This window comes from Streptomyces sp. NPDC088910 (genome assembly GCF_044749865.1).
GTDB lineage: Bacteria > Actinomycetota > Actinomycetes > Streptomycetales > Streptomycetaceae > Actinacidiphila.
Genome location: NZ_JBIVIV010000018.1, coordinates 1 through 57671, shown reverse-complemented (window position 1 = coordinate 57671; position 57671 = coordinate 1). Strand labels below are relative to the sequence as shown.

43 protein-coding genes and 1 pseudogene (1 of these 44 running past the window's edge) are annotated in these 57671 nt (G+C 73.8%); 26 read left to right on the top strand and 18 right to left on the bottom strand.

Annotated features, from left to right (window positions below; translation table 11 throughout):
* The 3 genes from ACIP4Z_RS32450 to ACIP4Z_RS32440 form a co-directional block, all read left to right on the top strand.
* Positions 1-754 carry the 3' portion of a thiolase domain-containing protein gene (locus ACIP4Z_RS32450; protein WP_391050120.1) on the top strand. 290 nt of this gene lie to the left of the window's left edge, so only the last 754 of its 1044 coding nucleotides appear in the window; its start codon lies off the left edge, out of view; it ends in the stop codon at positions 752-754.
* A 3-nt stretch (positions 755-757) separates the two neighbouring features.
* On the top strand, positions 758-1924 hold the full coding sequence (locus ACIP4Z_RS32445) for a thiolase domain-containing protein (RefSeq protein WP_391050118.1): 1167 nt from the start codon (positions 758-760) through the stop codon (positions 1922-1924).
* Positions 1925-2021: 97 nt separating this feature from the next.
* The gene (locus ACIP4Z_RS32440) at positions 2022-2261 is read left to right on the top strand and encodes a DUF397 domain-containing protein (protein ID WP_093716245.1); all 240 of its coding nucleotides are present in this window, start codon (positions 2022-2024) and stop codon (positions 2259-2261) included.
* Between the two features lie 91 nt (positions 2262-2352).
* Here the strand turns inward: ACIP4Z_RS32440 and ACIP4Z_RS32435 are convergent, their stop codons facing one another.
* Together ACIP4Z_RS32435 and ACIP4Z_RS32430 are read right to left on the bottom strand one after the other, a co-directional pair.
* A complete protein-coding gene (locus ACIP4Z_RS32435; protein ID WP_401313931.1) occupies positions 2353-3078 on the bottom strand; it encodes a maleylpyruvate isomerase family mycothiol-dependent enzyme in 726 nt (241 codons plus the stop codon).
* The gene (locus ACIP4Z_RS32430; RefSeq protein WP_355344000.1) at positions 3075-3728 is read right to left on the bottom strand and encodes a pyridoxal 5'-phosphate synthase; all 654 of its coding nucleotides are present in this window, start codon (positions 3726-3728) and stop codon (positions 3075-3077) included. Before ACIP4Z_RS32430 ends, ACIP4Z_RS32435 begins: the two co-directional genes overlap by 4 nt.
* Before the next feature lie 49 nt (positions 3729-3777).
* Here ACIP4Z_RS32430 and ACIP4Z_RS32425 point away from each other — a divergent pair, with 49 nt between their 5' ends.
* The 3 genes from ACIP4Z_RS32425 (at position 3778) to ACIP4Z_RS32415 (ending at position 8547) form a co-directional block, all read left to right on the top strand.
* Positions 3778-4410, top strand: coding sequence for a CGNR zinc finger domain-containing protein (locus ACIP4Z_RS32425; protein WP_401313929.1), 633 nt, complete (start codon positions 3778-3780; stop codon positions 4408-4410).
* A gap of 562 nt (positions 4411-4972) precedes the next feature.
* Complete coding sequence (locus tag ACIP4Z_RS32420; RefSeq protein WP_401313927.1) at positions 4973-7918, top strand: ATP-binding protein; 2946 nt, start codon at positions 4973-4975, stop codon at positions 7916-7918.
* Positions 7919-8046: 128 nt separating this feature from the next.
* The gene (locus ACIP4Z_RS32415) at positions 8047-8547 is read left to right on the top strand and encodes a hypothetical protein (RefSeq protein ID WP_355344009.1); all 501 of its coding nucleotides are present in this window, start codon (positions 8047-8049) and stop codon (positions 8545-8547) included.
* Positions 8548-8758: 211 nt separating this feature from the next.
* On the opposite strand, the gene ACIP4Z_RS32410 is transcribed toward ACIP4Z_RS32415, so the two are convergent.
* Positions 8759-10702 (bottom strand): N-acetylmuramoyl-L-alanine amidase, encoded by a 1944-nt coding sequence (locus tag ACIP4Z_RS32410; protein WP_401313925.1) that lies wholly within the window; start codon positions 10700-10702, stop codon positions 8759-8761.
* Positions 10703-11004: 302 nt separating this feature from the next.
* A complete protein-coding gene (locus ACIP4Z_RS32405; RefSeq protein ID WP_355344012.1) occupies positions 11005-12093 on the bottom strand; it encodes an aminoglycoside phosphotransferase family protein in 1089 nt (362 codons plus the stop codon).
* A 226-nt stretch (positions 12094-12319) separates the two neighbouring features.
* Between ACIP4Z_RS32405 and ACIP4Z_RS32400 the strand changes: the two genes are divergently transcribed.
* Entirely contained in the window at positions 12320-13801 is a 1482-nt protein-coding gene (locus ACIP4Z_RS32400) for a hypothetical protein (protein WP_355344015.1), read from the top strand.
* Positions 13802-14012: 211 nt separating this feature from the next.
* Here the strand turns inward: ACIP4Z_RS32400 and ACIP4Z_RS32395 are convergent, their stop codons facing one another.
* Positions 14013-15482 carry a SpoIIE family protein phosphatase gene (locus ACIP4Z_RS32395; protein WP_391050107.1) on the bottom strand — a complete coding sequence of 490 codons (1470 nt, stop codon included), beginning with the start codon at positions 15480-15482 and terminating at the stop codon, positions 14013-14015.
* A 384-nt stretch (positions 15483-15866) separates the two neighbouring features.
* On the opposite strand from ACIP4Z_RS32395, the gene ACIP4Z_RS32390 reads away from it, so the two are divergent.
* The 4 genes from ACIP4Z_RS32390 to ACIP4Z_RS32375 all read left to right on the top strand — a co-directional run bounded on the left by ACIP4Z_RS32390 (position 15867) and on the right by ACIP4Z_RS32375 (position 20997).
* On the top strand, positions 15867-17294 hold the full coding sequence (locus ACIP4Z_RS32390) for a HEAT repeat domain-containing protein (protein WP_401313922.1): 1428 nt from the start codon (positions 15867-15869) through the stop codon (positions 17292-17294).
* 180 nt (positions 17295-17474) lie between these two features.
* Complete coding sequence (locus ACIP4Z_RS32385; protein ID WP_391050103.1) at positions 17475-18596, top strand: glycosyltransferase; 1122 nt, start codon at positions 17475-17477, stop codon at positions 18594-18596.
* Positions 18593-20011 carry a glycosyltransferase gene (locus ACIP4Z_RS32380; protein WP_401313920.1) on the top strand — a complete coding sequence of 473 codons (1419 nt, stop codon included), beginning with the start codon at positions 18593-18595 and terminating at the stop codon, positions 20009-20011. The genes ACIP4Z_RS32385 and ACIP4Z_RS32380 overlap by 4 nt, the downstream gene beginning before the upstream one ends.
* Positions 20008-20997 carry a GDSL-type esterase/lipase family protein gene (locus ACIP4Z_RS32375; protein ID WP_391050100.1) on the top strand — a complete coding sequence of 330 codons (990 nt, stop codon included), beginning with the start codon at positions 20008-20010 and terminating at the stop codon, positions 20995-20997. The genes ACIP4Z_RS32380 and ACIP4Z_RS32375 overlap by 4 nt, the downstream gene beginning before the upstream one ends.
* Here ACIP4Z_RS32375 and ACIP4Z_RS32370 read toward each other — a convergent pair.
* Genes ACIP4Z_RS32370 through ACIP4Z_RS32360 form a run of 3 tightly spaced genes read right to left on the bottom strand, consistent with a single transcriptional unit; the run spans position 20898 to position 23331 of the window.
* Entirely contained in the window at positions 20898-21830 is a 933-nt protein-coding gene (locus ACIP4Z_RS32370) for a biotin-dependent carboxyltransferase family protein (protein ID WP_401313918.1), read from the bottom strand. The genes ACIP4Z_RS32375 and ACIP4Z_RS32370 overlap by 100 nt on opposite strands.
* Positions 21827-22438 (bottom strand): allophanate hydrolase subunit 1, encoded by a 612-nt coding sequence (locus tag ACIP4Z_RS32365; RefSeq protein ID WP_401313916.1) that lies wholly within the window; start codon positions 22436-22438, stop codon positions 21827-21829. The genes ACIP4Z_RS32370 and ACIP4Z_RS32365 overlap by 4 nt, the downstream gene beginning before the upstream one ends.
* 59 nt (positions 22439-22497) lie before the next feature.
* The gene (locus tag ACIP4Z_RS32360) at positions 22498-23331 is read right to left on the bottom strand and encodes a LamB/YcsF family protein (protein ID WP_401313914.1); all 834 of its coding nucleotides are present in this window, start codon (positions 23329-23331) and stop codon (positions 22498-22500) included.
* A 207-nt stretch (positions 23332-23538) separates the two neighbouring features.
* Between ACIP4Z_RS32360 and ACIP4Z_RS32355 the strand changes: the two genes are divergently transcribed.
* From ACIP4Z_RS32355 to ACIP4Z_RS32345, 3 genes are all read left to right on the top strand, one after another.
* Positions 23539-25050, top strand: a complete 1512-nt coding sequence (locus tag ACIP4Z_RS32355) for a hypothetical protein (RefSeq protein ID WP_355344041.1) — start codon at positions 23539-23541, stop codon at positions 25048-25050.
* Positions 25051-25159: 109 nt separating this feature from the next.
* Positions 25160-26074, top strand: coding sequence for a hypothetical protein (locus ACIP4Z_RS32350; protein WP_355344044.1), 915 nt, complete (start codon positions 25160-25162; stop codon positions 26072-26074).
* A gap of 134 nt (positions 26075-26208) precedes the next feature.
* Positions 26209-31161 carry a hypothetical protein gene (locus ACIP4Z_RS32345; RefSeq protein ID WP_401313911.1) on the top strand — a complete coding sequence of 1651 codons (4953 nt, stop codon included), beginning with the start codon at positions 26209-26211 and terminating at the stop codon, positions 31159-31161.
* Positions 31162-31282: 121 nt separating this feature from the next.
* On the opposite strand, the gene ACIP4Z_RS32340 is transcribed toward ACIP4Z_RS32345, so the two are convergent.
* Positions 31283-31690: a hypothetical protein gene (locus ACIP4Z_RS32340; RefSeq protein ID WP_391050091.1), complete on the bottom strand. Its 408-nt coding sequence runs from the start codon at positions 31688-31690 to the stop codon at positions 31283-31285.
* A 166-nt stretch (positions 31691-31856) separates the two neighbouring features.
* Here ACIP4Z_RS32340 and ACIP4Z_RS32335 point away from each other — a divergent pair, with 166 nt between their 5' ends.
* The 4 genes from ACIP4Z_RS32335 to ACIP4Z_RS32320 all read left to right on the top strand — a co-directional run bounded on the left by ACIP4Z_RS32335 (position 31857) and on the right by ACIP4Z_RS32320 (position 36134).
* On the top strand, positions 31857-34544 hold the full coding sequence (locus tag ACIP4Z_RS32335) for a nitrate- and nitrite sensing domain-containing protein (RefSeq protein WP_401313909.1): 2688 nt from the start codon (positions 31857-31859) through the stop codon (positions 34542-34544).
* Positions 34541-34963 (top strand): roadblock/LC7 domain-containing protein, encoded by a 423-nt coding sequence (locus ACIP4Z_RS32330; RefSeq protein WP_188286155.1) that lies wholly within the window; start codon positions 34541-34543, stop codon positions 34961-34963. Before ACIP4Z_RS32335 ends, ACIP4Z_RS32330 begins: the two co-directional genes overlap by 4 nt.
* Before the next feature lie 32 nt (positions 34964-34995).
* On the top strand, positions 34996-35391 hold the full coding sequence (locus ACIP4Z_RS32325; RefSeq protein ID WP_355344056.1) for a DUF742 domain-containing protein: 396 nt from the start codon (positions 34996-34998) through the stop codon (positions 35389-35391).
* Between the two features lie 131 nt (positions 35392-35522).
* Positions 35523-36134 carry an ATP/GTP-binding protein gene (locus ACIP4Z_RS32320; protein WP_355344059.1) on the top strand — a complete coding sequence of 204 codons (612 nt, stop codon included), beginning with the start codon at positions 35523-35525 and terminating at the stop codon, positions 36132-36134.
* 130 nt (positions 36135-36264) lie between these two features.
* Here ACIP4Z_RS32320 and ACIP4Z_RS32315 read toward each other — a convergent pair.
* The 4 genes and pseudogenes from ACIP4Z_RS32315 to ACIP4Z_RS32300 all read right to left on the bottom strand — a co-directional run bounded on the left by ACIP4Z_RS32315 (position 36265) and on the right by ACIP4Z_RS32300 (position 39613).
* Positions 36265-37136 (bottom strand): annotated as a pseudogene (locus ACIP4Z_RS32315) (FGGY-family carbohydrate kinase).
* A gap of 331 nt (positions 37137-37467) precedes the next feature.
* Positions 37468-38655, bottom strand: a complete 1188-nt coding sequence (locus ACIP4Z_RS32310; protein ID WP_401313907.1) for a lipid-transfer protein — start codon at positions 38653-38655, stop codon at positions 37468-37470.
* Positions 38652-39128: a Zn-ribbon domain-containing OB-fold protein gene (locus ACIP4Z_RS32305; protein WP_401313905.1), complete on the bottom strand. Its 477-nt coding sequence runs from the start codon at positions 39126-39128 to the stop codon at positions 38652-38654. The genes ACIP4Z_RS32310 and ACIP4Z_RS32305 overlap by 4 nt, the downstream gene beginning before the upstream one ends.
* A gap of 119 nt (positions 39129-39247) precedes the next feature.
* Complete coding sequence (locus ACIP4Z_RS32300) at positions 39248-39613, bottom strand: Mpo1-like protein (protein WP_401313904.1); 366 nt, start codon at positions 39611-39613, stop codon at positions 39248-39250.
* A gap of 122 nt (positions 39614-39735) precedes the next feature.
* Between ACIP4Z_RS32300 and ACIP4Z_RS32295 the strand changes: the two genes are divergently transcribed.
* Genes ACIP4Z_RS32295 through ACIP4Z_RS32275 form a run of 5 tightly spaced genes read left to right on the top strand, consistent with a single transcriptional unit; the run spans position 39736 to position 44678 of the window.
* The gene (locus ACIP4Z_RS32295) at positions 39736-40644 is read left to right on the top strand and encodes an NUDIX domain-containing protein (RefSeq protein ID WP_401313902.1); all 909 of its coding nucleotides are present in this window, start codon (positions 39736-39738) and stop codon (positions 40642-40644) included.
* Complete coding sequence (locus ACIP4Z_RS32290; protein WP_401313900.1) at positions 40641-41759, top strand: molecular chaperone DnaJ; 1119 nt, start codon at positions 40641-40643, stop codon at positions 41757-41759. Before ACIP4Z_RS32295 ends, ACIP4Z_RS32290 begins: the two co-directional genes overlap by 4 nt.
* 40 nt (positions 41760-41799) lie before the next feature.
* The gene (locus ACIP4Z_RS32285; RefSeq protein WP_401313898.1) at positions 41800-42810 is read left to right on the top strand and encodes a hypothetical protein; all 1011 of its coding nucleotides are present in this window, start codon (positions 41800-41802) and stop codon (positions 42808-42810) included.
* Positions 42810-44144, top strand: coding sequence for an adenylosuccinate synthetase (locus ACIP4Z_RS32280; protein ID WP_401313896.1), 1335 nt, complete (start codon positions 42810-42812; stop codon positions 44142-44144). The genes ACIP4Z_RS32285 and ACIP4Z_RS32280 overlap by 1 nt, the downstream gene beginning before the upstream one ends.
* Before the next feature lie 9 nt (positions 44145-44153).
* Entirely contained in the window at positions 44154-44678 is a 525-nt protein-coding gene (locus tag ACIP4Z_RS32275) for an NUDIX domain-containing protein (RefSeq protein WP_401313894.1), read from the top strand.
* Positions 44679-44689: 11 nt separating this feature from the next.
* Here ACIP4Z_RS32275 and ACIP4Z_RS32270 read toward each other — a convergent pair whose 3' ends face one another.
* On the bottom strand, positions 44690-47050 hold the full coding sequence (locus ACIP4Z_RS32270; protein WP_401313893.1) for a glycoside hydrolase family 31 protein: 2361 nt from the start codon (positions 47048-47050) through the stop codon (positions 44690-44692).
* Positions 47051-47483: 433 nt separating this feature from the next.
* Between ACIP4Z_RS32270 and ACIP4Z_RS32265 the strand changes: the two genes are divergently transcribed.
* Positions 47484-49502 (top strand): acetoacetate--CoA ligase, encoded by a 2019-nt coding sequence (locus ACIP4Z_RS32265; protein ID WP_401313891.1) that lies wholly within the window; start codon positions 47484-47486, stop codon positions 49500-49502.
* Between the two features lie 40 nt (positions 49503-49542).
* Here ACIP4Z_RS32265 and ACIP4Z_RS32260 read toward each other — a convergent pair whose 3' ends face one another.
* Entirely contained in the window at positions 49543-51138 is a 1596-nt protein-coding gene (locus ACIP4Z_RS32260; protein ID WP_401313889.1) for a cellulose binding domain-containing protein, read from the bottom strand.
* 118 nt (positions 51139-51256) lie between these two features.
* Positions 51257-52585, bottom strand: a complete 1329-nt coding sequence (locus ACIP4Z_RS32255) for an aminotransferase class I/II-fold pyridoxal phosphate-dependent enzyme (protein ID WP_401313887.1) — start codon at positions 52583-52585, stop codon at positions 51257-51259.
* A 94-nt stretch (positions 52586-52679) separates the two neighbouring features.
* Here ACIP4Z_RS32255 and ACIP4Z_RS32250 point away from each other — a divergent pair, with 94 nt between their 5' ends.
* Positions 52680-53987: an MFS transporter gene (locus ACIP4Z_RS32250; protein WP_401313886.1), complete on the top strand. Its 1308-nt coding sequence runs from the start codon at positions 52680-52682 to the stop codon at positions 53985-53987.
* 38 nt (positions 53988-54025) lie between these two features.
* Positions 54026-55009, top strand: a complete 984-nt coding sequence (locus ACIP4Z_RS32245) for a hypothetical protein (protein WP_401313884.1) — start codon at positions 54026-54028, stop codon at positions 55007-55009.
* 133 nt (positions 55010-55142) lie between these two features.
* Here ACIP4Z_RS32245 and ptsP read toward each other — a convergent pair whose 3' ends face one another.
* Both ptsP and ACIP4Z_RS32235 read right to left on the bottom strand, forming a co-directional pair.
* Positions 55143-56813 carry a phosphoenolpyruvate--protein phosphotransferase gene (gene ptsP, locus ACIP4Z_RS32240; protein WP_355344101.1) on the bottom strand — a complete coding sequence of 557 codons (1671 nt, stop codon included), beginning with the start codon at positions 56811-56813 and terminating at the stop codon, positions 55143-55145.
* 90 nt (positions 56814-56903) lie between these two features.
* The gene (locus tag ACIP4Z_RS32235) at positions 56904-57353 is read right to left on the bottom strand and encodes a PTS glucose transporter subunit IIA (RefSeq protein ID WP_355344104.1); all 450 of its coding nucleotides are present in this window, start codon (positions 57351-57353) and stop codon (positions 56904-56906) included.
* Between the last annotated feature and the right edge of the window lie 318 nt (positions 57354-57671).

The following is a 57671-nucleotide window of genomic DNA, read 5'->3' as shown; positions in this document are numbered from 1 at the left end:
CACCGGGGAGGCCGAGACCGCGCTCGTCTACTCCTACGGCAAGTCCTCGCCCGGCGACCTGCGTTCGGTCCTCACCCGGCAGCTCGACCCGTACTACATGGCGCCGCTGTGGCCCGACTCCGTCGCGCTCGCCGCCCTCCAGGCCCGGGCGCTGATCGACGCGGGAGCCACCGACGAGCGCGAGCTGGCCGGGATCGCCGCCCGCAGCCGCGCCGCCGCCCGCACCAACCCGAACGCGCAGCTCACCACCGCGCCCGCCGCCGACGACCCCTATGTCGTACGCCCGTTGCGCCGCGCCGACTGCCCGCCGGTCGGCGACGGGGCCGCGGCCGTGGTGCTCGCGGCGGGGGACACCGCCCGGCGGCTGTGCGCGCGGCCCGCCTGGATCCGGGGCATGGACCACCGCATCGAGGCGCCCTCGCTCGGCGTACGCGACCTCACCGACTCGCCCTCGACGCGGCTCGCGGCCGAGCGGGCCGGGGCTTTCGACGCGCCCGTGGACACCGCGGAGCTGCACGCGCCCTTCACCTCGCAGGAGGTCGTCCTGCGCAGGGCGCTGCGGCTCGGCCCCGACGTGGCCGTCAACCCCTCCGGCGGGCCGCTCGCCGCCAATCCGATGATGGCCGCCGGGCTGATCAGGCTCGGCGAGGCGGCGGCCCGTATCCACCGCGGCGACTCGGACCGCGCGCTGGCCCACGCCACCTCGGGCCCCTGCCTCCAGCAGAATCTCGTGGCCGTCCTGGAAGGGGAGTAACCCATGCCCAAGGAGCCCGTGGCCGTCGTCGGCGTCGGCCAGACCAAACACGTCGCCGCGCGCCACGACGTGTCCATCGCGGGACTGGTCCGCGAGGCCGCCCGCCGCGCGCTCGACGACGCCGAACTGGACTGGGCGGACGTCGACGCCGTCGTGATCGGCAAGGCGCCCGATTTCTTCGAGGGCGTCATGATGCCGGAGCTGTATCTGGCCGACGCGCTCGGCGCGGTCGGCAAACCGATGCTGCGGGTGCACACCGCGGGTTCGGTCGGCGGCTCCACCGCGCTGGTCGCCGCAGGACTGGTCGCCGCACGTGTCCACCGCACCGTGCTGACCGTCGCGTTCGAGAAGCAGTCGGAGTCCAACGCCATGTGGGGCCTGTCGCTGCCGATCCCCTTCCAGCAGCCGCTGCTGGCGGGCGCGGGCGGCTTCTTCGCACCGCACGTGCGCGCCTACATGCGCCGTACCGGAGCGCCCGCCGCCGTCGGCTCGCTGGTCGCCTACAAGGACCGCCGCAACGCCCTGCTCAACCCCTACGCGCACCTGCACGAGACCGACATCACCCTGGAGAAGGTGCGCTCCTCGCCGATGCTCTGGGACCCGATCCGCTACTCCGAGACCTGCCCGTCCTCCGACGGCGCCTGCGCGATGGTGCTCACCGACACCGCGGGCGCGGACCGGGCGCCGCGACCGGCCGCCTGGATGCACGGCGGCGCCATGCGCAGCGAACCCACGATGTTCGCGGGCAAGGACTACGTCAGCCCGCGGGCCGGCCGGGACTGCGCGGCCGACGTCTTCCGGCAGGCCGGGATCACCGCGCCGCGCCGCGAGATCGACGCCGTCGAGATGTACGTGCCCTTCTCCTGGTACGAGCCGATGTGGCTGGAGAATCTGGGCTTCGCCGACGAGGGCGAGGGCTGGAAACTCACCGAGTCCGGCGTCACGGAGCTGGGCGGCGACCTGCCGGTCAACCCCTCGGGCGGCGTGCTGTCCACCAACCCGATCGGCGCGTCCGGCATGATCCGCTTCGCCGAGGCGGCCCTTCAGGTACGCGGCGAGGCCGGGGAGCACCAGGTCCCCGGCGCCAGGCGGGCCCTGGGACACGCCTACGGCGGCGGGTCGCAGTTCTTCTCCATGTGGGTGGTGGGCAGCGAGCCCCCCACTACCTGAAGTACACCGTGCGCCGGGTGGTTTCCGCGGACTTGTGCGGGCTCCGGATCCGGTGGATAGGCTGGAGGACGGACGACGACGTAGGAGGAGAGCGGACGTGGCCGAAAGCACCATCGGACAGCCGTTGGCCAACGGGAAGAAGCCGCAGGTCGACTTGACGGACGCGGAGTGGCTTTCCAGCAGCCAGGGCACCGGCGACGTACAGATCGCCTTTGTCGAGGGCTACATCGCGATGCGGGACGGGCGCAACCCCGACGGGCCCGCCCTGATCTTCACCCCCGCCGAGTGGCGCGCCTTCGTACTGGGCGCGCGGGACGGCGAGTTCGACCTCACCTGAGCGCAGCACGGGCGGACGGCATCGGCCGCCGCCCACCCGCGGCCGGGAGGCTTCCGCCGCCCGCCGCGGGTCACCGTGGTCAGCGGGCCCGCTACGGCCAACTGCCCAGCGTCGGCAGCGGATCGCCGGTCAGCGCCCGCGGCGGCACCCGTCCGGCCAGCCAGGCCGCCAGGTCGGTCAGCCGACCCCGTACGAGCACGGGTGTGCCCTGGCCCCGCGTGAACGACCAGGTGTCGTCCGCCGCGTGCCCCGGCGTGCCGAGCGTGAGCCGTATCCCGTCCGGCACCCGCGCGGACAGGAAGTCGACCAGGTGCGTACACAACTCGGGGGACCAGTCCGCCGGGGTCGGGCCGAGCAGCGCGTCCGCCGTGTGGATCTCCAGCTCGCGCCACCAGGCGAGCCCCGCCGTGGTCACCGTGCCGTCGCGGTAGCTCACCGGCCGGTCCCAGTCGTCCGGGCCGACCGCGGCCCAGGACGCCTCGATCTCGTCCAGCGCGTCGCCGAGCGCGGCGGTCAGCACCGGTGCGGAGCGGCCGTGCCCGGCCTCGATGGCCGCGTCCCGGCCACTGCGACCGCCGTCGTACACCTCGATCAGCTTGCCGCGCAGCGCGTAGCGCGCCTGCCGGGCCAGCGCGAGGCCGACGCCCTCGATATGCGTCAGGACATGGCCGCGGGTCCAGCCGGGCAGCGCGCTGGGGGCGCGGACGGCGGCGTCGTCGAGACCGTCGAGCAGTGTGCGCAGCCGGGTCTGCCCCGCGTCGAGCACGGCCGCGAGCGCGGGTCCTCCGGCCGTCGGGCCGGTCGTGGGTCCGGTCACGGCCACAGCAGACCTCGCTCCCAACCACCTTCGGTGCGGACGTAGTTGACTCTGGTGTGTCTGCGGTCGCGGTCGCCCTGCCAGAACTCGACACTGTCCGCGCGCAGCGTGTGGAGCGCCCAGCCGGGGGCCACCAGGTCCGGGTCGCGCTCGATCCGCCCCGCGGCCTCCCGCACGGCCGCGTCGCGGGTGGCGAGGTCGGTCAGGGGTGCGCTCTGGCGGCCGAGCAGCGCTTCGGCGCGGGCGCCGGGGGAGCGGGCCAGGAAGTCCGCCGCGCTCGCCTCGGGGCCCGCGGTCTCGACCCGGCCGCGAATCCGCACCTGGCGGGCGAGCGGCGACCAGTAGAAGGTGAGCGCCGCCGCGGGGTGGGCGGCCAGTTCGCGGCCCTTGCGGCTGCCGGTGTCGGAGGCGAACTCCCAGCCCGCCGCCGACACGTTCTTGACGATGAGCACGCGGGCGGCGGGGTCGCCGTCGGCGCCCAGCGTGGAGACCGTCATGGCGTGCGGCTCGCGGACCCCGGCCGCGACGGCCGCCAGCAGCCACTCGATGAACAACTCATGCGGATCCGCGGGCAGTTCCGCGATGTCGAAAGGCGGCAGGTCGCCGTCGAACACATCGAGACCGCGCAGGATCTCGCGGAGGTCGGACACAGGTACCCCCTCAGTCGTTAATGGCTTATGGCGACGATAGCATTAGGACATGACCGGTGATCATCTCGCGCTCGACCTCGCCGTCACCATCCGGCACGACGGCCACGGCGGCGTCGCCGACGACCTCGCGGACCCCGCCGGGCTGACCCGGTGGGTGCGCGAGCACGCCGACGCGCTCAGCGGCGTTCTCGGTGAAGTGCCGGGCTCGGCGGCGCGGTTCACCGCCGACGAGGCCGCGCGCACCGCCGTCGTCGAGGTGCGTACGGCGGTCCGCGCGCTCTTCGCCCGCGCCGTGCTGCCCGGTCCGCCCAGCCGCGCGGACGCCGGACGACTGCCGTCGGCCCGGCAGGCGCTCGACCGGCTGAACACCGCGTCCGCCCTGGTCCCCGTCGCCCCGCGCCTGGACTGGCCGGACGGCGCGGAACCCGCGGCGGCTCACACCGTGTCCGACGACGCGGCTCCGGCCGACCGGCTGGCCGCCGCCCTCGCCCGCGCCGCCATCGCCTTCCTCGCCGGACCCGAGCGCGCGCTGCTGCGCGCCTGCCCCGCCCCGCGCTGCGTCCGCTACTTCGTCAAGGAGCACGCCCGTCAGGAGTGGTGCAAACCGTCCTGCGGCAACCGCGCCCGCGTCGCCCGCCATCACGCGCGGCAGCGCGAGGAGCGGGCTGGGCAGGGGAGTTGACCGGAGCGAGGGGGTGACGCGCGGATCGAGCCGGTGTGCGCGCCGAGTCGAGGCCCGCGTCGAGTCGAGGCCCGCGTCGAGCTGAGGCGCGGGGCGAGTTGGGGCCCGCGCCGGATTGAGGTGCGCGTCGAGTTGGGGCCCGCGCCGGATTGAGGTGCGCGGCGAGCCGATGAGCGAAAGACGCCGACATCCCGCGGGGGCTGACGCGCGCACGAGGGGCGTGCGGCAGGACCCACGGACGAGACGGCGCGTTACGGCGGGTAAGGGGGGCGCACATGGGGCGCACGGGTGCTCCAGTGCGGTGCGGGGACTGCGGTGCCTGGTGGGACGACCGTCTCGCGTGGCAGTCTCGCCCGTGTTGGGCGGCGGGAAGATCTCCCAGGTCGCCGCCGCTCCCGCCGTGCCGGTCACGTCCCCTGCCAGTGGCGAACCGGCACGGCCGTCCCCCTTACACAGCGGAGCCGACGGCGTACGCTGTGAGGCCACCGGTCGGCTGTCCGTCCTGCACGTCCCCGCATGTCGTGCGCCGGGCGCACACCACCGGCAGGCAGGGGGGTTGACCATGTCGCAGCGCCACTCGCGCAACCGGCGCGCGCTGCTCGAACGAGACGCCGAACTCGTCGCCGTGGACGAGGCGTTGAGCGATCTCACCGGCTTAGGCGCCGACGACGACGCCGGTACGGACGCGGGCACCGCCGCGCGCCCCGCCGAACGGCACGGCGGGCTCATCGCCTTCGCCGCGTCCGCCGGCCTCGGCAAGACCACACTGCTCACCGAAGTACGCCGCAGGGCCGCGGAACGCGGCTGCACCGTACTGTCCGCACGCGGCGGCGACCAGGAGCAGCAGGTCGCCTTCCACGTCGCGCGGCAACTGCTGCAACCCCAGCTCGTCGGAGCCCCGGAGACGGAAATCCGCGCCAGGCTCGGCAGTTGGTACGGCATCGTCGGCCCGGCCCTCGGACTGTGCACGGCGGAAGGCGCCGCCCCCGACCCGCAGGGTCTGCGCGACGGCCTGGACTGGGTCCTCACCCACATCGCCGTCCAACGCGCGCCCGTCGTACTGGTGTTGGACGACGCGCACTGGGCCGACCCGCAGTCGCTCAACTGGCTCGCCGCCTTCGCGCCGCGCGCCGACGAACTGGCGCTGCTCATCGTCGTCGCCTACCGGCCGGACGAACTCCCGCCAGGCGCCGAGTCGTTCCGCGGCCTGCCCGGCCGGGCGGGACACCGCCCGATCGGCCTCGAACCGCTCACCGCGACCGCCATCCGCCACCTGATCAGGGAGTCGGTCGGCGCGCACGCCGACGAGGCGTTCTGCCGCGAGTGCTGGGCGGTCACCGCCGGAAACCCCTTCGAAGCCGTCGAGTTGGCTGAGAAGGTCCGCGACCGGGGGCTGCGCCCCGACGAGTCCAGCGCCCACCTGCTGCGCGACCTGGCCGCCGCGGCCAAGGGCAGCGGTCTGATCGCCCGGCTCGAACGCCTGGGCCCCTCCACCGTCCGCCTCGCCTGGGCCGCCGCCGTCCTCGGCACGGAGATCTCCCCGACGCTGGCCGCCACCGTCGCGGGACTCGGCCGCGAGGAGGCCGCCGACTGCGCCGACCGGCTGCGCGACGCCCGTATCGTCACCGGCAGCGGCACCCTGGAGTTCGTCCACCCGCTGATCGCCACCGCCGTCTACCGGGCGATCCCGGACGCCGTACGCGTCGCCCTGCACGGCCAGGCCGCCTGGTCGGTGGTCGACGAGGGCCTCGGCCCGGCCGCCGCGGCCCGCCACCTGCTGGAGACCCACCCCGAGGGCGACCCCTGGGTGGTCGCCCAACTGCGCGCCGCCGCACGGGAGACGCTGCGCGCGGGCGCCCCCGAGGCGGCCCGCGCGTACCTGGGCCGCGCCCTGCGCGAACCCCCGCCGCCCGAGGACCGGGCCGCCGTGCTCTACGAACTGGGCTCCGCCTCCCAGCTCCTGGAGCCCTCGGTCACCGTCAACCACCTGCGGGCCGCGCTCGAAGAGCCGATCACCGACCCCGAACTGCGCGACGGCATCGTCTTCCGGCTCTCCCAGTCCCTCGCCCACAGCGACCGGCTCGGCGAGGCCGCCGACGTCGTCGCGCACGCCGCCCGTACCGCCACCGGCGCCCGCACCAGGCTGCGGATGCAGGCGGAACAGTTCATGTGGGACGCCTTCCGCGCCGACGAACCCGACTCGCCCAGCCGCTCCCGGCGGCTGGCCAGGCTCGCCGACCGGCTCACCGGCCGCGACCTCACCGAGCGGTACATCATCGGCCTGCGCGCCTGGGACGCCACCTTGCGCGGCGAGCCCACGACCACCGTCCTGCACCACGCGGGCCGCGCCCTGGACGGCGGCCTGCCCTGGGCCAACGAGGGCTGGGGCTTCGAGGTCCCCGTCCTGGTCGCCATGACCTACATGTACGCCGACCAGCCGGGCCGCGCCGAGGAGCTGTTCACCACCGGCATCGCGGGCTTCGAGCGGCACGGCTGGCGCGGCGCCCACCTGTCCTTCGGGTATCTGCTGCTCGGCTACCTGCGCTACCGCCGCGGGCGGCTCGCGGAGGCCGAGGACTTCGCCCGCGACGGGCTGCGGCTGGCCGAGCGGGTCGGCCGCGGCACCCCCGTCCAGTGGTACTCGGTGGCCGTCCTCATCGAGATCCTGCTGGCCCGCGGCCGGACCGAGGAAGCCGTCGCGCTCGCCGCCGCGTACGACTTCCGGGAGCCGTTCCCCGCGGCCGTCACCTTCCCCGACGCCCAGGCCGTGCACGGCGAACTGCTGCTCGCCCAGGGGCGGTACAAAGAAGCCGTCGCCGAACTGACCGGCGTCGGCGGCAGGCTCGACCCGCGCGGGATGCGCAACCCCGCCTGGAGCCCCTGGCAACTGCACCTCGCGCTCGCCGAGGCGCACGACACCCCCGACCGGGCCAGGGCGACCGCGCTGGACGCCGTCGCCCGCGCCCGCCAGTTCGGCGCCGCCTCCGCCGTCGGCCACGCGCTGCGGGTCGCCGCCGAGGTCACCGGCGGCCCGGACGGGCTGAAGCTGCTGGAGGAGTCCGTCGACCGGCTGGAGGAGTCGCCCTCCGCGCACCAGCTCGCCTGCTCGCTCGTCGCCCAAGGCGCCGCGCTGCGCCGGGCGGGACAGCCAGAGCGAGCCGCGGAACAGCTCCACCGCGGACTCGACACCGCTCGGGCGTGCGGCGCGGACGGACTGGCCGACCGGGCCGGCCAGGAGCTGGAGCTGGCCGGGCTGCGCCCGCGGCACCCGCACTCGGCCGACTCCGACGCCCTCACCGCCCGCGAGCACGCCGCCGCCCTGCGCGCCGCACAGGGCGAGGACCACCGCCGGATCGCCGCCGCCCTCGGCACCGGCGAGCGCGAGGTCGTCCGCACCCTGAACGCCGTCTACCGCAAGCTCGGCACCGACCCCACCGGGCTGCCGGAAGCCCTGCGCAAAACCCCCGCGGCGCCCGCGCCGCCGGACGACGACGCCTACGGCCGCTGACGGCCGGGGGAGCGGCCCGGGGGCGGCCCGCCGTACGGGATCGCACCGGCCGGGGCGGCACGCGACCAGGGCACGGAAGGGGCGCGGGCCCGGTCCCCGGCGGCGGTCGCTACCCGTACGATGGCGGCATGTCCTTCCTCCGCCGCCGTAGCGCAGCCACGCCCACCGGGCCGGACTTCGATGTCCTCGCGATGGACCCGGGGGACTGGCCCGGTGACCTCGGCGCCGGGCTGCTGCCCGGCCCCGACGGCAGTTGCCAGGGCATCTATCTGCGCTACGACCTGTTCGGCGGACGCGGCCCCGCGATGCTGATCGGCAACCTCCCGGTCGGCTCGCCCGCCCGCGAGCTGGACGACGGCCAGGTGCCCTTCGAGGTGGCCCAGCTCCTCGCGGCGCTCGGCAACGACGAACCGGCCGAGGTCACCGGCATCGAGGACACCCCCGTGATGCACGGCGACAGCCTGCTGATCGTGCGCCGGATCAAGATCTCCGAGTCGCGGGTCGCCTGCGCCCAGTTCGACCGCAGCGACGGCGTCCAGGTCACCATCGCCACCTGGGACCGGCCGATCACCGACGATCTGTACCAGCTTCTGAAGCCGCTGCCCGCGGAGATGTTCCAGGCGGGCTGAGACCGGCGGACACACACCTTCCGCGGGGCGGACGCCCAGGACGCGGACGCGACAGGACGCCCAGGACACGCACGCTTCGGGACACGCACGCTTCGGCACGCGCACGCTTCGCGACACGGGCGCGACAGGACACGGCGAAGGGCGGCACCGGAATCCCGATGCCGCCCTTCCCCCCGCTACCCTCGGGCCCGCCGCCGCGGGCCCGGCGGACTCAGCGCGGAGCGCCCAGCACCGACGGCAGCAAGGTCACGTCGGAGGCCATCACGTACTCCACCCGGTGGCCGAGCTGGATCTCGTAGTAGAGCTGCTTCCCGCGCACCACCTTCTGGTTGCTGGTGTCGAAGGAGGTCGAGTAGAAGTACTCGCCCGGCACCACATTGCCGACCACGTACCGCTGTCCGGCCAGGATCGCGTACGGCATCGGGAAGATGCCCTGCACCGGCACGTCCGCCGGATACGCCGCCGCCTCCGGGTACGCGCGGCCGTAGACCGGGATGCTCGCCAGCCCCTTCTTCGGGGTGATCACCAGGCCGATCGAGTTGACGGCCGTCGGCCGCGACGCCGGGTTGTGGAACCACGCCTTCTGGCCGAGGTACCACACCGCCGTCCAGTCGCCCTGCCGCTCGGCCACCGCGAACTGCTGGCCCGCGGAGGCCCGCGCGCCCACGTCGTTGACGCCCGTGGTGCTCGCGCCGGTCGCGCCGTGCAGCCCGATGTCCTTGACCAGCGGCGCGTCCTCGCTCGGCGCCGTGTACAGCCGGACCGCGTCGGAGCCGTGCGCGGGACAGACCGCCGCGGTCGTCACACAGCCGGTGTAGACCGGCTGGTTGGTGTCGTAGTCGGGGGCGATGGTGACCACGCCGCCCCAGGCGCCGGCGGTCGCGCGCAGGGGGGCGCCCATCAGCGCCATGTAGTGACCCCAGTCCCAGTACGGACCCGGGTCGGTGTGCATCCCCGAGATGTACGAGGCCGTCGGGCCCGGCACATTGTCGTGCCCGAGGATGTGCTGCCGGTCCAGCGGGATGTGGTACTTCGCCGCCAGGTACTTCACCAGCCGCGCGGACGTGCGGTACATCGACTCCGTGTACCAGGTGCCCGGATCGGTCAGGAAGCCCTCGTGCTCGATGCCGACGGACTTGGAGTTGGTGTACCAGTTGCCCGCGTGCCAGCCGACGTCCTTGGTGTTCAGGTGCTGGGCGATGTGCCCGTCGGAGGAGCGCACGGTGTAGTGCCAGGCCAGATACGTCGGGTCCTGGACGAGCTGGAGGGCGGTGTCCCAGTAGCCCTCGGTGTCGTGGATGACGATCGTGTCGATCTTCTCGGTGTTCGGCCGGTCGGCCTTGTCGTAGTTGCCGTAGTCCCCGCCGCCGGTGTCCTCGTACGGCGCCGGAATCCACTCGCAGCCCAGGCCGCTCGGGCACTCCGTCCCCGCCGCGTTGACCTGCTTCAGGCCGATCCTGGCGGCCTGGCCCGCCGCGGGCCTCACCGCGGGAGCCGCGGCCAGCGTGACCCGCTGCCCGGCGTCGGTGGTCCGCGTCTGCCCCTGCTTCAGGACGTCGAAGACGTCGTCGGCGAAGGCCGCGGCCGTCGCCGTGTCGTCGGCGCCGGAGTAGCGGGCGACCGCCGCGTACCAGTCCGCGGGATCCGAACTCAGCGGCTCGCCCAGCGACTTCTGGGTGTCGGCGAGCAGCGCCGCGCCGCCCGCCACATTCGTCGCCGCGTCCTCGCGCAGCGCACCGGCCGACAGCCCGGTCAGCGTCGCCGCGCGGTCCAGCGTGGTGTACGAGGCGGGCAGCGCGGCCAGATCGGGCGCCTGCGCGGTCGCCGTACTGATCATCGGCCGGGTGTCGTCCCCGCGCCCGTCGTCCGCGCCGTCCCCCATGCCCTTGCTCGGGAAGTCCGCGAGGGCGGTACGGGTGTCGGTCAGATGCATCGGCCCGTAGCCGCCGGTCACACTCGGCATGCCCTGGTGGCCGTCCCAGCGGGACTCCAGGTACGACACGCCCAGCAGCACGCTCTGCGGCACGTGGTACGCCTTGGCGGCGTCCGTGAACGCCTGTTGCAGCGAGCCCGCGGCACTCGGGCCGGGCTCGGCCGCGTGGGCGACACCGAACACCGGGAGCAGAGCGGCGGCAGCCGCGGCGGCCGTGGCCATACGCAGCGCGCGCCGTCCACGGCGTCTGTCGGACGGGGGAGCGGATCCTCGCAAAGCAGCCTCCTCCAAGAGATGCCGAACGATCGGCACCACAGAGGTATCGGCTGCCGGAACATCCGTCAACCATCCGTCAGGCATCCGGACACGAGGCCGTCTTCGCACGTCAGCAGCGTATTTCGGAAGTTTCCCCGCTGCGGCGTGCTGGCCTGCTCCTCGTCAGTGGTGTGGACCAGTGGGGCGCGCGGGACGGCGCGCGGAACTCGTGGCCGGCCGCGGTCACGGTGTACCCGTCCGGTCCGCTCCTACCGGGTGCCGACCGCGGCGCGCACCGCCCTGCGGGCCATGCCGCAGTCGTCGTGCAGGCGGCGCAGCAGCAGCCGCTGCTCCTCGCCCGCCTCGGCCGCGCCGGGCGCCACGGGCCCCACGGCCCGCATCGTGCGCTGGACGGCCGTCTCGTAGGTGCGGATCTCCCGGGTCAGCACCAGCATCAGATTGACCAGGAAGGAGTCCCGCGCCGCCGGACCCTGCGCCTGCGCCTGCTGGCTGATCTGCCGCCGCGCCGCCGGGTCGTCGCCGAGCACCGACCACAGCACCGCCAGGTCGTACCCCGGCAGATACCAGCCCGAGTGCTCCCAGTCGACCAGCGAGGGACCCGCGGGCGACAGCAGCACATTCGACAACTGCGCGTCGCCGTGGCAGAACTGCCCCTGCACATGGGCTAGTCCGTGCAGAAGCTGCTGGAGGTCGCCCATGTCCCGGTCGGTCAGCAGCCCCAACTCGTGGTAGCGGTTGATGCGGACGGGATAGTCGATCGGCGCGTCGAAGGAACCGGCGGGCGGGCGCCACATGTTGACGCGCGAGTACGCCGAGAGCGCCGCCCGCACATCGCCCTTGGTCGGCGGCTGCACCGGGTGCCGCTGCGGCGACACCACCCGTCCGGGCATCCGCTCCATCACCAGCACGCAGCTCTCGGGGTCCGCGGCGATCAGCCGCGGCACCCGGACCGGCGGCCGGTGCCGGACGAACGTGCGGTAGGCCGCTATCTCCTGGCGGAAACGCTCCGCCCAGGCGGGGGACTGGTCGAGCAGACACTTCGCGACGGCCGGAGCGCGCCCCGAGGTGCCGATCAGCAGCGCGGTACGGCCGCCGCGGCGCAGGAGCTGGACCGGGGCGAACTCGGGGCAGATGCGCTGCACGGCGGCGACGGCGGTGCGCAACTGGGCGCCCTGTGGGCCGGTCAAGTCGAGTCTCCCGCTGAGCGGATGGGAGCTGCCCGCGGGCCGGCCGACGCGCCGTACGGCGGTGGCCTGGCGGGGGCGGAGGGCGGATTCCGCGACGGCGGGGTACGACGGCCGGGGCGGTGCGGACACGGAGGACGATGCCGAATACATGAGGAGAAGCAGATCCCTTCGTGTGCCAACGGTTCAGGGGCGCCACGGCCGGTCCGGTACCGCACCCTGGGGAATGCGGAGACGGACCGGGGTGGCGCGTTCCTACCTGACACCCGGCCGCGGGTGGCACACCACGTAGCGGACCCTGGCGAACCCTGGCGAATAGTCGCGAGGCCATTGTCAGGGGGAATAGTGTCAATTCAGCCGAGGAACCTGGGGGCTTGACGTGGGCAATGAAGCCAACACCCGACTCGCGGACCTGTTCGGCCTCACCGGCTGGTCCAAGGGCGAACTCGCACGGTTGGTCAACCGGCAGGCGGCGGCCATGGGCCATCCGCAGCTCTCGACCGACACATCGCGCGTACGCCGTTGGATCGAGACCGGTGAGTCGCCGCGCGATCCCGTGCCGAAGGTGTTGGCCGCGCTGTTCACCGAGCGTCTCGGCCGTGTCGTGACCATCGAGGATCTCGGGTTCGACCGGCGCCGGAAGACGGGAAGAAGACAGACCGGAGACGGCCTCCCGTGGCCGCCGGAACGAACCGCCGCGGTCCTCACCGAATTCACGGGAATGGACCTCATGCTCAACCGACGCGGTCTGGTGGGCGCGGGCGCCGCGCTCGCCACCGGTTCCGTACTCAGCACCGCCATGCACGACTGGCTGCACACCGACCCGGCCCTAGCGGCCGACGCGCCAGTCCTCGACGATCCGCTCGACGCCGACCCCGCCGCCTACGACCAGTACGAGGCGGTACCGGTCGGCTCCCAGGAGATCGAGTCGCTGGAACGCTCGGTCGAGGTGTTCCGCGCCTGGGACGCCTCACGCGGCGGCGGCCTCCAGCGCAAGGCCGTGGTCGGCCAGCTCAACGAGGTGGGAGGCATGCTCTCCTACGCCCATCCCGCGCATCTCCAGCGCCGGTTGTGGGGCGTGGCCGCCAACCTCGCGGTGCTGGCGGGCTGGATGTCGCACGACGTGGGCCTGGAACCCACCGCCCAGAAGTATTTCGTGATCGCCGCACACGCCGCGCGGGAGGGCGGCGACCGGCCCAGGGCCGGTGAGGCGCTGTCCAGGGCCGCCCGCCAGATGGTGCACCTGGGGCGGCCGGACGACGCGCTGGACCTGATGAAGCTCGCCAAGTCAGGTTCCGGCGAGTCCGCGCTGCCGCGCACCCGCGCCATGCTGCGCACCATCGAGGCGTGGGCGCAGGCGTCCATGGGCCGCGGCCAGGCGATGCGGCGGACCCTCGGCGAGGCCGAGGACCTGTTCGTCTCCGACAAGGGCGATGTACCGGCGCCCAGTTGGATGCAGAATTTCGACGAGGCCGACCTGCACGGGATGCAGGCGCTCGCCTTCCGCACCCTGGCCGACCACGACCCGTCGGCCGCGGCCGAGGCGCAACTCCACGCCAAGAAGGCGCTGGTGCTGCGGGGCGGCGGCCACGAGCGGTCGATGATCTTCGACTATCTGTCGCTGGCGTCGGCCTGCTTCATCGCCGACGACCCGGAGGAGGCCGACCGCTACGCCCGGATGGCGCTGCTCACCATCGGGGAGACCTCCTCGCACCGCACCTGGGACCGGCTGCGCGAGATGTACCGGCTCACCGGCCGGTATTCCGGCTACACCAAGATCCAGGATCTGCGCACCGAGATCGAGACGGCACTGCCGAAATCCAAGGGGAAGGGAACCACCGGGAAGACCCGCTCCGTGTGACAGCGACCGGCCGGCCTGCCGCCGAACGGGTCGGACAGCTCGTACGACAGCACGGATGAGATCCCTGCCGGGCTCTCAAGGGTCTCGAAAAAATAGATCGCGATTCACCCGCGGAGCGCACGCGCGGAATGCCCGTACGGAATGCCGTACGGAATTCGTGCGCGACCTGTCCGCGGAACGTGTCCACGGGAAAGGAAGCAGGAAAGAAGGCTCAGGCGATCCTGGCGATCAGCACACAGGCGTCGTCCTCGCGCTCCGGGGTGCCGAACTCCTCGGCGACGATCCGCACGCAGTCCTGTGCGGTCCGGGCGCGGGCGAACAGCGGTGCCATCGCCAGGAGTCGTCCCGAGCCGCTCTCGGTGTCGGTGTCCAGCGCGGAACGGCGCGGCACGAGGCCGTCGGTGTGCAGCACCAGCAGATCACCGGCGGCCAGTTGCTCGTCGGCCTGCCCGTACAGGGCACCGGAGGTCGCTCCGAGCAGGACGCCCTCGGGGGATTCGAGCACCCGCCCCGCCCCGTCGCGGAACAGCAGCGGGGCGGGGTGGCCCGCCTGGGCCCAGCGCAGCAGCCGGGTCGACGGCTCGTACCGGCAGCACAGGGCGCTGCCGAGCGCGGGCTGCGCCGAGGTGTCGAGCAGTTCGTTGAGCCAGCCCATCAGGGGGCCGGGCTGGAGGCCCGCGACGGCCATGCCGCGCAGCGCGCCCAACAGCATCGCCATACCGGACGTGGCGGCCACCCCGTGTCCGGTGAGGTCGCCGACCGTGAGTAAGGAGGACCCGTCGGGCAACTGCATCGCGTCGTACCAGTCGCCGCCGATCAGGGCGCTGGTGCCGGACGGCAGATAATGCGCTGCCAGGTCCATCGTGGTGGGCCCCCCGTCCTGCGGGAACCGCAGGGTGCCGCGCCAGGGCGGCAGCACGGCCTCCTGCAGCTCAACCGCCAGCCGACGCTCGGTCTGCGCGATCTGCCGCTGCCGCTGGAGGGAGTCACGGGTCTCCCGGAGCGTGCGCTGGCTGCGCCGCAGGTCGCTGACGTCCCGCAACACCGCCCACATGGACACGGTGTCCCCGTCGGCGCCGAGTACCGGCTCGCCGACCATGTGCACCGTACGCACGGACCCGTCCGCGCGCACGATACGGAATTCGCCGTCGATCGGACGGCCGTCGACCAGGCAGCCGGTCACCATCTCGGTGAGGATCTGCTGGTCCTCGGAGAACAGCCACGAGGGCAGCTCGTCCAGGGTCAGCGGACCGTCGGCGGACTCCCGGCCGAAGATCCGGTACAGCTCGTCCGACCACTGCGCGTCATCGGTGAGCAGGTCCCACTCCGCGCTGCCCGCCCGGCCCAGCGCGCTGACCGCGTCGGGCCCCGGCGGCAGGGACGTCTGCGACGGCAGGTCCACCAGCAGGTCGGCGGTCAGCGGGTCGCCGCCCGGATACCCGGTGTCCAGGCCGTCCCTGAGCTGGCCGAGGTGGGTGTCCACGTCGTCGAGCTGGTGCACGGCCAGATCGCACAGGGCGCGCTGCCAGCGCAACTGGGGGTCCTCGGCGGCGGCGGCGCTCTCGCGCAGCACCGAATCCACCTGGGTCCTGAGGCGACGCGCCTGAGAGATCAGGGCGTCCACCGCACCGGGATCCGGTGGCTGCGCGGAGTTGTGCTCCGCGTGCGTGGGGAACGGCATGACACACTCCGAACGTGTCTGCTGGCAGGCGCTGACGGCCGTCGCGGACGGAAGGACCGGTAACGACTGTTGCACAGGGAGCGATCGGCCGTAAGGGTTTCCGCGATACCCGATACGGTGGTGCGTCTGGCATATGCCACCAGCCCAGCGGCATAACGCCACCCTCCGCGCCACCCCACCGGCCGTTCCCGCGCCACCCGTTCGACACCCGCCCGCCGCCCGGAAGCGACACGGCACACCCCGAGTCGGTAGGCTTCCGCCGCCCGTCCCCACGGAATCCCCCGTTCCCGTCAGGCATGAATCCGACGACGGCCGGTAAGGATGCCGGGCACCGGTAGCGGAAATCCCGTTGCCATGGAACCCCCCGCACCGGATGCTGACCTCATGTTCGACCCAGACATAGCGCCCAGTGGATCCCTTCTCGGCCTCCTCCAGCGAGGACGCGGAGACGGGCCCCTGCATGCCCTGGCGGCGCCGCGGACGGAAGCCCTCGCCGCTTTGGAGCAGTGCGTGCTGCGCGATCCCCGGCTCGACTGGCGGGTCGAGTCGCGCTCCTTGTATTACGCGCGCCTCTACTCGGACCTGGAGAGCCCGCTCGACGGGATCGAACACCACCTCTTCCACCCGGACGACCTGGTCGCCCCGGACGAGCACCGCTGCGGCCTCGCCCTGTCCGTCCTCGGACACCTCGCCGGATACGGCCGCCGCGACGCGCTGCACCTGCTGCGGCGGTACGCGGCCACCGGCGGCTGCTGGGAATGGGCGCTCGACGAGCTGGCGGTCCGCGACGACGAGGCGGGACTGCGCGCGCTGGGCCCCGCCGTCGTCGCCCGCTTCCCGCACACCCCCGAAGGCGACGCGGAACTGGCCCGCGCCGTCCGCGAGGCCTACGAACCCCGCCCGTGGCAGCTCTGGGCCGAGGACGCCTCGCAACCGGCCACCGCGACCCGCGTGGCCAAGGCCGCGGAACAGGTCTCGTTCGACCGCTGGCAGCGCCAGATGCGCTCCGCGGGCCCGACCCCCGGCTGGAGCGTCACCGCCGTCCTCGAATGGGCGCAGCAGGGACTGACCCGCCACCCCCAGGTCGAACGCGACCAGCCCGCCGCCCGCTGCCTGGCCGCCGTCGCGGGCCCCGAGGACCACGCGGAACTGCTGGAAGCGGCCCTGCACGGCCCCTCAGCCGCCCGCGCCGCCGCGCTGCGCCACCTCACCGACCGCTGCGACCCCCGGCGCCTGGACCTGATCGAGACGGCCGCGGTCTCCACCGACGACCTCGTCGTACGCGCCGCCCTCGAATCCCTGGAACGGCTCAGGGACGACGAGGCGATGGCCCGCGCCCGCGTCTGGGCCGCCCGCACCGACCCGCTCGGCTCCGCCGCCGCCCGGCTGCTCGCCCGCCACGGCGGACCGCAGGACGCCGAGCACGTGCTGGGCGCGCTGCGCAGGACCGTACAGACCGGCGGCGCGGACGCCGAAAGGCTCGACGCGCTCGTCGAGGGAGTCGGCCGGCTCTCCGCCTGCCTGGCCGCGCCCGTCCTGCGGCACATCTACCGGGAGACGTCGTCCTCCCAGCTCCGCGGCACCGCCGCCGTCGCGCTCGCCGTCACCGACCCCGGTTTCGCCGCCGGTTTCGCCGTCGAGTGCCTCTGGGACTGCGAGGAGAGCACCCGCGAGCTGGCCGCGCACCGCGCGACGTCCGGTGACGTGAGGGTCCTGGCGCAGCTGCGCAGACTGGCCGCGGACCCCGCGGAAGAGGCCGAAGTGCAGACCGCCGTACGCGGCCGGCTCAGTTCCGGCGGTACGTCCAGGTAGGCGGGCGGCCCGCGGAGAACCCGGCGCGGGTCTCAGGGCATGTCCGGCGGATCACGAACGGCCCCTTCGGCACCCGGACCGCCCATGATCCGCCGGGCGGGCCCTAACGCTCATGGGGCGTTCCACTTCGGGAAAGATCCACGTGGCCCTGACAACGCTCAATGCGGCGACAACCACGGTATGCGTGTCGCCATCGTCACAGAGTCCTTCCCACCCGACGTCAACGGAGTGGCCCACTGCGCCCTGCGCACGGCCGAGCACCTCGCCCGGCGCGGCCACGAACCGCTCGTGGTCGCGCCCGCGGGCCCGGCCGACCAGGACCCCGGTCCCGACCCCTGTCCCGTCATCCGCGTCCCCTCCCTCCCGCTGCCCGGCTACCCGCAGGTGCGGGTCGCGCTGCCGGGCCGCCGTACCGCCGCCGCCATCGCCGCGCACCGGACGGAGCTGGTCCACCTGGCCAGTCCCTTCGTGCTCGGCGCGCGCGGCCTGGCCGCCGCCACTCGGTTGCGTATCCCCGCCGTCGCCGTCTACCAGACCGACCTCGCCGGATACGCCAGGACGTATCTGAACGCGGGCGAGTCCGCCGCCTGGCGCCGGATCCGCGCGGTGCACTCCGCCGCTGCCCGCACCCTGGCCCCCTCCTCCGCGTCCGTCAGCGCGCTGGCGGAACAGGGCGTGCCGCGCGTCCACTTGTGGCCGCGCGGCGTCGACTCCGACCGCTTCCACCCCGCGCGCCGCGACGGGGCGCTGCGCCGCGAACTGGCCCCGAACGGCGAGCTGATCGTCGGATACGTCGGCAGGCTCGCGCCGGAGAAGCACGTCGAACTGCTCGCCGGGCTCTGCGAACTGCCCGGTGTGCGCGTGGTCGTCGTCGGCGACGGCCCCAGCGCGCCGAGCCTGCGCACCGCCCTGCCGGGCACGGTCTTCATGGGCCGCAGGACCGGCACCGAACTCGCCCGCATCCACGCCTCCTTCGACGTCTTCTGCCACACAGGACCGTTCGAGACCTTCTGCCAGACCGTGCAGGAGGCGATGGCCAGTGGAGTCCCCGTCGTCGCCCCGGCGGCCGGCGGCCCCCTCGACCTCGTCCAGCACGGCCGCACCGGCCTGCTGGTGCCGCCGCTCGACCCGGCGGCCGTCCGCTCGGCCGTCCAGTTCCTGCTCGGCGACGACGGGTTGCGCGAGCGCTACGGGAGCGCGGCTCGCACAGCGGTCGCCGACCGTACGTGGGAGGCCGTCGGCGACCAACTCCTCGGCCACTACGACCAGGTGCTCGGCGAGCGCGAGGCGGCAGCGGCATGACCACCGACATGAGCGGCGGCGTCAACGGCGACGGCATGAGCGGCGCGGGCGACCGTACGACCACCGGTACGCGAACGGCCGGTACGGCGAGCGGCGCGCGAACCGGCGGCACCATCACAGACTTCGGCACCGACCCCACCGACGGCAGGGACGACGTCATGTACGGCCAGGACGACCTCGCGTCACCCGACGGCGGCGCCCGCACCGCCCCGCACCCCCTCGACCGCGACCCCGAGTCCGCCCTGCGCATCGTGCGGCTCGCCAACTTCGTCACGCCCGTCTCCGGCGGCCTGCGCACCGCGCTGCGCCACCTCGGCGAGGGCTACGCGGCGGCGGGCCACGAACCCGTGCTGATCGTCCCCGGCGCCACCGCCTCCGACGAACTCACCCCGCAGGGGCGGGTGATCACCCTGCCGGGCCCTGAGATCCCCGGCACCGGCGGCTACCGCGTACTGGCCCGCCGCGCCCCCGTGGAGGCCGCACTCGCCTCGCTCGCCCCCGACCGGATCGAGGTCTCCGACCGCACCACCCTGCGCTGGACGGGGGAGTGGGCCAGGCGGCACCGCGTCCCCTCCCTGATGGTGTCCCACGAGAGCGCCGACGGTGTGCTCGGCACCTGGGGCCTGCCCTCGGGACCCGCCCGCCGCGCCGCCGACGCCCTCAACCGCCGTACCGCGCTGGCCTACACGCGTGTGGTGTGCACCACGGCCTGGGCCGCCGCCGAATTCGAGCGGATCGGCGCCCGCAACGTCGTACGCGCCCCGCTCGGCGTCGACCTCGAAGGCTGCCACCCCGGTGCCCGGAACCCGCGGCTGCGCGAGACGCACGGGCACGGCGCCGCCGTCCTGCTCGTGCTCTGCTCGCGGCTCTCGCCCGAGAAGCGGCCGGGCATGGCGCTGGAGACCCTGGCCCACCTGCGCGGCTCCGGCGTCGACGCGGCGCTGGTGGTCGCGGGCGAGGGACCCCTGCGGCCCCGGCTCACCGCCCAGGCCAGGGCCGCCCGGCTGCCGGTCACCTTCCTCGGCCATGTGCCGCGGCGCGCCGACCTCGCCGCGCTGCTCGCCACCGCCGACGTGGCACTGGCACCGGGACCCGTCGAGACCTTCGGTCTGGCCGCCCTCGAAGCCCTCGCGTGCGGCACCCCCGTGGTGGCCAGCTCCCGCTCCGCGCTGCCCACCCTCATCGGACCGGCGGGCGGCTGCGCCGACACTCCCGCCGAGTACGCCGCCGCCGTACAGCGAATCCTCGCCGCGCCCGAGGAGGGCCGCCGCGCCATGGCCCGCACCCGCGCCGAGCTGTACACCTGGCCCGCCGCCGTCAACGCCTTCCTCACCGCGCACCGGGCCGCCGTCGGCGCCGCCGCACCGTCCACGCGCCGCCGGACCGCCCCGGAGTCCGACGGGGTCAGGCCGTGACCGGCGCCGTGCGCTTCGCCGTACTCGGCGACTCGCTCAGCGAAGGCGTCGGCGACCCGCTGCCCGACGGCGGGTGGCGCGGCTGGGCGGCGCTGCTCGCCGACGGGCTCGCGGCGGCCCCGTACGACACCCGGACGCTCAACCTCGCCCGGAGCGGGGCCCGTTCGGGCGATGTGGCGGGTCCGCAGCTCGAAGCGGCGCTGCGGCACCGGCCGGACCTCGCGTCCGTGCTGGTCGGCGGCAACGACACGCTGCGCGGCGGCTTCGACATCCAGGCGGTGGCCGCCGAACTGCACGTCGTGATGGGCGCGTTGCGCGCCGAGGGCTGCGACGTGCTCACCGCGTGCCTGCCGGACCCCGGAACCGTGCTCGGGCTGCCGTGGCCGCTGGCCCGGCCGCTGGGCCGCAGGATGCGCGCGCTCAACGACACCGTGCACGCCCTGTCCGCGCACCACGGCGCGCACCACCTCCACGCCGCGGAGCGCCACTGGGCGACCATGCCGGGAGCGCTGAGCGCCGACCGGCTGCACCCCAGCGAGACCGGACACCGGCTGCTCGCCCGCGACTTCCACGCCCTGCTCACCGCCGCGGGCCTCGCCCAGGGGCCCGCGCCCCGCCCCGAGCCGGACGGCGCGCCGCCCGGCCGACGGGCCGCCGCGTGGTGGATGGCCACCCGCGGCACCCGGTGGATCGCCGACCGCTGCACCGACCTGCTGCCCGACCTGATCCGGCTGGCGGGCACCGAACTGCGCCACCACCGGCAGGGCGGCACAGCGGTGTTGGAGGAGGACGCGCGGCGCGCCACGGTCGCGGCGCTCGCCGCGCTCAAGGTCCCGCCGGGCCCGGCGGCGCGGCCGTATACCCCGCCGCGCCCACCGGCGCCGGGTCAGCGCGTGCTGAGCGGCACGAAGCGGACCGGCGTCCCCGGCGGTGACTGGGCGGCGGCCGGCAGCGAACCCTCGGGGACCACGCCGATGACCGGATAGCCGCCGGTGGTCGGATGGTCGGCGAGAAAGACCACAGGACAGCCGTCCGGAGGCACCTGCACAGCGCCGAGCACCATGCCCTCACTGGGCAGTTCACCGCCGCGGGCCCGGCGCAGCGCCGGGCCCCGCGTGCGCAGCCCGATCCGGTTGGACGCGGGTGAGACGGTGTAACCGCCGCCGAACAACGTACGGAAGGCGTCCGGCGCGAACCAGTCGTCACGCGGCCCGCGCGCCAACGGAAGGACCAACTCGGCTCCGGGACCGGGCAGTGCCACCACATCGCCCTCGCCGAAGAGACTGACGAAGTCTCTGTCAGAGCTCACGCCGGAGCCCCTGATGACGTCCCCGGACCGGCCGCCGACAGGCAGCACGTCACCCCTCGCGAGCGGCGCGGGACCGAGCCCCGACAGCAGGTCCGTCGACCTGCTGCCCAGCACCGGCCGTACGGCCACACCGCCGGACACCGCCAGATAGCTGCGCAGCCCCGGCTCCGCCCGCCCCACGTCGAGCACCGCCCCGCCCGGCACCCGTACCGGCGCGCCCCACGCCGCGGGACGCCCGTCGACCCGCACCGCGCACGGCGCGCCCGTCACCGCCACCAGCACCGCGTGCGAGGCCCGCAGCGCGCAGCCGTCGACCGTCGTCTCCAGACCGGCGGCCTCCGCCGGATTGCCGACCAGCCGGTTCGCCGCCCGCAGCGCCGGACCGTCCAGCGCGCCGGACCGCGGCACCCCCAGATGCGCGTGGCCCGGCCGCCCGAGATCCTGCACGGTGGTGAGCGCCCCCGCCCGTACGACGGCCAACTCGGCCTGCCCTGACGCCGTTTCCCTCACCCCCGCACCTCCGTGAACCGCACCTCGGTGCCGGGGCTCAGCAGCGCCGCGGGCTCCCGCTCGAGGTCCCAGAGCACGGCGTCCGTCGTGCCGACCAGTTGCCAACCGCCGGGCGAGGAGCGCGGATACACCCCCGCGTACGGTCCGGCCAGCGCGAAGGAGCCGGGCGGTACGGCGGTACGGGGCTCGGCCCGGCGCGGTACGCGCAGGTGCTCGGGCAGTCCGGTCAGATAGCCGAAGCCGGGCGCGAAGCCGCAGAAGGCCACACGGAAGGGCGTCGAGGTCACAGTCCCTGCCACCTCCTCGGGGGAGACCTGCCACAGCCCGGCCACCTCCGCGAGGTCGGGCCCGTCGAAGCGCACCGCGATCTCCACGGCCGCGCCCCGCCCACGCGGCACCGCGGGCACGTCCCACGCGGCCACCTCGGCGGCGAAGGCCCGCGGATCGGCGAGCCCGCACACCAGCACGGTACGGGCGGCGGGCACGATCTCCGTCACCCCGGCCAGTTCCCCGGCCGCCCGCCTGCGCAGCAACTCGGCGTGCAGCGCCTCCGTCTCCTCACCGGTCGCGGACTCCACCAGTACGGCGTCCGCCCCGGCGCGCAGCACCCGCGGCCCCGTGCCCGCCCCGGAACCCGCCCCGGAACCCGGCCCGGAACCCGCCCGGCTCACGCGAAGGCCGCGATCCGCAGACCCGACGCCTCCAGCGACTCCCGGACGCGGGCCGCCAGCCGGGCCGCGCCCGGTGTGTCGCCGTGCACGCACAAGGACCGCGCCGCGACCGGCACCCTCTCGCCGGTGATCGCCGTCAGCCGCCCGTCGCGGGCGATGCCCACCGAGCGGGCCACCACCTCGTCCTCCGACTCCAGGACCGCGCCCGGCTCGCGGCGCGGGACCAGCGTGCCGCCCGAGGTGTAGGCGCGGTCGGCGAACGCCTCGTGGACCGTGGGCAGCCCTTCGCGGGCCGCCGCGAGCAGCAACTGCGAGCCGGGCAGGCCGAGTACGGGCAGTTCCCCCGCGAGCCGCACGCCCGCGACGACGGCCACCGCCTGCTCGGCGTCGTGCACCGCCCGGTTGTAGAGGGCGCCGTGCGGCTTGACGTACGCCACCGTGGTGCCCGCCGCGCGGGCGAAGACCTCCAACGCGCCGATCTGATAGGCGACTTCGGCGGCCAGTTCCTCCGGAGGCACGTCCATCGAGCGCCGGCCGAAACCGGCGAGGTCGCGGTAGGAGACCTGCGCGCCGATCCGTACGCCCCGCTCCGCCGCCAGTTCGCACACCCGCCACATCGTCGACGGGTCGCCCGCGTGGAAGCCGCACGCGACATTCGCGCTGGTGACGACGGACAGCAGCGCCTCGTCGTCGGTCAGCCGCCAGCGGCCGAAGCCCTCGCCGAGGTCGGCGTTGAGATCGATGACCGCGCCGGGGTCGGTGTCGGGTGCCGCGCCGGGAGGTGTCCGAGGAGCCGTGCCGGGTGCCGCCCCGGTGACCGCGTCCGCCATGATGATCAGCCCGTCCTCGTATCCTCGTATCCGCCTACGAACGGCGCCGAAGGTGCTCCGCGCGCCGCCCGCGAGTCTTCCGTGCCCGTGCCGTACCTGTCGCGGGACCGATCATGGCACTCCCGCGGGCCGACGCGCCGGGTGCCCGCCCCGTGGCGATCCGTGCCGTTTCGTTCGTTGTCGGTGCCACCGCCTAATGTGTGGGGCGTGACCACCACGATCCCGTACTCGCTGCCGGGCGCCGCCCGGCCCGCCCCGGGCCCGGCCGCCGACGAGGGCCTGGCCCGCAGGCTCAAGGCGCTCGCCTGCACGGCGCCGCTGCACGACCTCGACACCCGCAAGGCCAACCTCGCGGGCGAGTACTCGGTGTACGCGATGGCGGAGATCGCGCTGGCCGCGATCGACCTGGTCACGCTCAACATGGACTTCGACACCGGCGCGGACCACGACCAGATAGTGGCCAGACTGCTGCCCCGCGTCGCCGCGCAGGCCCCCGTCCGCGGCCAGGCCGAGCACGAGCGCGTCGCCCGCTGGGTGCTGGAGAATCTGATCAACGTCGGCAGCGCCGACCGCGGATTCCGCGCCGTCTACGGCACGTTCGGCGCCGACGGCGGATATGTGCGGCGGGACTACGACTTCAAGCTGATCGAGGAAGTGCCGGGCCCCGGCGGCAGCGTCTACCTGCGCACCACCGACGAGGCGGTCAACGTCCTGGTCGGCGCGCTCGACACCGACGTCACCAGCGCGCAGATCGCCGCCGAGGTCAAGCTGGAGGTGCTGATCAGCCGCGGCAGGCTCGCCGACGCCCAACTCGCCGCGGAACAGGCCAGGTACCGCACCGTGCAGTACGCGGAGACGCTGCGCCGCACCCTGGAGGCCACCCGGCGCAACGTCCGGGCGGTCGACTGGCTGCGGACCGTCCCCGACATGATCGCCGAGGCCCTCGACCACGTCGCCGACCGCTACCGGCACGAGAACGCGATCCTCACCAACATCCGCAAGGCGCGCGACGAGGCGGAGGAGCCGGAGCACAAGCGCCGCGCCGCCGAACTGGTCGACATCGTCAAGGACTGCATCCGGCGCCACACCCAGCTCCAGTCCAGGCTGTTGGAGGCCGGGCCGCTGTTCCGCGCCGAGCAGGACCGGCAGGCGTTCGCCGCGCCCCCCGCGCGCGCCGGACTCGACCTGTACGGGCAGCTCGTCGCGCCCCTGCTGCCGATCCCGGTCGAGCGCGCGTCGCGGGTCACCGACGCGTTCTTCGCCCGCGGCGCGGGCCTGCGCACCCCGTCCGCCGTACGCGTCACCGACCTGGTCGAACTGCTGCTCACCCCGCCGCTGGAGCGGGAGCACCTGGGCGCGGAGATGCCGGAGCCCGACCTGGTCGCCACCCCGGACGACAGCCGGTTCAGCGAGGAACAGCTCGAATCCGCGCTCGATCTGCTCGACCTGCCGCACGACGCGCCGCGCCGCCTGTCGGGGCTCCTGGCCGACGCCCGCCGCCGCGACCCCGAACTGCCCTATCTGCTGGCCCTGCTGGCGATCCACGCCGCCTCCCCGCCGGTCGGCACCGCCTACCGCCAGGGCGAACAGCGCCTGCTCTTCGCGGTGGACGACGGCACGCCGCTGGACGACCACGAATTCGGCGGCGCCGACCTCATCGTCGGCACCGCGCGGCTGGACGCGGCGGCGATGACGGCCGCGCGCGCGGAGCCCGCGTGAGGCCCGGCACGGCGCCCGCCCGCCGTTTCCGACCCGGCCGCGCGGGACCACGTACGGCGGACGCGACGGCGCCGACCGGCGTCATCGCCTGGACCGAGGAGAGCGAGAAGTGAGCGAGTACCGGGAGACGGCGGCGGACACGCCCGAGGCCGCGGCGTACGAGGCCGGGAGCACCGGACCGGCGCGCACCGGGGGAGTGACGCCCGGCGACGCGGCGGACGCCGCCCGCCTCGTGGGCTTCGGGCTCCAGCCCAAACTGCTGCCCGCCCGCGACGCGGAGTACGCGGAACTGATCCGCCGCCACCGCGAGGACCCCGCCTTCGCGCGCCTGGCCGACGCGGTCGCGGCCGGACTCGGCCTGATCGTGCTGGAGGTCTCGCCCCGCGCCGGAATGGCCCTGGCGGCGGGCGAGGACTCGGTGTTCGCCGTCCGGATGGGCGACTACGCCCGCCGCGCCGCCTCCGACTCCGGTGACCGCTTCCTGCACGGCCTGGCCCACCTCGCCGCGGCGGCGCTCGCCTTCCCGCGCCCCGAGGACCTCGCCGACGACGGCTACATCGGCCGGATCACCGTCAACGGCATCGACGCCTTCATCCGCCAGGCCTGCCGCCGCCTGGAGGAACAGGCCGACGAGACCGGTGAGAACACCGACCCGGCCAGCGACGCGCCGGGACTGGAAGCCGCCTGGCGGGTCTACACCCGGCGCAGCGCGACCGGCGCCACCAAGGACGCCCGCAGGCTGGCCAGTTCCACCACCGGCATCATCGGCAAGGCCGTCGCCTTCCTCGTCGACTCCGGCTTCCTCCAGCGCACCGGGGACGAGTCGGGAGGCACCTACCGCACCACCGCCCGCTACCAGTTGCAGGTCCGCGACATGGCGGGCAGCGCCGCCATGGCCGAACTGCTCGACCTCGGCATTGTCCCGGTCGGCGACGGCAGCGCCAGCCTCGTCCCGGCCGCCGCCGACGACAGCGGCCTCGACCTGGCCGCGGACGCCGGTCTGCCGTTCCACGCCCACACCTGACCGGGGCCCGCCTCCCACCCGCCACCGCCACCGCCTCCCACCCGCCACCGCCTCCCACTCGCCCCCGACCCCCACCTCACCCCCGACCTCCAGTCCACTTCCGACCTGAACCACGAGCCACGAGAGTCCGCCGCATGTACGAGCTTTCCCGACTCCGCCTCTACTCCATCGGGCCCGCGGGCGCGCGCTACGCCGACACCGTCCTGGACCTGCGGGGCGTCGGCGAGCCGGTGCCGCAACCCGCCCCCGCGCAGGGCGAGTTCTTCGCCGACGAGCCCGCAGGACCGCCGCGCCGCCCGGCGCCCGCGGGCGTGCTCTTCCTGGAGAACGGCGGCGGCAAGTCGGTCCTGCTCAAGCTGATCTTCTCGGTGATGCTGCCCGGCCACCGCAACACCCTGGGCGGCGCCAGCTCCGGCGTCCTGCGGAAATTCCTGCTGGCCGAGGACTGCGGCCACGTCGCCCTGGAGTGGCAGCACACCGTCACAGGCGAGCTGGTCGTGGTCGGCAAGGTCAGCGAGTGGCGAGGCCGCCAGGTCTCCACCGACCCGCGGAAATTCGCCGAGGCGTGGTATTCGTTCCGGCCGGGACCCGGCCTCAGCCTGGACTCGCTGCCGGTCGCCGAGGCCGCCAGCGTACGGCCGCCGGTCGAGGGCATGTCCGGCGCGCGCGGCAGGCGCCGCACCATGAAGGGCTTCCGGGACGCGGTCACCGAGGCGGGCAAGGCGTACCCGCACCTGGAAGTGGTGTGGGAGGAGATCCACGACCGGTGGAACGAACACCTCGGCGACCTCGGCCTCGACCCCGAACTCTTCCGCTACCAGCGGGAGATGAACGCCGACGAGGGCGAGGCCGCGGGCCTGTTCGCCGTCAAGAAGGACTCCGACTTCACCGACCTCCTGCTGCGCGCCGTCACCGACACCCGTGACACCGACGGCCTCGCCGACCTCGTGCACGGCTTCGCCAACAAGCTCGGCCGCCGCGCGGAACTCACCGCGGAACGCGACTTCACCGCGGGCTCGCTCGACCTGCTGGAGCGGATCGTCGAGGCCGCCGCCACTCGCGACCAGGCCCGCGGCGTCCACGCCCAGTCCGAACGCCGCACCCGCGCCCTCGCCCGTCGCCTGTCCGCCCGCGCCCAGCAGGAGCGCGGCAGGACCGCCGAACTGGCCGAGCACATGGCGCGCGCCGCGCACAGCGTCACCGACGCCGACCAGGCCCGCGGCGGCAGCGCCCTGATCGCCGCCGAACTTGCCTACCGACACGCCTCGTTGGCGCTGGCCGCCGCGGACAAGAGCGCCGCGGGACTCCGCCGCGAGCTGGGCGACGCCCGTACGCTGCACGCCGCCTGGCAGGCGGCCGAGACCGTACTGCGGCAGCGCGCCGCGGGCGACCGGCTGACCCGCGTCACCGCCGCGATCCGCGAGGCCGAACGCGACGCGGCCCCGGCGCTGGCCGCCCGCACCCGCGCCGCCGCCGATCTCGTACGCGCCCTGCACGCCGCCGCCGCACGCGCCGAGCAGCAGGCCGACGCCGAGGAGGAGCGGTCCGCCGCGCTCCAGGCGGAGTCCGAGGCCGCGCACCGCGACGCGACCGCCGCCGCCACCGAGGCGCAGCGGGCCCGCAGCGAGAGCGGACACCTCGGACAGCGGCTCGCCGAGGTCGAGCAGGAGACCGCCGAGGCGGTCAGCGCGGGCTGGCTCGACGACACCGCACCCGACGCCGACCCGGCCCGCGCGGCCCTCGCCGCCTCCGACGCGGAACAGACCGCGGCGGCCCTGGCCCGTTCCGCCACCGACACCGCCCACAGCGCCGCCGCCCGTGCCCGCGAGGCCGCCTCCGCCGAGGCCCGCGCCGACCTGGCCGCCGCCCGCGCCGCCGACGCCCTCACCACCGCGGAAGCCGCCAGAACCGCCGCGACCGTGGCGGCCACCGCGCTCGCCGCCGACCCCCGCCTGGCCGCCCTGCTGAGCGTGCCGGGCCCGCGCGACGGCACGGATTCCGCGGCGGGCCAGGACGCCGGACACCCGAGCGGCGCCCGCGCCGGCAGAACCTCCGACGCCTCGGCCGGTGGCAGCGCGACCGGGCCGCACGGCGGTACGGGCCGTGACGCCCGGGACGGCTCGGCAGGACGGCACGGCGGTACGGGCTCCGGCGCCGCGGGTACGGCCGCGGGCCGCACCGGCCAGGGCTCGGGAGCCTCCGACCGGGACGGCGCCGGCGCGTCGCCCCTCCGCCCCGCCGCCGCGCGCCCGTCCGCGGACGGACCCCTCACCGCCGCGGAGCTCGACGGCTTCGCCGAGCCGCTGCGGGAACTGCTGGACAGCGCCGTCGCCTCCGCCGAGCGCAAACTCTTCGAGCTGCGGACCGCGGCGGCCGACGACGCACGCATCCTCGCCGCGCTCGGCGACGGCGGCCTGCTGCCGCCGGGCCCCGACGTCCTGGCGACCGTCGAATTCCTGGGGGAGCACGGCATTCCGGCGCTGCCCGGCTGGCGCTACCTCGCACAGGCCGTGGACCCGGTGGACCACGCGGTCGTGCTGGCCTCCCGCCCCGAGCTGGTCGACGGCGTCGTGGTCACGGAACCCGGCTCGTACCAGCGGGCCAGGGACGTGCTGGCGCAGGCCGCCCTGCTGCCGCGCTCGACGGTCGCGGTCGGCACCGCGGCGGCGCTGCTCGCACCGCCGCCCGCGACGGCGGCGGGCAGCGCGGACCAGGACGTGTTCCTGGTCCCGCCGAACCCGGCGATGCACGACGAACTAGCCGCCGACGGCGAACGCCAGGAGCTGCGGGCCCGCGCCACCGCCCGCGAGGAGGACATCAGGACGCTCGCGGCCCGGCTCGGCCACGACCGGACGCTGTCGGCCCGCCTCGCCTCGTGGCGCGCCTCCTGCCCGCCGGACCGCCTCGCCGAGCTGGAGGCGGAGGTCACCGCCGCGCGGCAGAGCGCGGAGCAGGCCCGCGCGGAGCTGGCCGCGCTGCGCGCCGAACGCGCGGAGGCCGAGGCCGCCGCCGCCGAGAGCGCGCGGGACAACGACGCCCGCCGCGCCGCCGCCGAGCAGGCCCGGCGCCGCGCCGACGCGCTCGCCGGTCTCGCCCACCGGCTCCGCGAGCGCGCCAACTGGCAGCGCAGGGCACGGGAGTTGGCCGCCGACGCGGCCGAGGCGGAGACCCGCGCCGAGACCTGCCTGGCGCAGGCCCGCGCCGCGGACGAGGACCGCCGCGCCGCCCAGCGCGCCTCCGACGACGCCCGCCGCACCGCCCGCGTCCTGCGCGCCGAGCGGTCCGAGATCGCCGGAGCCCCCGACGAGAGCGCGCAGGACCGGGCGCAGGCCCCCGCGGCCACCGAGTCGCTGCCCGCGCTCCGCGAGGCGTACCACTCGGCCTCCCAGGTGTACGAGAAGGTCGGTGTCGGCGCGGACCTGCGCGCCGAGCAGGCCCGCGCGGAGAGCACCGAGAACGCGGCCCTGGTCGAACTGGACCGGCTCACCAACAAGGTCCGCAGCCGCGCCGCCCAGTTGCTCGAAGGCCCGGACGGCGCCGACGGCCCCTCCCGGCAGGCCGCGGCGGCCCGCGCGGAACGGCTCGTACAGACCCTGGAGTCGCGCGCCTCCACCGCCAGCGAGCAGTTGGGGCGGCTGCGCGGCGAGGCGGAACGGCTCGCGCCCGCGGACGGCGACCGGCACACCGACCTGCCCGACGGACTGCTGCCGCGCGACGCCGAGCACGCGCAGGAGCTGCTGCGCGCCGCCAACGCCGAACTGGCCTCCCGCACCGACGCGTTGGAGCAGGCGAGGGCCGCCCACACCGACATGGTCCACGCCCACCGCGCCGCCGAGGACGCGGCGGGCGGCTTCGACGAGATCGCCGCGATGCTGCGCGACCTGCTGCGGGACAACGCGCCGGGACAGCAGGCCGAGGACGAGCCGGAGCCGTACCCCGGCAGCACCGAGGAGGCCCGGCAGGCCGCGGCGGAGGCCCGGCGCGGTCTGCGCGGCTGCGCGGCCGACCTGTCCACCGCGGAGACCCAGCTCCGCGAAGCCTCCGACGTCCTGGTCCGGCACGCCAACGCGGTGCGCTACGAGCAGGTCAGGACGCCCGCGCGCCAGCAGATCAGGGAACTGCCCGCCGCCGCGCTGCCCGAGCACGCCGCCGCCTGGGCGACCGCCTTCGCCCCGCGGCTGCGCGTGCTGACCGACGAGCTGACCCAGCTGGAGCGCAACCGCGACAGCATCGTGGACCGGCTGCGCGGCCTGGTCGAGTCCTCGCTCGCCACCCTGCGCTCGGCGCAGCGCCTGTCACGGCTGCCGGAAGGGCTCGGCGAATGGTCGGGCCAGGAGTTCCTGCGGATTCGCTTCGAGGACCCGGACCAGTCCGTTCTCACCGAACGCCTCGGCGAGGTCATCGACGAGGCCACCAGGGCCGCCGTACGCAAGAATTCGGACCTGCGGCGGGACGGGATGTCGCTGCTGCTGCGCGGCGTCGGGTCCGCGCTCGAACCGCGCGGCATCGCCGTGGAGATCCTCAAACCGGACGCGGTGCTGCGCGCCGAGCGGGTGCCGGTCGGACAGATGGGCGACGTGTTCTCCGGCGGGCAGCTCCTCACCGCCGCCATCGCCCTCTACTGCACGATGGCCGCGCTGCGCAGCAACGACCGGGGCCGGGACAAGCAGCGGCACGCGGGCACCTTGTTCCTCGACAATCCCATCGGTCGCGCCAACGCCACCTATCTCCTGGAATTGCAGCGCGCGGTGGCCGACGCCTTGGGCGTACAGCTCATTTACACCACGGGACTGTTCGACACCACGGCACTCGCCGAATTCCCGCTGGTGGTCAGGCTCCGCAATGACGCGGATCTGCGGGCGGGCCTGAAATACATCAGCGTCGAGGAGCACCTGCGGCCGGGACTTCCGGTCCCCGACCCGCAGGGCGAGCAGGTGCACGGCGAGATCACCGCCACCCGGATGTACCGACGGCCGCCCGAGCCGGAGCGGGACGGGAGAGACGGGGAATCGGACGTGCCCGTTTCCGGGTCCGCGCGCGCCGCCGTGCCCGGACCGGGCAGGGAACTCCAGCCGGACAGAGGCTAGTCCGGACCGTCGCCGGCGGTGGCCGCCGCTGCTACCGGCCGCTGCTGGGTACGGACCGCGATCAGCTCCCGGACCGTCGCCCGACCACCAGGTACCGACGGCAGACCGCGAGCGGCCGGAGTCAGACCCCGAGGTGCCAGGGCAGATGGCGCGGTATGTGCACCCGCCGCGTCGGCCTGCCGCGCGCGGCCGACCGCGCCGCACGGTGCCTTCTGCGCCGCTCCCTGCGCAGGGCACGGGCCGCGCTGCTCGGGCTGGAGAGCACCCCGTTGCGCTGGTTCCACACCTGTCGCGTCACCCACACGTCCAACACCGCCCACGTGGCGACGACGCTGGTGAAGACGGCGGAGATCAGCGCGGGCGCCGACAGCCAGGAGTGTCCGGCGGCCAGCAGTACGGCCATCACCGCGAGGATCAGCGCGACGGCCACGATCAGCACCGCCCGCACCGCCGCCGCTCGTACCGGATCGGGCATTCGGGGAGTGCCGACCGGGTCCTCGGTCCACACCCGCCCTTGTTCGAAGTCCATACAAGGTGCCTGCCCCGAATCTTCACGATGCATTCCGGGGTACGTATCCGGCCAGACCTGCCCAACCCTACGCACTGGCTTTCGAGTTACCGCATCGGCAGTAGTAGGCTCACGCCGTTTAAACGCGACAGACGATCCCCATACCGGGGAAGACGTTGGGGAGGCCATGCGCTTTCGCGGTACGACGATCCGCCGGAAGATCGTGGCGCTGCTGCTGATCCCACTGGTGTCCCTCACCCTCATCTGGGCCTTCGCCGCCACCATCACCGGGCGCGAGGTGTTCGGACGGCCGGACATCCAGCGAATAGTCGACAATGTCGGCTATCCCGCCGACGACGCGGTTCGGAACCTTCAGCAGGAGCGCAGGGTCGCTCTGGTCTTTCTGGCCAACACCCGTGACTCCGAGGCGCGGATCGCCTACGACAAGCAGGAACACGCCACCGACGCGTCCATCGCCAAGATGCGGACGACCATCGACGCGTCCGGCGTCCGCGACGACCTCAACGCGCGGTCCCGCGACCGCCTCGACGACCTCCTCAACACCGTCGAGGGCCTCACCTCGCTCCGCCAGCGGATCGACAACCAGCGGATCACCCGCGACGACGCCTACCAGGCGTACAACTCGCTGGTCGATCCCACCTTCGACCTCTTCGAGGAGTACCTCCCGCTCAGCGACGTCACGCTGGACAGCCAGCGGCGCGCGGTGATCGGCCTCTACCGGGCGCAGGAGGAGGTCAGCCGCGAGGACGCGCTGATGGCCGCCGCGATCAGCACCGGCCACACCAGCAAGGACGAACTGCGCTCCTTCACCTTCGCGGTCGCCGAGCAGCGCAACTACTACGCCGTCGACCTCAAGACCCTCACCGACGAGGCGCGCGCGCCCTTCGACACGTACTGGCAGAGCGCCAGCGGCAAGGCGCTGCGGGCCGCCGAGAACGCGATCATCGTCGCGGGCGTGGAGGAGGCGCCGGTCGTGGCCGCCCAGAAGGCGTGGCCCGCGACCGCCGCCACCGTGATGACCGACCTCGGCAAGCTCGACGGCGAGGCCATCGCGAAGTTCAGCAAGCAGGCCAGGCCGCTGTCCACCACGCTGGTCGTCGAAGCCGCCGTCATCGGTGTCCTCGGTCTGGTCGCGGTGATCGCCTCGCTGATCGTGTCGGTACGGATCGGCCGCAGCCTGATCCGCGACCTGTCCGGGCTGCGCCGCGAGGCCCAGGAGGTCTCCGGCACCCGGCTGCCCCGCGTCATGCGGCGGCTGGCCGCGGGCGAACAGGTCGACGTCGAGACCGAGGTGCCGCGCCTCCAGTACTCCGACGACGAGATCGGACAGGTCGGCAAGGCGCTCAACACCCTCCAGCGGGCCGCCGTCGAGGCCGCCGTCCGCCAGGCCGACATGCGCAAGGGCGTCTCCGAGGTCTTCGTCAACCTCGCCCGCCGCAGCCAGGTCCTGCTGCACCGCCAGCTCACCTTGCTGGACGCGATGGAGCGCCGCACCGAGAACGCCGAGGAACTGGCCGACCTCTTCCGCCTCGACCACATGACCACCCGCATGCGGCGGCACGCCGAGGGCCTGGTCATCCTCTCCGGTGTCGCCCCCTCCCGGCAGTGGCGCAAGCCCGTCCAGCTCATGGACGTGGTCCGCGCCGCCGTCGCCGAGGTCGAGGACTACGAGCGGATCGAGGTACGGCGTCTGCCCCGGCTGGCCGTCACCGGCTCCGCGGTCGGCGACCTCACCCACCTGCTCGCCGAACTCATCGAGAACGCCGCCGTGTTCTCGCCGCCGCACACCGCGGTACGGCTGCACGGCGAGCCGGTCGCCAACGGCTTCGTGCTGGAGATCGACGACCGCGGCCTCGGCCTGACGCCCGACGCGCTGCTGGAGTCCAACCTCCGGCTGGCCGAGACCCCGGAATTCGAACTGTCGGACACCGACCGGCTCGGCCTGTTCGTGGTCAGCCGCCTCGCGCAGCGCCAGGGCGTCAGGGTCTCGCTGCGGCAGTCCCCGTACGGCGGCACCACCGCCGTCGTCCTCATCCCGGCGAATCTGCTCACCGAGACCGGCGACGACACCGGCGCGACCAAGATCGGCGACCTCACCGAGTCCCGCCCGGCGCGGGTGCCCTCCGACACCGAGCACACCTTCCGGCAGTGGGGCCTTGACGGCATCGGCGGCGAGACGCAGAAGGAGCACGAGGCGCACCCGGCGGACGAGCCCGTCGGCGCGCCGGTCGGCGAGGCGGGCGACCCGGAACTCGACGGGCCGCTGCCGTTGCCGCGCCGCCGCCGTACCGCGCCCGTACTGGTCTCCGACCGCGGCCGACCGGTCGGCGGACCCTCCGCGCAGACCTCGCAGGCCGACCGGGGAGCGCTGGAACAGGCCGCGGAGCGGGCCGTGGCGCAGGCGCAGGCCCGCGGCGAGCTGTACCCACAGGGCCAGCCGCAGGCGCAGACCCCGGCGCAGGCACCGGCTCCGGCGGAGCCCCAGCCGCTGCCCGCGCGCCGGTCCCCGTCTCGGCCCGCGTCCGAACCCACGCCCGAACCCCCGTCCGGGTCCCAGCCTTTGACGGCCGCGAAGAAGACGACCGCGTCCGGCGCGAGCGGCAGCGCACTGCCCCGCCGGGTCAGGCAGGCCAATCTGGCGCCGCAGTTGAGGGTGGAGACCACCGCCCACGACAGCGGCGGCGCGACCGGCGAGGGCGCCGGCCGCGAGCGGTCGGCGGACGAGGTCCGCGACCGGATGGCGGCACTCCAGCGCGGCTGGCAGCGCGGCCGGGAAGTGACCGAGAACGACGGCACGCAAGACGACCCGTCGGCATCCGCACCGAGAACGACACCTGAGGGGAACGGTCGATGACCGCACCATCGAGCCCGACACGCGAGCTGAGCTGGCTCCTTGACGATCTGGTCTCGCGCGTGGCCAGCATCCGCAAGGCCCTGGTCCTCTCCGGCGACGGCCTGGCCATCGGCGCGTCGGACGGACTGACCCGCGAGGACTCCGAGCACCTCGCCGCCGTCGCATCCGGCTTCCACAGCCTCGCCAAGGGCGTAGGACGGCACTTCGAGGCCGGGCGCGTCCGGCAGACCATGGTCGAACTGGACGACGCCTTCCTCTTCGTGACGGCGGCGGGCGACGGAAGCTGCCTGGCCGTACTCAGCGCGGCCGAGTCCGACGTCGGCCAGGTCGCGTACGAGATGGCGCTACTGGTCAAGCGGGTCGGTGCCCACCTGGGCACCGCGGCTCGGAACGACGGCGGCGCGGCACTCAGCGGCTGACCGGATGATCTGACAACGGGGTGACGGGTGTCATGACTTCTGATTCGGACCGGTGGTACGACGACGCGGCAGGACCGGTGGTGCGGCCCTATGCGATGACAAGGGGCCGCACCAGCAACGCCGCTGAGACGAAGATCGACCTGATCGCCCTGGTGATCACGGAGACCGAGGCCGGGGACGACGGAGGCGCGCAGGACGACCACACGCTGTCACCCGAGCACCTCGACATCGTCGAACGCTGTCAGGTCCAGGCCGTCTCCGTCGCGGAGCTGGCCGCCGACCTCGACCTGCCGGTCGGGGTGGTCCGCGTCCTGGTCGGGGACCTGCTGGAGGCGTCGCACGTACAACTCCACCAGCCGGTCCCACCGGCCGAGTTGGTGGACGAGAACATCCTGCGCGAGGTCATCAACGGGCTGCGCGCGCTGTAGTGGATCGTGATCCACTGCGGCGTGCCGGTCATGTTCGAACAGGACTAGGCTCTCCGCAGACGTACGACGAAGCGCAACCGACGTACAGATCGACGTACAACTGACAACGCCGGCAGGGAAGTAGACACAACATGGCTTTCGCGCGATCGGATCGCCGCCGCAAGCCGTCCGCCGACGAGCCGGTGGCGCTCAAGCTGCTGGTGGCGGGCGGCTTCGGCGTGGGCAAGACCACGCTGGTGGGCGCGGTCAGCGAGATCAGGCCGCTGCGCACCGAGGAGTCGCTCAGCGAGGCGGGCCGCCCGGTGGACGACATCGAGGGCGTGGAGGGCAAGCGCACCACCACCGTCGCCATGGACTTCGGGCGGATCACGCTCAGGGACAACCTGGTGCTGTATCTGTTCGGCACGCCAGGACAGGACCGGTTCTGGTTCCTGTGGGACGAGTTGGCGCAGGGCGCGCTCGGCGCGGTCGTGCTCGCCGACACCCGCCGCCTGGAGGACTGCTTCGCGGCCGTCGACTACTTCGAGCGGCGCGGCATCCCCTTCACGGTCGCCGTCAACTGCTTCGACGGCGCCGAACTGCACGCGCCGGACATCGTGCGCGACGCCCTCGACCTGGACGCCTCGGTGCCGGTGGTGATGTGCGACGCGCGCGAGCGGGACTCGGCGAAGAACGTCCTGATCACCGTGGTGGAACACGCGGCGCAGATGGCGACGGGGCGCAAGGAGCCCGCCGCCACCTGAGCCCGGCGGCTGCCTGGGGTCGGACGCTTCCGCAGACCGGCCGCCGCCTCGGACGCTTCCGCAGCCCGGCCGCCGCCTGAGTCCGGTTCTTCCGCGAGACGGCCAACCGGCCGCCGTTCAGAGCCGATCGCTATCCGGCGGAGCCGTCCTCGCCGTCCTCCTCCAGCCAGCCGAAGCTCCGCTCGACGGCCATCTTCCAACGCCGGTAACCGAGTTCACGTCGCGGCTCGGCCATGCGCGGCCTCCACTCGGTCTCGCGCTCCCACTGCGCCCTGAGCGTGTCGAGGCCGTCCCACACGCCGGTCGCCAGACCCGCCGCGTAGGCCGCGCCGAGGCTGGTGGTCTCGGCGACGACCGGCCGGACCACCGGCACGGCCAGCACGTCGGCCTGATGCTGCATCAGCAGGCTGTTGACGGTCATGCCGCCGTCCACGCGCAGTTCGGCGATGCGTACGCCGGAGTCCTCCTGCATCGCGTCGACCACCTCGCGGGTCTGCCAGCTCGTGGCCTCCAGCACGGCCCGCGCCAGGTGCGCCTTGGTGACGAAGCCGGTGAGCCCGGTGATCACACCGCGGGCGTCGGACCGCCAATAGGGCGCGAACAGCCCGGAGAAGGCCGGCACGACGTAGGCGCCGCCGTTGTCGGGCACGCTCGCGGCCAGCGGCTCGATCTCGTCCACGCTGCGGATGAGGCCGAGTTGGTCGCGCAGCCAGTGGACGAGGGCCCCGGTGACGGCGATCGAGCCCTCCAGTTGGCGATCCCGAGGGCGCTGAGCTGGTCGGGGCGCAGCCCGGCCCTGGCGAGCGCGCCCGCCGCCACGGCCTGCGTCTTCGCCCAGATCTCGGTCGCGTCGTGCTCCACCCAGCCGGGCCGGGGGAGGATCTGCCGGTGGTCGCGCTGGTCGGCGGCGACGATCCGGCCGCCGCTGTCGAAGACGACGCACCGGGTGGATGTGGTGCCCTGGTCGATGGCGGCTACGTAGCTCACGGGCTGGTCGCTCATGTCGGTCTCCCTTGCCCGGTCCGCGCGGGACCGTGTCGGGAACGGGCGGCGGCGCGGACCGCCGGTGGCCGGTGCCCCTCCCGCCGACCGGCTCCGCGCCACCGGAAGTGTTCTCCAGGGGTGACGGAGCGTCAAGAAGCCTGACCGATCAGGTCACTTCACGACGGAGCCGGGACCGATCCCCACCGTTTGACCCGACACGCGTCGGTACGGTCCGGCCCGGTGCGCGTCCGCCTGGCCCGTGCGGCCCGGCGCGCGTCCGACCAACCCGGTCGGCCCGGTGCGCGTCCGCCCGGCCCGTACGATCCGCTACGCGCCCCCCGGTGCCCGGTCACTTCACCACGACCACCGCGGAGCCGTGCCCGAACAGCCCCTGGTTGGCGGTGATTCCGAGCCGCGCGCCCGCGACCTGCCGCCCTTCCGCCCGGCCGCGGATCTGGCGGACCAGCTCGCAGACCTGCGCGATGGCCTGGGCGGGTACGGCCTCGCCGAAGGACGCCAGGCCGCCGCTGGTGTTGACCGGGATGGCGCCGCCCAGCGCGGTCGCCCCCGATCGCAGCAGTTTGGCGCCCTCACCCGTCGCGCACAGGCCCAGATCCTCGTACCACTGGAGTTCCAGGGCGGTCGACAGGTCGTAGACCTCCGCCAGGTCGAGGTCTCCCGGCGCGATCCCGGCTTCCTCGTACGCCGCCGCCGCGATCGAGGCGCGCGGCTCCTGTTCGGGCGGGGGCACGGCGACGGCGGAGTCACTCGCGATGTCCGGCAAGTCCGGTACGGTGCGCGGGTATTGGGGCGTCACGGTGGAGACCGCGCGGATCCGTACCGGGGCGGAGGTGTGCCGCCGGGCGAAGTCCATGCTCGACAGCACGAGCGCGGCGCCGCCGTCCGAGGTGGCGCAGATGTCCAGCAGTCGCAGCGGATCGGCGACGACCGCGGAGGCCGCGACCTCTTCGGCGCTGACCGGCTCGCGGTAGCGGGCCAGTGGATTGGCCGCGCCCGCACGGGAGTTCTTGACCTTGACCTGCGCGAAGTCGTCGAGCGTGTCACCGTGCACGGCCATCCTGCGGCGCGCGTACAGGCCGAAGTAGCCGGGGTTGGTGGCGCCGAGGACCCGGAAGCGCAGCCAGTCGGGGTCGTCGGGCCGCTCGCCGCCCGCGGGGGCGAAGAAGCCCTTGGGCGCGGAGTCGGCGCCGACCACGAGCGCCACGTCGGTGAGGCCCGCCAGGATCTGCGCGCGGGCGGTCGCGATGGCCTGCGCCCCGGAGGCGCACGCGGCGTAGACGCTGGTGACGCGGGCGCCCTGCCAGCCGAGCGCCCGCGCGAAGGTCGCGCCCGCCACGTATCCGGGATAGCCGCCGCGTACGGTGTCGGCGCCCACCACCGACCGCACCTCGCGCCAGTCGAGGCCCGCGTCCGCGAGGGCCGCGCGGGCGGCGGCGACCCCGTATTCGGTGAACGGCCGCCCCCACTTGCCCCAGGGGTGCATGCCGGCGCCGAGGACCGCGATGTCGGCGGTCATCGGGCATCGCCCACGGGCCGCCAGTTCCAGGTGCCGCGTCCGGTGTCGGCGCCGCCCGTACCGTCGGCTGCCGTCTCCCCGAGCACCCCGGGCACCAGCTCGACCGGCATCCCGACCGCGAGATCGGCCGGGGTCACTCCGGGCGCCGCCTGTCCCAGCACGACCATCCGCTCGTCCGCCAGCTCGACGGCGACCAGGGTGTACGGCTGCCACGCGCGCCCGGGGTCCGAGGGATACGGCGGCGGCGTCCGGTAGCGGGCGTCGGTGTACGACCAGACGTGCCCGGTCCTGGAGAGCGGGAACTCGTCCAAGTCGGTACCCGCGCACGCGGGGTTGCGGCAGAAGGAGTCCTCACGGGGGAAGAACACGCTTCCGCAGTCGCGGCACCGGGTGCCGAGCAGCCGGAAGTCGGTTCCCGTCCCCTCGGTGAACCAGCCCTCGACCACCGGCGGTGTGCGCCTGTGCTGCTCCACGCGGCCTCCCCGGCTCATCATCTGACGGATCGTCAGAAGTGTGCCACGGGCGGCCCGCCGACGGAACAGCGCCGGACCGCGCGAAGTCGGCGGGCCGGAAGGGCCGGTGCGAGGCGGCGTCAGGCGTCGTCGCCCGTGCCGCCCTGCTCCGCCAGCCACTTGTCCGCCGTCTCGGCCAGTTCGGCGTCTCGCCCGGCGAGCATGGTGGTGATCATCTTGACGTCGCCGCGCAGCGACCACGCCGGGTGCCCGAAGGTCGCCGGATTGTTCTTCTCGATCAGGAAGTGGGCGGGCCACGCCGTTCCGTACCCGATCAGCGGCAGCGCCGCCGCGTACCGCTTGCGGCCCCGTGCCAGGCCGTACCCGGTGACCGCGAGGCCGGTGAGCGTGCCCGTCAGGTGCACCCAGCGGGTGGCGGCCTTCGAGTGCATCGCCACGTAGTACGGCCAGAACTCCTCGAAGGTGCTGAACGTCTGCTTCGTCATTACCGCAGAGTAGCGCCGCCGCTGGACGGTGTCAGGGGTCGGTGCTATGGTCTTCTCGTAGTGAGAATGACTCACCTTGAGAACAACATCCGGGGTGGGTTCGGCGCGAGACGGGGGCGATCATGACGGACGCGGCGAACACGTCGGAGACGGCGGGGGAGTCGGCGGCGCGGCGGGAGCGGGACTTCCTCGACTCCTACGATCCGCGCGCCTTCGACCCGATCGCCGTGACCGTCGACATCGTCGCGCTGACCCTGCGCGCCGACCGGCTGCACGTACTGGCCGTCGAGCGGGGCGGACCGCCGTTCGCGGGGGAGCGGGCACTGCCGGGCGGATTCGTCCGCGCGGGACGCGAGTCCCTGGACGAGGCGGCGGCGCGGGAGTTGGCCGAGGAGACCGGCCTGGACGCCACGGCGCTCGGCCGGGTCCACCTCGAACAGCTCGGCTCCTACGGCGTCCCCGACCGCGACCCGCGCATGCACGTGGTCTCGATCGCGTACCTCGCCTTCGCGCCGGGACTGCCCGATGCCACGCCGGGAAGCGACGCCGCGGGCGCCGCCTGGATCCCCGTCGAAGCAATCCTCCCGAAAGGGCAACCGGACACGGCGCCGCCGCGTCCCTTCGAGCAGGGTCGGCGGACCGGAATCTACGGGGGTGGTACCGGCCGCCGGCCCGCTTCTCACGGGAGCGCTCCCCGGCTCGCCTTCGACCACGACCGCATCCTCGCGGACGGTCTGGAACGCGCCCGCGGAAAGATCGAGTACACCCCGCTGGCCACGGCTTTCCTCGGCGAGACCTTCACCATCAGCGAATTGCGCGCGGTCTACGAGACGGTGTGGGGCGCGCCGCTGCACGCGGGCAACTTCCACCGCAAAGTGCTCTCCGTGCCGGGCTTCGTGGAGTCCACCGGCGAGACCGACAGCCGCCCCGGCAGCAAGGGCGGTCCGCGCGCCCGTCTCTACCGGGCAGGCGATGCCCGGTTGCTGCACCCGGCGCTGCTCCGCCCCGACCGGGAGGACGACGTCCGATGACCGCCACCACGAATCCGCTCGATGACCCGGCCGGTGACCGGACCAACGGCCCGACGCGTGGCGCGAGTCGCGGACCCCTCGGCGACACCGGCAACGACCCGTCGGGCGCACACATACGCACCTTCGAGGACGCCCTCGCCGCCCTCGACGCCGACTTCCCGGCCGACGCCCACGACGCGGTCCGCCACTACCGGCGGCTCGCCCGGCTGCTGCACCCCGACGCCGCACCGCCCGGCCGCACCGCGGAGGCCGCCGCGGCCTTCGCCCGGCTGTCCGCCCGCCACCACCACACCGACGAAAGGGCCACCGCTCCCACCGTCACCACCGCGGACCGCCGCTACGTCCTCGGCCCGGTCCTGGCCACCGGCGACCTCGCCGTCCTGCGGACCGCCCACTACGACGAGAACGGCGACCGGCGCGAGGCCGTACTGAAGATCCCGCAACGGCCCCGCGACAACGACCTGTTGGAGCACGAGGCCGACGTGCTGCGCCGCCTCGACACCGTCGGCGAACGGCGGCACCGCGCGTACGCCCCGCAACTGATCGAGAGCTTCAGGCACCGCGACACCGACGGCGTCGAGCGGCACGTCAACGCGCTCGTACCGCTCACCGGCTTCCACACGCTCGCCGAGGTCGCCGCCGCCCACCCCGGCGGCCTCGACCCGCGCGACGCGGCCTGGATGTGGCGCCGCCTGCTGACCGCGCTCGGCTGGGCCCACCGCGCCCGGCTGGTGCACGGCGCCGTCTTCCCCGAACACGTCCTCATCCACCCCGAGTTGCACGGCCTGGTCCTGGTCGACTGGTGCTACGCGACCGCCTTCGACACCCATGTGCCGGTCCTCGTCGACCGGCACAGGGACGCCTATCCGCCCGAGGTCCCGGAGCGCCGACCGGCCTCCCCGGCCACCGACATCCACCTCGCCGCGCTCTGCGTGCGGCAGCTCATGGGCGACCGGGCACCGGCGCCGATGCGCGCCTTCCTGCGCGCGTGCGTACTGCCCTCGCAGAACGCACGCCCGCAGGACGCCTGGCAGCTCCTCGGCGAGCTGGACGACCTGCTGGAACGGCTCTACGGGCCGCGCACCTTCCGCCCGTTCGCCATGCCGCACATCTGACAACCGCGACACCACCACCACGACACAAGGGGGAACCACCATGGGCAGCGGAAGCTGGTCCACCAATGTCTACGACGCCGCCGCGCGCTACCGCGCCGCGTCCGGCTCCGGCGCCTTCGCCTACAGCGACCACGTCACCGGCTCGTCCCCGCGCAGCAGTTGGGCGGCCCACCCGTCACTCGACCCCAAGAACATCACCCTGCGGGAGAGCCGCGACTCCGCGGAACACCCCACCTCGCTCGCCATCGCCGTGCTCTTCGACGTCACCGGCTCGATGCGCACCGTGCCGCAGGTGCTCCAGACCAAGCTCCCCGAACTGTTCGGCCTGCTGCTGCGCAAGGGCTACACCGAGCACCCGCAGGTGATGTTCGGCGCGGTCGGCGACGCCACCTGCGACCGGGTGCCCCTCCAGATCGGGCAGTTCGAGTCCGACAACCGGATGGACGACGACCTCGGCAACATCCTCCTGGAGGGCGGGGGCGGCGGCCAGATGAGCGAGTCGTACGAACTCGCGCTCTACACCATGGCCCGGCACACCGCGCTGGACTGCCACGAGAAGCGCGGGCGGCGCGGCTACCTGTTCCTGATCGGCGACGAGATGCCGTACGGCAAGGTCAAGGCGCGCGAGGTGTGGGACGTCCTCGGCGAGCGCATCCCGCAGGACATCCCGATCACCGACATCGTCGCCGAACTCCAGCGCACCTACCACGTCCACTACATCCTCCCGGCGGGCTCCTCCTACGTCGGCAACACCGAAGTGCTCGGCATCTGGCGGAAGTTGCTCGGCCAGAACGTCATCGAGCTGGACGACCTCGACGCGGTCTGCGAGACCATCGCGCTGACCGTGGGCCTCGGCGAGGAGGCGATCGACCTCGCCGCGGGCCTGGCCGACCTGGCCGACGTCGGCTCGGCGGCGGGCGACAGCGTCAGCAAGGCGCTCGCCGGACTCGACCGGGGCAGGGACGGCGCGGCCCGCGGCAGCGCCCTCGCCGTCTCCGACGCGCCCCTCACCGACGGCGACGCGGGTCCCGCCACCACCACGAGGCTGTAGTGCACACCATCGTCGTCGACCTCGGATTCGGGGACGCGGGCAAGGGCGCCGCCGTGGACCGGCTCTGCCAGGACGGTACGGTCCAGGCGGTCGTCCGGTTCAACGGCGGCGCCCAGGCCGCGCACAACGTCGTCACCGCAGACGGCCGCCACCACACCTTCGCGCAGTTCGGCTCCGGCACGCTGCGCGGGGTCCGCACCCACCTGTCGCGGTTCATGACCGTCGACCCGCTCGCGCTGGCCGCCGAGGCCGACCACCTGCGCACGGTCGGCGTCCCCGACCCGTACGCCCTGCTGTCCGTCGACCGCGCGGCGCCGATCGCCACCCCGTACCACGCCGCCGCCAACCGGCTGCGGGAGCAGGCGCGCGGCGCCGAGCGGCACGGCTCCTGCGGGATGGGCGTGGGCGAGGCCGCCGCGTACGCGCTCGCCCACCCCGGTGACGCGCCGACCGTCGGCGACTGCGCGTCACGCCCCCGGCTGCTGCGCCAACTGCGCCTGCTGCGCGACCGGTTGGCGGACGAGTTGGGCCCGCTTCCCGCGCCGCCGGTCGAGGACTGCGCGGAAGTCCTCGCCGCCTTCGCCCGTACGGTCACCCTGACCGACGGGGCCGCGCTGCACGACCTCCTGCGGCGGGGCCCGGTGGTCTTCGAGGGCGCCCAGGGCGTCCTGCTGGACGAATGGCACGGCTTCCACCCGTACACCACCTGGTCCACCACCACCTTCGCCAACGCCGAGACGCTGCTGGCCGAGGCGGGTACACCGGGCGAGGCACGGCGGCTGGGCGTCGTGCGCACCTACACCACCCGGCACGGGCCGGGCCCGCTCGTCACCGAGGACCCGGAGCTGACACCGCTGCTGCCCGAGCCGCACAACGGCCACGGCCGCTGGCAAGGCGCCTTCCGCACCGGCCACTTCGACGCCGTCGCGCACGCGTACGCCGTGGAGGTCTGCGGGGGAGTGGACGCCCTCGCCGTCACCCACCTCGACGCGCCCACCCGCGCCCGCGGCCTGCGCATCTGCCGCGCCTACGGCATCGACGGCACCCTCGTCGAACGCCTCCCGCCGGGTCCGCCCGGCGACCTGGCCCGCCAGGCCGCCCTCACCGCGCGCCTCCAGCGCGCCCGCCCGGCCCTGTGGGACACGCCCGGACGCGACCCGCGCCGCTGGTCGGACGCGATCGGCGCGGCCCTGGGCGCCCCCGTCCTGCTGGAGTCCTCGTCCCCGATCCGCCAGGTCCTGCGCAAGCCGCCCCGTGGCCCCGAAGCCGGCCCGACCCGCAAGGCCGCCTCTGAAGCGGCCCGGCACCCCACCCGCACGACCGCTCTCCGATAAGGTCCCGCCGTGGCCAAGGACTCTCACTGCTCGTCATGCGGCGCGCCCTTCGGCGCCGACCCCGGATGGCCGCGCACCTGCGGGAACTGCGGGGCCGTCAGCTACCGCAACCCGCTGCCCGTCGCCGTCGTCCTGCTCCCGGTACGGCACACCGACGGCACGGGGCTCGTCGTGATCCGCCGGACGATCGAGCCGCGCCTGGGCCGACTCGCCCTGCCCGGCGGCTTCATCGACTTCGGCGAGAGCTGGGAACAGGCCGTCGTCCGGGAGCTGTCGGAGGAGACCGGCATCCTTGCCTCGGCGGCGGACGTCACCCTCGCCGACGCGCTCACCGACGAGGACGGCGGATATCTGCTGTTGTTCGGCCTGCTGCCGGAGCGCGACGCGGCCGAACTGCCGCCGTCCGTACCGACCGACGAGACCGACGGGCACCAGATCCTGCCGCGCCCGGCCGAGTTGGGCTTCCCCCTGCACACCCTGGCCGCCCGCCGCTGGTTCGACGGCGCTTACGACACGCCGCCGCACACCCGGTAACCGGTCGGACCCTACGACGCCGTGCCGCGCACCCGCACCCGGTAGCCGACCGGCTCCCCGGCGTCCGCGCCGTCCCGCTCCACCACGACCTCCCCGTCCGCCCACCGAGAGGTGAACCGTTCCATCCGCGCCGTGCCCCAGCCCTCCGGGTCGCCGCTGAAGACGACACCGCTCCCGGTACGGCCGAGTCGCGGTGCCCACACCTCCAGTTCGACCTCGCCGTCCGCCCCGGCCACCGGCACGATCGCACCCGCCCGAGCCAGTACCGGAATCCGGCCCAGCGGCGCGTCGAGCAGCACCTGACCGGGCCCGCGGTGCGCGGTACCGGTCGCGGTGTCGTACCACAGGCCGCGCGGCAGCCGTATCGCCCGCGTCAGCGAACCCGGTTCGAGCACCGGAGCCACCAACAGCGCGTCGCCCAGCAGGAAAGCGTCACCGCACTCGCGCAACGCCCGGTCACCCGGCGCGTTCCACCACAGCGGGCGGACGTACGGGGCGCCGGTGCGGTGCGCGACGTGCGCCAGCGACTCCAGATACGGCAGCAGCCGCACCCGCTCGGTCAGCGCGGCCCGCGCGTGCTCCAGCACCTCGGGGCCGAACTCCCACGGCTCGCGCCGCCCGGCGTCGATCGCCGAATGGGTGCGGAAGAACGGCAGATACGCGGCGAGTTGGAACCAGCGCAGATACAGCTCCGGTGACGGTGAACCGGTGAAGCCGCCCACGTCGGGGCCCGAGTACGGCACCCCGCACAGGCCGAGCCCGAGGACCAGCGACAGGGACGCGCGCAGCCCGGGCCAACCGGTCGCCACATCGCCCGACCAGGTGCCGCCGTACCGCTGCATGCCCGCCCAGCCGGAACGCGAGAAGAGGAACGGCCGCTGCTCGGGGCGCAGTTCGCGCAGCCCTTCGTAGCCCGCGCGGGCCATCGTCAGGCCGTACACATTGTGCGCCTCGCGGTGGTCGCCGCCTCGGCCCTCCAAAGAGTGCCGCGCCGAGCGCGGCAGGGTGTTCTCGCCGAAGGACACGAAGGACACCGGCTCGTTCATGTCGTGCCAGACCCCGGAGAAGCCCTGATCGAGGCGCTCGGCGTACAACCGGCCCCACCACGCCCGCACCTGGGGGTCGGTGAAGTCGGGGAAGGCCGCATCGCCCGGCCAGACCACGCCGTTGACCTCCCGGCCCCGCGCGTCCCGCACGAACGCGCCTTCCTCGGTGCCGCTGTCGTAGACCGCCACGCCGGGCTCCGCCTTCACCGCCGGGTCCACGATCGACACCGTCCGGATCCCGGACTCGGCCAACTCCGCGGCCAGACCGGGCAGATCGGGAAACCGGCCCTTGTCGACGGTGAAGACCTGGTGGCCGTCGAAGTGGTCGATGTCCAGATGCAGCACCGACAGGGGCAGTTCGCGCTCGCGGTAGCCCGCCACGACCCGCCGCACCTCCCGCTCGCTGCCGAAGCCCCAGCGCGAGTGGTGGTGGCCCAGCGCCCAGCTCGGCGGCAGCGCGGGCCTGCCGGTCAGCGCCGTCCAGCCGTTGAGCACCCGTGACGGTGTACCGGTGATCACCCAGTAGCGCAGCGGCCCGCCGTCCATCCGCAGCTCGCAGCCGCCCGGCCGGTCGTGGCCCGAGCCCGCACCCTCCTCACCGTCCCGCAGCGTCACCCTGCCGTCCCACGTGTTGTCGTGGAAGACCAGGTGGCAGCCCGCGTCGGCGACCACGAGCTGCACCGGCATGGTGATGTACAGCGGGTCGTCGCCCGGCTCGAAGGAGCCGTCGGGGTCGGTGTTCCACAACCGGTAGCCGCCCGCGGGCAGCCGCGGTCCCACGGCCCGGCCGCCGAGCCCGTACACCCGCGCGTCGGCCGGGGTCTCCGAGCGCTGCACCCAGCGCGCGCCCACCCCCGGCTCACCGCCGGTCGGCTCCCACCAGCGCGGCGGCAGCTCCCTGCGCAGCAGCACGCCGCCGGGCGTGCGGATCTCCACCGCGCCGTGCCGCGACACCAGGACGGTGACGCGCTCGGACACCACCCGCCAGCCGTCCTTGTCCGGTTCGAGGATCGCCCGCAGATCCGCCTCGGGCCGCCCGCCGGCCAGCGCGTACGACGGGTCGGGATCCGCGCCGTCCCAGCCGCAGAAGACAGCGCCGCCGATCGCCACCCGTATCCGCAGCACCGAGCGCGCGAACCGCACCCGGCCGCCGCCGGGCAGCGGCTCCACCTCCTGCGCGGCGCCCGGCACCCGGGCGCGCTCGGCGCCGCGCCGCGGCAGATCCCGCGCGTCCGTGCGCTGCCGCCGCCAGGCCGAGCGTGTGGCACGCCGGCCCTCGGCGGAACCCGCCGTCCGCACCGACCGCAGCAGGTCCCGAGCGTCCATGCCCCCACCCTTCCATCGAAACCGCCGGTCGCGCCGCTCGTTCAGCCACCGTTCACCTGGAGGGGGCGGTGCGCGACCCGCGCCGGTCGCCGACGCCGCCGACCCGGACCGCACCCCGTGCGCCCGTGCCCTCCAACGGCGGGGCCGGGCCCGCGCGGGCCCGGTGAGTGATCTTCCCAGGGATCTTGGCGGGAACCCCGGCGGGAGCCGGAAACAGAGCCACCCCGTCGCCGCCCCGCCGCCCGGACCACCCCCTCGGAACCCCTCGTCAGAGCCCCCGCCGACCCCCGCCGCGCGACCCGTGGGCCACCCCGCCCTGGCGCCGAAGACGATCACATGGCATCGTCCTGCCCAGGCCCGGGGCGGGACATTCCGCCCGCAGGGGACCAGCCGCAGATACGCGACGACGCGTACCGTCCGGGGAGCCGCCCATATGAGGACCACGCCCGAGCCCGCCGACAGCCCGGAGCCCCTGTGGACGCCGGGACCCGAGCGGATCGCCCGCGCGCAGGTGACCCGGTTCCAGGACTGGACGGCCGAGCGGTACGGCGCCCCGGCCGCCGTGCCCGGCGACCCCGCCGCGAGCTACCACGCGCTGCACGCCTGGTCGGTCCGCGACCCCGACGCCTTCTGGCGCGCGATCACCGAGTGGTACGACGTCCGCTTCAGCACCCCGTACGAGACGGTGCTCGCCGACGCCTCGATGCCCGGCGCCCGCTGGTTCCCCGGCGGGACCCTCAACTACGCGGAGCACGCGCTGCGCCCGGCCCTCGACCCGGCCCGCGCGGACACCCCCGCCCTGCTGCACCTGGACGAGAGCCACGAGACCGGCACGGTGAGCTGGGCCGAACTCAGCCGCCAGGTCGCCTCGCTCGCCGCGGCCCTGCGCCGCCTCGGCGTCACCCCCGGCGACCGCGTCAGCGGCTACCTGCCCAACATCCCGCAGGCCGTCGTCGCGCTGCTCGCCACCGCGGCCGTCGGCGGCGTATGGACCTCCTGCGCCCCGGACTTCGGCGCCCGCAGCGTCCTCGACCGCTTCCAACAGGTCGAGCCCGTCGTGCTGTTCACCGTGGACGGCTACCGCTACGGCGGCAAGCGGCACGAACGGACCGACGTCGTCACCGAACTGCGCGCAGGGCTGCCCTCGTTGCGCGCCACCGTGCACATCCCGCTGCTCGGCACGCCCGCCCCCGAAGGCGCCCTGGACTGGGCGGACCTGACCGCCGACGACACCGCGCCCGCGTACGAGGCCGTGCCCTTCGACCACCCGCTGTGGGTGCTCTACTCCTCCGGCACCACGGGACTGCCCAAGGCCATCGTGCAGTCCCAGGGCGGCATCCTGCTCGAACACCTCAAGCAGACCGGCCTCCACCTTGACCTCGGCCCGGACGACCGCTTCTTCTGGTACACCTCCACCGGCTGGATGATGTGGAATTTCCTGGTCTCCGGGCTCCTGGCCGGTTCCACCGTCGTGCTCTACGACGGCAGCCCCGGCTACCCCGACGTCGCCGCCCAGTGGCGGGTGGCGGAACAGACCGGCACCACCGTCTTCGGCACCTCCGCCGCGTATGTGATCGCCTGCCGCAAGGCGGACATCCACCCCGGCCGTGACGTCGACCTGTCGGCCGTCAAGTGCGTGGCCACCACCGGCTCGCCGCTGCCGCCCGACGGCTTCCGCTGGCTGCACGACGAGGTCAAGGAAGACCTGTGGATCGCGTCGGTCAGCGGCGGCACCGATGTGTGCAGTTGCTTCGCGGGCGGTGTCCCCACCCTCCCCGTGCACATCGGTGAGCTCCAAGCGCCGTGCCTGGGGACCGACTTGCAGGCGTGGGACGCGCAGGGCCGCCCGGTCGTCGACGAGGTCGGCGAGCTGGTCGTCACCAACCCCATGCCGTCCATGCCCATCAGGTTCTGGAACGACCCGGACGGCGCCCGCTACCGCGAGAGCTACTTCGAGATGTTCCCCGGCGTGTGGCGGCACGGCGACTGGATCACCCTCACCTCGCGCGGCACGGTCGTCATCCACGGCCGCTCCGACTCCACCCTCAACCGCCAGGGCGTCCGCATGGGTTCCTCCGACATCTACGAGGTCGTCGAACGCCTGCCGGAGATCCGCGAGTCGCTGGTCATCGGGATCGAACAGCCCGACGGCGGCTACTGGATGCCGCTGTTCGTGCAGCTCGCCGACGGCGCGGAACTGAACGACGCGCTGCGCGACCGGATCCGCACCGCGATCCGCGCCCAGCTCTCGCCGCGCCACGTACCCGACGAGGTCATCGCCGTCCCCGGCGTCCCCCACACCCTCACCGGCAAGCGCATCGAGGTCCCCGTCAAACGGCTCCTCCAGGGCACCGCGCTCGACAAGGCAGTCAACCCGGGCTCGGTGGACGACCTCGGGGTGCTGCGCTTCTACGAGCGGCTCGCCGCCGAACGCGCGAAGGGCCGCTCGTAGAAGGTCACTTCAGGTGCCGACGGTCACGTCCGCGCCGCCGTCATCCGGTGTACGCCGCGAAGATCTTCGAGAACTCGTACGGCGTCTGCGAGATGTTGGTGCACTTGTAGGTGGCGCCGGTGCACGCGTTTGCGTCCCGGCCCTCCTCCCAGAACGAGAGCATGCCCAGGTGCTTGCTCTGCGCGAAGGCGACGAGCTGACGGGCGTCGGCCTGGTCGTAGACGTGTCCGTCGTCGTTCTGGCCGAGCATCGGCGTCACGCCGACCATCGCCCAGAGCTGCGCGTCGGACTTGGTCGGATAGAGGGGCTTGAGCTGTCCGAACAGGCTGTTGGCGGCCTGGACCGCCGCGTCGCCGTAGTCGACGCTCTGGTAGTAGTCCATGGCCATCACATTGACCATGTCCAGGTTGACGCCCGCGTTCTTCGCGGAGGTGACCACGTTCAGCCCGTTCGCGTCGAGACCGTTGGGCAGCACGGGCAGGGTCAGCGAGATCCGCAGATTCGGGTGGGACTGCTGGAGCAGCGCCAACGCCTGTGAGCGCAGGGCGATCGACGCGGGTTCCGCGACCGCCGAGCCCTCGATGTCGAAGTCGACGTAGGACAGGTTGTACGCGTCGACCACGGCGCCGTACTCGGTGGCCAGCGCACTGGCCGAACCGCACGCCTGGGCCAGCTCGATGCCGCTCGCGCCGCCGAAGGAGACCTTCACGTCCCCGCCGGCCGCCCTGATGGCGTCGATCTGGTCCTTCGCCCACGCCTGGCGCGGGTCATAGGCGTTGAACCACGACGCCTTGCAGCCCGCCGAGGTCACGAAGGCGAGCGTGAAGCTCTTCACGCCGCTCGCCTGGGACATCGCCGTGAGACTCGGCGTCGGCCAGGCGCCCATGTCCACGTACGGCGCGGTACGGATCACGCCGGGGCTCGGATTCCCGCCGCCACCGGTCGCGCTCGTGGCGCCGCTGACGGCCGCGCTGTACGCCGAGTAGTTGCCCGCCGCGTCCTTGGCGCGGACCTGGAAGGAGTACGCGGTGGACGCCGCGAGACCCGTCGCGGTGTACGAGGTGCCGGTCACGGCGACCGGCGTGCCGCCGTTGCGTGAGACCTCGTAACCGGCCACGGAACCGGAGTTGTCGGTCGAGGCGTTCCACTTCACCGTCAGCGAGGAGCTGGTCGGCGAGCCCACGGTGACGCCGCCGGGCACGGTCGGAGGCGTGGTGTCGGAACCGCCGCCACCGCCGCCCGCGTCGCAAGAAGCCCCGTTGAGCTTGCAGTTGGCGGGGGTGGCGGTTCCCGAACCCACCCAGCCGAAGACGGCCGAGGCGCCCGGCGCGAGCGTCCCGTTGTAGTCGCGGTTGGTGAACGTGTAGTGCGTGCCGCCGGACGTGGCGGACTGGGTCAGCAGCGCGTCCCAGTAGCTGCCGACGCTGCTGCCGGAGGCCAGGTCGAACTCGACCTTCCAGGAACTGATCGCGGAACCGCTGCCGTTGGTGATCGTGTACTGCGCCTGGTAACCGCTGCCCCAGTCCGAGGTCTTGGCGAAGGCCGCGCCGACGCCGCCGGCCGCCGAGGCGGGAGGAACGAGGAACAGGACGAGCGTGCCGAAGAGCGCGAGGAGGAGTGTGAGGGATCTTCGCATGCCGGACTCCCATTTGGTCTGTACCAATGCCGCCCAGGATCTGGATACTTGACCGGCGCCGCCCCCGTCAATAGCGCCGCTGGCACCTCACTGACCACCCCCGTCACGGTGCGGTGCCTCAACCCCCGTACGTGCTCGCGGAGTCGGCGAGCACGCGACCGAAGTCGGCGGCCAGCACGGCCGCTTCCGGCACCCGCAGGTCCGCGACGGTGATCCGTACGCCCGGACCCGCACCGATCCGGAACCGCGACCCGCCCGCCACCCACCAGCCCTGCGATCGCAGGCCGTTGACGACCGCGGCCTCGTCGCGCACCGGCACCCACACATTCAGACCGCTCACCGCGGCCCCGGTGATCCCGTGCTCCGCGAGCGCCGCGATCAGCGCCTCGCGGCGCTCGGTGTACGCCGTCCCCGCCGCGGCGACCAGTTCCGCCGTCGCCGGATCGGTCATCAGCCGGACCACCGTCTCCTGGAGCACATGGCTGACCCAGCCCGACGTCAGCAGCATCCGGCCGTCGTGCCGGGCGAGCGTGACCGGGTCGCAGGCCATCGCCGTCCACCGCAGATCGGTGCCCAGATGCTTGGAGACCGTACGGATCTGCGCCCATCGCCCCGGACCCCGCGCCCCCGCCGTGGTGAGCGAGTGCAGCGGACCGCCCGCCGTGTCCGCGCTGTGGTCGTCCTCGACGACCAGCACCTCGGGCGACCCCGCCAGCACCGCGAGCAACTCCTCGCGGCGCGCCTCCGACACCCGTGACCCGTACGGATTCTGCGCGCGCGGACACAGCACCACCGCCCGCGCGCCGGCCCGCAGCGCCGACCGCAGCGCTTCCGGCCGCATCCCCTCGTCGTCCACCGCCACCGCGGCCGTCCGCAGCCCCAACGCCGGTACGAGATCGAGCAGATGGTGGAAGCCGGGGTCCTCGACGGCCACCGCGTCGCCGGGCCGCAGCTCCACCGACAGCAGCCGCGCGACGCAGTCCAGCGCGCCGTGCGCGAAGGTGACCTGCCCGTCGGGCACCCCGTCCCGGCGGAACCACGCCCGCGCCAGCTCCTCCAACTGCGGCAGCCGGGGCGAGGCGCGGTGCGAACGTGCGCCGGGCGACAGCCGTCCCGGCGGCACCAGATCCGGCAGGAAGGCCGGGTCCGGATGGCCGCCCGCCAGATCCCGCAGCCCCTCTGGCACCCGGGGCGGACGCCGCGAGGCCACCGAGGGCGCCGACGCGACCACCGTCCCGCCGCGCCCGCGCGTCACCACGATCCCGCGCCGCCGCAGCTCCTTGTACGCCGCCGCCACCGTCCCCGGACTGACGCCGAGTCCGTCCGCCAGCGTCCGCACCGGCGGCAGCGCGTCCCCCGGGCGCAACCGCCCTTCGGTCACCGCCCGTTCGGCCGACGCGGCAATCTCCCTGGCCGTCGCACCGCTGATCGCATATTGTGTTGCCACATACATGAGTATGTACCAATACAAAGCCGTACGGCAAGCGAGTACGTGGCGGACGAGCGGCGAACGAACCCGGTGACGAGGGGGAGCGGACACGATGCGGATACCGCCGATACCAGGAGGCCCGGACGGGCGGCGGATGCTCTGGATCAACCTCATCGACAAGACCGGCTCGGGACTCTGGGTCGCCGTCACCGCCCTCTACTTCGTCCTCATCGGCGGACTCAGCACCGGCCAGGCCGGACTGCTGCTCGGCCTCGGCGGCGCCGCCGGCATCGCGGGCGCGCCCGTCGCGGGCCGCCTGGCCGACCGTGTGCCGCTCACCCGCGTGCTGTTCGCCGTCCAACTCCTGCGCGGCGCCTCCAGCCTGCTGCTCCTGCTCGCCCACGGCTTCTGGCAACTGCTGCCCCTGGTCGCCCTCGGCAGCTTCGGCGAACGCTCCGCCTCCGTCCTCACCAAACTCTTCGCCGCCCGCGTCGCGGGACCCGACCGCGCCCGCTACCAGGCCGTACAGCGCACCGTCGTCAACGTCGGCTACACCGTCGGCGGCCTCGGCGCCTCCGCCGCCCTGGCCATCGGCACCAGCGCGGTCTACCGCGGCCTGCTCCTCGGCGACGCCCTGTCCTTCGTCCTCGTCGCCGCCTTGGTCGCCCGCTGCGCCGAACCCCCCTCGGCCAGCAGAACGGTCGCCGCCCACACCGCCCCGACCGCCACCACGGCCACAACCTCCCTCCCGCACCGCGAAGTCGGCGCCCGGTCGAACCCCTGGCGGGACCGCGGATACCTCCTCTACGCCGCCCTCGACTCGGCGATGTTCCTGTACGGCTGCGCGCTCAGCGTCGGCATGCCGCTGTGGATCATCACCCGCACCGACGCCCCGCACGGCCTCGCAGCCGCCATCTTCGTCGTCAACACCGTCATCGTGGTCGCCTTCCAGGTCCGGCTCTCCCGGCACGGCAGGACCCCACGCGTCGCCGCCGACTCCCTGCGCCGGGTCGCCGTATGGTTCCTGCTCTCCGGAGCCGCCACGGCCGTCGCCGTCGTCCACACGCGATGGGCCGCGACCGCCGCGATCCTCGCCGCCGCCATCGCCTTCACCGTCGTCGAGATGATCCAGTCCGCCATCTCCTGGGAACTGTCCGTCGCCCTCGCACCCGACGACGCACAGGGCAGCTACGTCGGCGTGCACGGCCTCGCCCAGTCCACCTCACGCTGCGTCGGCCCGCTGCTCATGACCTCCGTCGTCATCGCCACAGGACCGACCGGCTGGATCGCGCTCGGCGCCGTACTCGCCGCCGCCGCGCTCCTGCAACGCCGCCTGGTCCTGCGCCGCCTCGACCGACCGCACCCGACCGCCGCAGAACCGCCGTTGTCAGTGCCCCCGATTACGGTGAGTGAGCACTAGGGGTCATCGGGACCCCGGTGCCACACCGAGGGGGAAGCATGTCCAGCACCAAGAACCGCACCACCCACCGCAAGAACCGCCACGCCCGCGCCGACCAGGCGCAACGCCCGCGCAGGCACCGCGCGGCCCACCGCAGGGCGCTGCGCCGCGAAGCCCCCACCGTCGTCGCCCTGCTCCTGGACGACGAGGACTTCGCGGCCCTGACCGACCACCGCAGCTTCGCCTTCGACAACTACGCACAGTATCTGCACGCCGTCGACGCCTTCCTCCGCCACCTGCACGCCCAGGGCCACCACATCGCCGTCACACTCTTCGACCCCGACGCCTACGCCGACTACTGCACCACCACCCGCCAGCCCCCGGACAGCGCCACCACCCGCACCCACTACACCGCGGAAGCGACCGCCGCGGGCCCCTCCATCGCCTACACCCGCCAGTCCCTCACCCTGCTGCGCGCCCAACTCGCCCACGAAGCCGACCGCCGCGCCACCTGGGAGAGCGCCACCGACGCCCTCACCCGGGCCGGCACCTGCCCCGACTGCGGACAGGACCTCGCCCACTGCGCCTTCGACCGCGCCTCCGACACCCTGCTGCGCCTCATCGAGACCGTCGGCCCCGGCACCCACCACGTCGTGTGCAGCCTCCCCGCCGACGACGGCCCACTGCTCGCCGCCGTCCACGTACACGCCGACACCGACGACACGATCGAACTCGCGGAGAACGACGCCCTCGTGCTCTGCACCGTCATGGCCGCCAGCACCGCCACCGGCCGGACCGGAGGCGTCGTCCTGCGCACCACCCACGACGACGAACGGCCCGACACCGTACGCGGCTGGTCCCTGCGCGACGGCCACCTCCACCCGCTCACCGAAGCGGAGGTCTTCAACGCCTACTGCACCGACGCCGCCACCGGCGACCCCGTACCGCCCGAGCACGGCGTCGTCTACCGCGCGGGACTCCCCCTGCCGCCACCGCCCGTCGACCACATCGGCCCGACGGGTCCCTTCGGACCCCTCACATGAGGGAGAGGCCGCAGTACGGGACCGGCTGGCGCGGAACACCGGGCCGATGACAAAACGGCGGAGGGCGCCCCACCCCGCACGGGTGGAACGCCCTCCGCCAACCGGCCCGACCGCCGTCGTAGCCGGCGTCGGCTCACTCGCCGGACAGCACGCCCTGCGCCGCCCGCCGCGCATCATCGGCGCTGTCGGTCGCCCGAGCCGCGGCAGCCGCACGCTCGCACTGCGCCAGCGTGTACTTCGCCAACGTCGCCCGCACATAAGGAATCGACGCCGCACCCATCGAAAGGCTGGTGACACCCAGACCCGTCAGCACACACGCGAGCAACGGATCCGCCGCCGCCTCACCGCACACACCACAGCTCTTGCCCTCGGCCCGAGCCGCGTCCGCGGACGCCGCCACCAGGTCGAGCAGCGCGGGCTGCCACGGGTCCTGAAGCCGCGACACCGCACCGACCTGCCGGTCCGCCGCGAAGGTGTACTGCGCCAGGTCATTGGTGCCGAGCGACAGGAACTCGACCTCCTGGAGAATCGACCGCGCCCGCAGCGCCGCCGACGGAATCTCCACCATCGCGCCGAACTTCGCCCGCAGCCCCGCCGCACGGCACGCGTCCGCGAACGCCTTCGCGTCCTGACGGTCCGCCACCATCGGCGCCATGACCTCCAGGTACACCGGAAGCCCCTCCGACGCCTTCGCCAGCGCGGTGAGCTGCGTCCGCAGCACCTCCGGGTGGTCGAGCAGCGACCGCAGCCCCCGCACACCCAGCGCCGGGTTGGGCTCGTCCGCGGGCGTCAGGAACTCCAGCGGCTTGTCGGCGCCCGCGTCCAGCACGCGCACCACCACCCGGCCCTCGGGGAACGCCTCGAGCACCTGGCGGTACGCCTGAACCTGCTTGTCCTCCGTCGGCGCCTTCGAGGAGTCGTCCAGGAACAGGAACTCCGTACGGAACAGACCCACGCCCTCCGCCCCCGCCGCCACCGCCGCGGGCACATCGGCCGGCCCGCCGACATTCGCCAGCAACGGCACCTTGTGCCCGTCCGACGTCGCACCAGGACCCGACGACGCCGACAGCGCCGCCTTCCGGGCCGCCGCCGCCTCGGACAGCGCGGTCCGCTTCTCCTGGTCCGGCTCGACGAACACCTCACCGGTGCTGCCGTCGACCGCGATCAGCGTCCCCTCGGCCAGCTCACCCGCACCAGGCAGCGCCACCACGGCCGGCACCCCGAGCGCCCGCGCCAGAATCGCGCTGTGACTGGTCGGCCCGCCCTCCTCGGTGACGAAACCGAGCACCAACGCAGGGTCGAGCAGCGCCGTGTCCGCAGGCGCCAGATCACGCGCGATCAGCACATACGGCTCGTCGCTGTCCGGCACACCTGGCATCGGCACACCCAGCAGCCGCGCGACGATCCGGTTCCGCACGTCGTCCAGATCCGCGACCCGACCGGCCAGATACTCACCAGCGCCCGCCAACAGCGCCCGGTAGGAGGCGAAAGCGTCGTACACCGCGCGCTCGGCCGTACTCCCCACCGCGATCCGGCGCTCGGCGTCGGCCAGCAGCTCCGGGTCCTGCGCCATCAGCGCCTGCGCCTCAAGCACCGCCTGCGCCTCGCCGCCCGCGAGATGACCACGCGCGGTCAGATCGGCGGCCACCGCCTCGACAGCCTGCCGCGCCCGACCCTGCTCGCGCGGAGCGTCGTCCGCCGGGATCTGCTTGGCGGGCGGCTCCAGAACAGCGGTGCCCATGTGCCGTACCTCGCCGATCGCCACACCGTGGCTGACACCGACGCCTCGCAGCGTTGTCTCCATCTCACCCGTCTCCGGTCGATGCGGCGGGTCGATGACGCCGCCGCTTAGGTTGCGTGCCCCCGCTGGCCTGACGCCTGGCGGAGCGCGGGACTACTTCCAGGTGAAGAGAGTGCCGCCCGCTTCGATCTCGCCGCTCTCCGCGACCTCGCCGAGCGCTTCCACCGTGGCCTCGAGCGCGACCACGGGGCACACCGGCGACTTCCCGGCCTCCTCGACGGCCGCCGGATTCCACCGGACGACCTCCTGGCCGCGGCTGACGGTGTCGCCCTTGGACACCAGCAACTCGAATCCCTCGCCATTGAGCTGAACGGTGTCGATGCCGAGGTGCGTCAGCACTCCGTGCCCTTCGTCGTCCACGACGACGAACGCGTGCGGGTGCAGAGAAACAACGACTCCGTCCACCGGGGACACCGCCACTGTCGACTCGCGCACGGGGTCGATGGCCGTACCCGGTCCCACCATGGCGCCGGAGAACACGGGGTCGGGCACTGCCGCGAGCCCGATGGCCCGTCCGGCCAGCGGAGAAGAAACGGTCGTCATGGGAAGCCTCCTATATGCGGAGCTCAAGACGCCGTCACTGCCTGTCACCGGACGGCGAGGCCGCGAGAGCAGCCTAAGTCATGTCAAGTATGGATTCCGCCCGAGCGGAAGCGACCACATGATGACCCTTCCCGATCGGAAGTCTGTCATCCGGCCACCCTCAGCCACCGTGACTGTCACCGCGACCGGAACGGCCGCGGTCGATTTGCTCCGGGCGGGGGAGTCCAGTACGTTGGCACAACCGCCTCGACGAGACCCGCGGAAACGTGTGTGCTCGGAACGGGGTTGGTAATTCCGACCGAATAGCTTCTGCTAAAG

Excerpts from the sequence above, each read along its gene's own strand:
- ACIP4Z_RS32445 (WP_391050118.1), top strand. The coding sequence starts at position 758 with ATGCCCAAGGAGCCCGTGGCCGTCGTCGGCGTCGGCCAGACCAAACAC.
- ACIP4Z_RS32425 (WP_401313929.1), top strand. The coding sequence starts at position 3,778 with ATGACCGGTGATCATCTCGCGCTCGACCTCGCCGTCACCATCCGGCAC.
- ACIP4Z_RS32420 (WP_401313927.1), top strand. The coding sequence starts at position 4,973 with ATGTCGCAGCGCCACTCGCGCAACCGGCGCGCGCTGCTCGAACGAGAC.
- ACIP4Z_RS32415 (WP_355344009.1), top strand. The coding sequence starts at position 8,047 with ATGTCCTTCCTCCGCCGCCGTAGCGCAGCCACGCCCACCGGGCCGGAC.
- ACIP4Z_RS32410 (WP_401313925.1), bottom strand. The coding sequence starts at position 10,702 with ATGGCCACGGCCGCCGCGGCTGCCGCCGCTCTGCTCCCGGTGTTCGGT.
- ACIP4Z_RS32405 (WP_355344012.1), bottom strand. The coding sequence starts at position 12,093 with ATGTATTCGGCATCGTCCTCCGTGTCCGCACCGCCCCGGCCGTCGTAC.
- ACIP4Z_RS32395 (WP_391050107.1), bottom strand. The coding sequence starts at position 15,482 with ATGCCGTTCCCCACGCACGCGGAGCACAACTCCGCGCAGCCACCGGAT.
- ACIP4Z_RS32390 (WP_401313922.1), top strand. The coding sequence starts at position 15,867 with ATGTTCGACCCAGACATAGCGCCCAGTGGATCCCTTCTCGGCCTCCTC.
- ACIP4Z_RS32385 (WP_391050103.1), top strand. The coding sequence starts at position 17,475 with ATGCGTGTCGCCATCGTCACAGAGTCCTTCCCACCCGACGTCAACGGA.
- ACIP4Z_RS32380 (WP_401313920.1), top strand. The coding sequence starts at position 18,593 with ATGACCACCGACATGAGCGGCGGCGTCAACGGCGACGGCATGAGCGGC.
- ACIP4Z_RS32360 (WP_401313914.1), bottom strand. The coding sequence starts at position 23,331 with ATGGCGGACGCGGTCACCGGGGCGGCACCCGGCACGGCTCCTCGGACA.
- ACIP4Z_RS32345 (WP_401313911.1), top strand. The coding sequence starts at position 26,209 with ATGTACGAGCTTTCCCGACTCCGCCTCTACTCCATCGGGCCCGCGGGC.
- ACIP4Z_RS32340 (WP_391050091.1), bottom strand. The coding sequence starts at position 31,690 with ATGGACTTCGAACAAGGGCGGGTGTGGACCGAGGACCCGGTCGGCACT.
- ACIP4Z_RS32335 (WP_401313909.1), top strand. The coding sequence starts at position 31,857 with ATGCGCTTTCGCGGTACGACGATCCGCCGGAAGATCGTGGCGCTGCTG.
- ACIP4Z_RS32330 (WP_188286155.1), top strand. The coding sequence starts at position 34,541 with ATGACCGCACCATCGAGCCCGACACGCGAGCTGAGCTGGCTCCTTGAC.
- ACIP4Z_RS32325 (WP_355344056.1), top strand. The coding sequence starts at position 34,996 with ATGACTTCTGATTCGGACCGGTGGTACGACGACGCGGCAGGACCGGTG.
- ACIP4Z_RS32320 (WP_355344059.1), top strand. The coding sequence starts at position 35,523 with ATGGCTTTCGCGCGATCGGATCGCCGCCGCAAGCCGTCCGCCGACGAG.
- ACIP4Z_RS32310 (WP_401313907.1), bottom strand. The coding sequence starts at position 38,655 with ATGACCGCCGACATCGCGGTCCTCGGCGCCGGCATGCACCCCTGGGGC.
- ACIP4Z_RS32300 (WP_401313904.1), bottom strand. The coding sequence starts at position 39,613 with ATGACGAAGCAGACGTTCAGCACCTTCGAGGAGTTCTGGCCGTACTAC.
- ACIP4Z_RS32295 (WP_401313902.1), top strand. The coding sequence starts at position 39,736 with ATGACGGACGCGGCGAACACGTCGGAGACGGCGGGGGAGTCGGCGGCG.
- ACIP4Z_RS32290 (WP_401313900.1), top strand. The coding sequence starts at position 40,641 with ATGACCGCCACCACGAATCCGCTCGATGACCCGGCCGGTGACCGGACC.
- ACIP4Z_RS32285 (WP_401313898.1), top strand. The coding sequence starts at position 41,800 with ATGGGCAGCGGAAGCTGGTCCACCAATGTCTACGACGCCGCCGCGCGC.
- ACIP4Z_RS32270 (WP_401313893.1), bottom strand. The coding sequence starts at position 47,050 with ATGGACGCTCGGGACCTGCTGCGGTCGGTGCGGACGGCGGGTTCCGCC.
- ACIP4Z_RS32265 (WP_401313891.1), top strand. The coding sequence starts at position 47,484 with ATGAGGACCACGCCCGAGCCCGCCGACAGCCCGGAGCCCCTGTGGACG.
- ACIP4Z_RS32260 (WP_401313889.1), bottom strand. The coding sequence starts at position 51,138 with ATGCGAAGATCCCTCACACTCCTCCTCGCGCTCTTCGGCACGCTCGTC.
- ACIP4Z_RS32250 (WP_401313886.1), top strand. The coding sequence starts at position 52,680 with ATGCGGATACCGCCGATACCAGGAGGCCCGGACGGGCGGCGGATGCTC.
- ACIP4Z_RS32245 (WP_401313884.1), top strand. The coding sequence starts at position 54,026 with ATGTCCAGCACCAAGAACCGCACCACCCACCGCAAGAACCGCCACGCC.
- ptsP (WP_355344101.1), bottom strand. The coding sequence starts at position 56,813 with ATGGAGACAACGCTGCGAGGCGTCGGTGTCAGCCACGGTGTGGCGATC.
- ACIP4Z_RS32235 (WP_355344104.1), bottom strand. The coding sequence starts at position 57,353 with ATGACGACCGTTTCTTCTCCGCTGGCCGGACGGGCCATCGGGCTCGCG.